We start from the raw sequence: 55,607 nt of genomic DNA, 5'->3' as shown, positions 1-55,607 counted from the left end.
ACTCGGTCAACTCGGTCAACTCGGTCAACTCGGTCAACTCGGTCAACTCGGTCAACTCGGTCAACTCGGTCAACTCGGTCAACTCGGTCAACTCGGTCAACTCGGTCAACTCGGTCAACTCGGTCAACTCGGTCAAGCGAGCACGCTGCTTCGCCCTCCGGGGTCAACCCCGGAGATGCAATTGTGCAGACTTTCTTTTGCGTTAGCGGAAGGCGCGGGAGCGCGACGGGCCCAGGATCACGGCGTTCAGCAGCAACAGGTCCAGACCGTCGAGATAGGCCCGGGTGGTCGGAGACTGCGTGAAAGCCACGACCTGGCCGCTGCCATAGCTGCGCGACAGGACGAAGGGCTTGTAGGCCAGCTGTTCGGCATAGTCGTCCCACAGATACCCGCCGGCAACGAGATCGTCCGGGCCGGCAAAGCGCAGCGCGGTATCGGCGTCGTCCATCTCGACAGGCGCGTAGATGTCGGATCCGGTCACGAGCGCCGCCGCCCCGCGGTCATAGCCCGCCGACATCCACACATCCGGATTAGCCTCGACGCGGGCCAGAGCGCCCGGCGAGGAATCCGGCATGGCGCCCGAAGCCGTCTCGCTGGCACGCAATTCTTCCCGGTTCGCCAGGATCCGTCCGTCGATCACCTCGCCGCTGGCCGAGGCTTCGCGGGGCGAGTCTGCGGCGCGCTCGCGCTGGGCCGGCATCATCGCCACCTCGCTGTCCGCCAGCCAGCGGGTCGCGTCGCCCAGGCCGACAACGACGCCGCCGCCGCGGGCAAAGCCCTGGATCGCCGTCCGGCCGGCATTGCCCAGTTCCGAACCCAGCTGACCCCAGCGCTGCTCGGGCAGGATCAGGACATCGTAATTGTCGAGATTGGCCCGGCCGATCGTGCCCGTGCGAATGACAGCGACCGGAATGCCGAAGCGGCGTTCCAGGACATAGCGGGTCGCGCCGGCCGAGGTCGGATCGACCCCGTCTCCCCAGGCCATCGCCACCCGCGGCTCGCGCACAGGATAGAAATTGTCCGAACCGGGGTTCGGGCCGTCATCCACCCAGCTGCTGGGCATGCCGTCGAAACGCGCGCCGATCTCGGCCGCCAGCCGCGTGATCAGATTGTCGAGATCGTCCGGCGCGGAATGACGCGGCACAACGACGCTGCCCCGCGGATAGGTGATGTCACCGATGCGGAAACTGGCATTCGTCGTGCGCATGGGCACGCCTTCCTGGGCGAGGGCTGCCACCAGATAGGCCTGACCGGCATCGTTCCAGGGAATGACATAACCCCACTGGGAAGACCCGCCGCCGGCGATCCGCTCGATCGGCATCTCCGCGTTGACCGGCTGGGCATCGACCGCCGGCGTGCGGCGGCACTCCACAGCATGCACATTGCCCATCAGCGGCAGCGACCAGGCGGTCACGTCATAGAGCTCATGCCCCAGCCCTTCGCTGCGACGGCGCTCCTGCTCACGCATGAAGTCGGCGGGCAGATCTGTTGTCGCTTCCATGAGAGTGCGGGCGAGACGGCCGGAGGCCTGGTCGAAGCGCACGAGGAAAGCGCCCGCCTCGAAGCTTGCGCCACAAGCCGACGCACCCGGCGCCAGGCGTGACACGGCAATATCCTGCGCCGCCAGGTTCCGCGCCATGCGCTCGGCGCCCCAGCGGTTGGAGGCAATGTCCAGAAGGACCGCTTGCGGTGCGTCAGCGCTCGTCGACGCGCTGTCCCGGAAGGCCACGAAGTCACGCAGGAAACGCGCCCGGTTCTCGGCCACGACCTGGGCTGTCGAGAGACTGGCAATGAAATGGCGGTCCACCCCGTCCGCATAGGTCAGCAAAGAGCCGTCGCGGCGGCGCCACTCCAGACCCCGGGCCGAGGCCTGTTCATAGGTCATCGCGATCGCGCCCTGCAGGGTCGGCCACATATCGCCATAGCCGGGATAGAAGGCGTCGAAGACTTCGCGCGTGTAGTAGTCGTATCCAAGACGGTCGAACCACTCACCATGATTGCGGCCGATCAGCGCCTGGGCATCGCGCTGGCTGTCGACAATGTTGGGATTAAAGGGTTCGGCCGACGGCGCGAAGAAATAACTGCTGTCACCACCCATCTCGTGGGCGTCCACCACCACGACGGGGCGCCAGTCCAGGATGGCGTCGACACGACCGCGCGTCTCCGGCTGGGTACGGGCGAACCAGTCGCGGTTGAGATCGAAGAGATAATGGTTGAACCGCCCGCCGGGCCAGGGCTGGTCATGCTCGGCCGTGAACCGGTCCTCGCTTGGCGACAGCCCCCGCGCCGCCCGGAAGGACTGGACGAAACGGTTGCGGCCGTCCGGATTCTGCGTCGGGTCGATGATGACGATCGTATTGTCCAGGATGGTATCGACGACCGCATCACCGCGGGCGGCCAGCAGATGATAGGCCGTGCGCAGACCGGCATCGGTCGACGAGATCTCGTCGCCATGCACGCCATAGGACAGCCAGACGACGGCCGGCAGGTCGGCGATCAGACGATCCCGGTCCGCCGCATTCAGGCCTGCCGGATCGGCAAGCTGCTGCAGGCCGGACTGGATCGCGTCGAGCCGTTCCATCGTCTCGGGACGGGCGATCACGGCATAGACAAGCGGGCGGCCTTCCCAGCTGCGGGCATATTCGACGACGCGCATCCGGTCGGGCGCGGCTTCGGCGAGGGTGTAGAGATAATCGACAGCCTCGGCCGGCGGCGTGATCTCGGCCCCGAACTCGTAGCCGTATGCGGACAGGAGGCTGGGAATGCCGTCATCATACTGGACCGTCAGCGGCGCCGTCTGAGCTGCCGCTCCCATGGTTCCGAAAAGCGCCGCCAGAATTGCTGTCGCCAGTGCACGCATCGCCATACCCCTCATGTCCTTTGTCGCGGCAATTAATCAGGTTTTCGTCGCAGCGCAAAAGCTTCAACGCGCATCGGGCCGCCCGGTGACGATTGGAAAGTCCGGATCCGGCTGTTCCAGCAAGGCAAAGAAGCCCAGAAGTGCGCGCCGGTCGCCACGAATGGCAAACTCCTGCGAGGCGAGCATGTCGAGCAGGCCGGCCTCCTGTTGCAGCAGGCGCATCCAGAAGGTGCGGGTCAGCTCGACTGTCGCATCCGCGTCGGGCTCGGCCTCGCCGCGATGATGATGCATGACCCCGTTGGACAGCTCGATGACGTGTGTCTCGCCGACGTCCGTAAAGACGAAGTTGAACACACGGTCATTGCGGGCCGCGCGCGGCCCGTCGATCCGCGTGGCCATCGCCGCAAAGAACATGTCGAGCGGGATGGCGTCCAGAATGCCTTCCGACGCCCGCACCGCGTCTGTCTGCGGAATACCGTGCCGCAATTCACGGGCAGCCGACAGGTAGACATCCCGCCAGGGCGCCGATTCCGCGCGGTAACCCAGCTGTTCATAGCTGCGTGCCAGGATGGCGGCCGCCGCTTCATGGCCCGGAGCCGCATAGACTGCATGCTGGGCCAGCTCGGCGGACCAGCGATAGTCGCCGCCTGCAAACGCGGTCTCCGCCGCCACGACAACGGCCTCCACGCCGCCAAGCAGGTCAACATAGCGCTGCGCGGCCTCCCCTCTGGGCAGGGGGTCGAGATTGGCCGGAATGCCATCATACCAGCCGAAATAACGTTGATAGACCGCGCGCGAATTGTGCCGCAGCGTGCCGTAATAACCGCGTACGGCGAACCGGCCGGCAAGCGCGTCCGGCAAGACAATCGTCTCGGCGATCTCGTCCGGCCCGAGGCCGCGGGCCGCCAGGCGCAGCGTCTGGTCATGGATGTATTTGTAGATATCGCGCTGGGCGACGAGGAAATCATCGACTTCCTCTGCCCCCCAGACCGGCCAGTGATGGCTGTTGAAGGCCACGTCCGCCCGCCCGCCGAAGACGCGGCGGGCGTCTTCTATTCCTGCCGACCAGGCCAGCGCGTCACGCACCTGCGCGCCTCGCAAGGTGTAGAGATTGTGCAGATTGCGCGAGACAAGCTCGGCGCCGCACCAGGCCTCAAAATCCGGGAAGAACACCGTCAGCTCGGCCGGAGCTTCGGTGTCCGGCGCGTACTGGAATTCCATTCGCACCCCGTCGATCTCCAGCGTCTGGCCGGTATGGTCGATGACGATATCGGGCTCTGCGATGGTGTGGCGGCCCAGAGCGGGGTGCTTGCCGAGGCCCGAGCCGACATGTCCGCGCGCGGTACGCGGCAGATGCGTGCCATACATATAACCGGCACGGCGCGCCATCACGACACCGGCCATGACATTCTCGCTGACGGCCTCTTCGAGAAAACCGGCCGGCGCGATGACAGGGACAGGGCCCTCGCCCAACGCGCCTTCGATCGCCTCGACGCCACCGAAATGGTCGATATGGCTGTGCGTGAGGATGACGGCGGATACAGGCCGGGGGCCGAGCTCGCGCTCGACGAGCGCCAGCGCTGCCTGTGCCGTCTCGACCGATGTCAGCGGATCGATGACGATCCGTCCGGTCTCACCCTCGACGATCGACATGTTGGCCAGGTCATAGCCACGGACCTGGTAAATGCCCGGCACGACTTCGTAGAGACCATGCTCGGCATTCAGGCGGGCCTGCCGCCACAGGCTGGGATGAACCGTGTCCGGCGCGTCTTCCCGCTCAAGGAAGGCATAGTCGGCGGGTCGCCAGATCGGACGCCCGTCAGCATCGCGGATATCCAGATCGTCGTCGCGTGCGACAAAACCGCGCCGCACCAGCGCCCAGTCTTCGTCGTCGATCAGGGCGGGATCGCGCGCGTGTTCTGCATTCAGACGGCCGGTCGCAGCGGTTGCCGGAAAAGCCCCGTCTGTATCGGCCTCATTTGCTGAAATCTCCGACGGTTGTTGCGGTGAAGGCCCGGAGCACGCCGCCACAAAAAGAAGAGCAGCCATGGCCGTAATCGTCGCCCGTTTGCACACCATGTTCGAACCTCCCCGCCTGAACACTGTTTACTCCACGCTAACCCCTCAGCACACGCTTGGCGACAAATCCCGTACATTCGGTACTTTCTCCGGCACAGTGCCTTGGTTTTCCCGGCAAGTCCCGACTATCATTCGCAAAGGTGCGGGACCGATTCGGAGAAATGCGGATGGAGCAGGACGAGGCTTGGACCATAGCCCTGGACTCGCTTGACATTCCCGAGCCGGGGGCCCGCGAGGCATTGATCGCGATGTCCGAAATCCGTCATGTCGATGTGGGCACCACGATTATCGCCCAGGAAGAGGATGAGGATCATGTCTTCATCCTGCTTGAGGGGTCGGTCCGCGTGGTATTGCTGTCCGAAAATGGTCAGGAAATCTGGCTGGACTGGTTCGGTGCCGGCGCCATCTTCGGTGAACTCGCGGCGCTGACCGGCAAACCGAGAACCTCGGAAATCGTGGCCGAGACACCGTGCCGGATCGCGGCCCTGACCGGCGCGCAATTCTTCGACCTGTTGCGCAGGCATGGCAGTATCGGCTTGGCCCTGTGCCGCATCCTGGCGACCCGTATCCATCACACCACACAGCGCATGTTCGAACTGTCGTCGCTGTCGGCGCCGGGCCGTATCTATGCGGAATTGCTGCGCATGTCCGAACCGTCGGACAAGGCCGGAAACAGCCGCACCATCCAGGTCGCCCCGTCCATGACCGAACTGGCCCGCCGCGTGAACACCACACGCGAAACCACGTCGCGCACCGTGAACGATCTGGAACGTCGCGGCCTGCTCAAGCGCAATAACCGGTCATTTGAACTGGTCGATCCCGATTTGCTGAGCCGTATGCTCGGTTCGAGCTGACGCCCGGATTTCACCCGATGCGGGCGAACCGGGCGCGACGCTGCGCAGCGCGTAGAGACGGGTCATCGGTAATAGCGGATCGATCTCGGTCCGGCCGACATACTCACATCGAAACTCGGCCGGCCGTGACATCGAAAGAAGTGCGGCGAAAGCTTCGCTGACGAAGATCGATCCGGGCACCGTCACCGACTCGATCCGCGAGGCGACGGCCACTTGCCCGCCGAACGGCGCCGTCCGTTTCTGTACCGGGTCCATGCCCTCCTGCACCGGCCCGCAATGCCCGCCAATCCGCAGTCCGAGCCCGGGCGGCAGGTCCAGCGCATCCAGGTCGATCGCATCGAATGCACGGCGCAGGCCCACCGCGGCGCGTGCGGCCTCCGCGACACTGCCGAAGACGAGGAAAAGGCCATCGCCCCAGCTGTCGATATAGAGCGGGCGGTCCGGCCCGCTCTCGCAAACTTCCGCAAGCCGGCCGAGCACCTTCTGGACAAAGGTGGGGATGCGATCGTCGGGCACGGAGGTGGATCCGCGAATGTCGAGAAAGAGCATGGCCCGGATAACGAGGTTGAAGTCGTCGCTTGCGGCGTCGCCGGCGATGACCGGCAGCGATGCCGACGCCACGCTGCGCTCGAAGCGGAGGATATGCTGCGGTAGTCCGGACTGGCGCCAGACCGCAGCATCCCTGGCCGTACCGGATTCCGAACGCCCGGCTTCGCCATCGAAGACAAGCAGCTGAACCGGTGTGCTGGCCAGCACCGACGCCCGCATCCGCGCCATGCCCATGGCGACCACGCTGGCATGATTGAGGCTGAACTCGGACAGAATCCGTCGGTCGGTCGTGACTTCCACGATGTCTGCGGCCGCTTCCAGACACACCTCGCACCGGCGCACCCAGGCCTGTCCGTAGGGGCGCACGGACGCATCGATGAAGACCGCAACGGGGACCGGCAGAACGACGGTCAGAGCGCATCCGGCCGCCAGGCCCGCCTCGGCGATCAGGATGTCAGATCCCGCCGCAAGCGCCCCGTGCAGGGGACCGATATTCTCGCGCTCCAGCAGTGTGGCGATGGCGGTCTTGAGCCGGACTTCACGATCGGGCGGGACCATCCCCTCACCGGTTCCCGAGCGAAAAAGATGACCGGCATAATGCGCCGGCCGCGGCGGTTCGAGCGCATCGAGCCAGGCATCGGGCATGTCCAGTGCCGCAACGATCAGACGCAGCTGGCGGAGCGTCGTGGCATGAGCGAGATAGTTCTCGCGGTCGCATGCAATTGCCGATCTAAGGGCCATGTTGGCTGCGCCCGGTTGGGCGAGCAGGAGATGGGCCTCGGCCTCGGAGGCTTTCTGATAGTAGGCGGCCTCGGGATCCAGCGGCAGGCCGGAGCGGCAGCTTTCCAGGACGCGGCGTGCAAGATCGACCGAACGCTCGCGATCACCGGCCAGCAAAGCCATGGTCGCTGCATTGATGCCGGGATAATGACCGCCCGTCTGTTCGAAGACTGCGGCGTATCGATCCGCGGCAGACCGCGCCAGCGTCGGGAAGTCTTCCGCGTTGGCCTCGAAGGCCATAGCCTTCAAGAGACGGGCGCCGAGCGCCAGACAGTCCTCGTTGTGGCGCGCTTCGGCGAGGCGGAAACGATAGAAGTCGCGCTCGGCACGCTCCAGCGCACCGGAGCGGATAAGGCACAGGACAGCCCGGTGGCGCAGCCACAGATCGTCGGGCCGGTGGCGCAGGGCATCCAGGCACAGATCATAGGCCCGTGCCAGATCGCCCTGCTTGAACCGGTCGGCAATGTCGTCGCGTTGCGTCATTCGGTCCTGCCCGTCCCGGCCCGGCGGCCGGGTGGTTTCAATCAGGGAATGACCTTGATCTTGGGATCGATAATGACGCGTGTCGACTGGTTGCCGGCATCCTGCGAGGCCTTGATGAAGAGCGAGTAGTCATACTCCCCCGCCTCCGCACAACTGGCGAAGAACTCAAAGCTATAGGGCTCGCACGTCGCGCCGTTCAGCATCAGCCAGGCCAGGCCGCAGAATTCACCGGCCGGCACTTCGGACTTGAACTTGATCCGGGCGGGCTCGAAACCCCAGCCCGGGATCTGCACATGAAAAATGAGACGAGCCGGTTCTTCGACCGTTTCGTCGAAGGGGCTGGCCCCCATGGTCGCACTGGCTGTCCATTGTCCGGCCAGCGCCGACAGCACCGCGGTGCGAAGCGTCGACGTGTCGGCCAGCGGGTACTGGGCGACGGTATCGGCGAAGGTGACAAAGATTGCCGAGATGTCGGCGTCGTCGAAATTCTCGCGCCCGGCATCGCTGCCCTGGACGACGAGAAATCCGTCGGTCGCCTTGGCGATCAGGCTGATCTGGGTCACGCCCACAGCCGTGGCGCATGCGTCGGTCAAACCGGATTGTGTCTGGCTGCCATCCAGCCAGGTTGCGTCTATCGTGCTCATGATTTCCCCTTGCTTGCCCGTTTCGGGTGGTCACACGTCCCCACCAGGGCGGATGTCTCCGCCCTGTCGTCACCAATCATTCGGCACTGATGCGCTCTCGTTGCAGGACCGCACGGGCCCTGTCGTATTCTGCCCGCGTGTCGGCCGGAACGCGCGCGATGACCGGCGTGAGCCGGTTCACCATCGCCTCGCGCACACGCGCCGCTTCCCGGTCTTCCCCCTGCTGATCGAGAAGCTCGGCCAGCGTGTTGGAAACCGCGGCGTAGAGGTAAGTCCCCTTGCTCAGGCGGTTCTGCCAGTCGTCGATCTGCTCCAGCTCCGACAACAGATGCTGCAGCGCCAGGCTGGCCGCATCGACATCGCCCAGACCCGCCAGAATGCGTGCCTCCATCAGCGATGCATGCAGGCGCGTATCGTCGAACACATCCCCTTCGGCAGAGATCCAGGAGGGATGCGTCATATAGGCCGATGCATCGAGATAGGCCTCGCGGGCAGCGTCGAGGTCGCCGGCGAGCAATTGCGCATCGGACAGCCACAGGCGCTGGCGAATGACAACCAGCCGCCATTGCAGGTTTGCCGGGTCGTGCGCGACAAGCGCATCGGCCTCGTGCGATGCCGGAATGAGGATCTGCAGCGCCGCCTCGATATCCGCCCGGCTGGCGCCGCGCCCTTCGGCGATGTGCAGACGCGCCAGCGCATATTCAGCGGTCATCGTGTCGCGGCGGATCGTCCAGTTGTCGGCGCCACCGCCCAGCTGCTCGTCATAGATGCGGATCTGCTGGCGCAGCGCCTCCATGGCAGCACTCCGGCCGTCAAGCGGTTCGGCGACATAGGCCATCCAGCCCCAGGCATCGGCCAGGTCGATCAGAGCGGCCTCGGACTCCGGCGACTCGTCCGCGATCGACTGGAAGAGCTCCAGCGCCTGGCGGAATTCGCGCTGGGCGTCGCGCAGGCGTTCATGGCCGATATAGACCGTGCCGAGATTCGAGTGGGCATAGGCCGCCTCGGCCTGCCACTCCAGATTTTCCGGCTCGTCGGCCAGCAGCTGGCGCGACAGGTCGCGATACTCGATGAAACGGGCCTCTGCCGTATCCAGATCGCTGCGGCGCCAGGCAAAATACCCCGCCCAGAACGCACTCTGAGCATGTTCGTAAATGCGTGCCGGCGAGGACGGATCGACCGCGAGAATGCGGCTGGTCGCTTCATAGGCGGTGTTGAAGTGGCGATACGCGCTCTCAAGATCGCCCTCGTCGGAGTCGATCTCGCCGAGCAGATGGAAAGCCCGGGCCCGCCGGCCCAGATCGTCGGACGACATCTGGCGAGGGTCGCGCTCGTCATAATACGCGATCACCTTCTCGCCGACGGCATCGAGAACATCGAGGCGCCCGACCGGTTCGAGTTTTGCGCGCAGGTCACTCAGCATGAACTCAATCAAATCCTCTGCCTCCGCCTTGCGACGTTCGGCTTCGGATCGGGCCGAGATCGCGAAAAAAGTCAGCGTCGACATCGTAAGAGACAAAGCAATGGCTGCGCCTGTGATCACCGTCACGCGGCGCTGGCGGCGTTGCAGGTCCCGCTGGATCAACTGGTCAAGCCGCACATCGATCAGCCCCGCCACAAGCTTCAGCAAGGCCATGCGCCAGCCATCGCCGGACCGGCGGAAGTCGGCGGCGACCGGTTCGGTCACCAGACCGTCCGGCGCCCTCATGTTCGGCGGGAAACACTCCTGGCCGGCCGGCCGGCCCGCAGCAATCGCATCCGGCTCACCGGACAGGATCGCGGCGAGCACATCGCCGCCGGGATTGAGTTCGCGGAAGACGCGGATTTCCTCATTGACCCAGCGCGAGTCCGCCGCGGCCGGCGAGCAGATGACGATCAGCGTGTCGGATCGCGCCAGGGCATCGCGCACCGAGGCAGACAGATCGCCGGAAGCCGAGAGGTCATCGCGATCGCGGAAGATCGGCGACAGGCGCCGCGGCACATCGCCCTTGCGCGTGACCTGCCCGACAAGACGGCTCGGAACACGATAGGTTTCCAGCGCACGGTGAAGCCGGCGCGCCCAGGCCTGGTCGGCATGGCTGTAGCTGATAAACGCCCGATAGCGGTTGTCCCCGGACATGCCCCTGCTCCCCCGTTTCGGACGCAGCATCATTGGGCGATTGGCGAGGACAGGCAACCGTAAGGAGAAAGCTTTTCCCGCACGCTGCCTGTGCCATCGGGGCCTTCAGCATCGCCCTCGACGAACTCTCGGGCGCGGGGCGGGGTGGTGGGGAGCGAATTGCGAAGTTGGGGCTTCGCATCGGGCAAGGATTCGCGCCCCACCGGATCCCCGGCGCAGGTGGACCTCCGACGGAGAGGAGTTTGGGACCGCTCTTTCAAGCGGCATGTTCCGAATAGCAACTTTGTGTCAGCAAGATACGTGATTAAGATCACGCCTTATGCAGAAACTCGCTTTTTCTAGACCGTTTCTGCAGTCCGCGCCGCCGCTGCCTCTGCAAGCCCGGGAATGGAAAGCGCGCCTTCTTCGGCCGTTCCGCATAACTGCCGGAAGCCGGTGAAAAGTTCGCGTCCCATGCCGGCCTGCACCGTGGCGGGAGCAATAGCGGGCGATCGGGCGGCGAAACCATCGGCAGCCACCGTCAACCGGCCGGCCGGCGCATCAATGCGCACAATGTCGCCGTCGCGAACCCGAGCGATCGCGCCGCCCAGCGCCGCCTCGGGACTGACATGGATCGCAGCCGGCACCTTGCCGGAGGCTCCCGACATGCGGCCATCGGTCACCAGGGCGACATGGAAGCCGCGATCCTGCAACGCACCGAGCGCCGGGGTCAGGCGGTGCAGTTCCGGCATGCCATTGGCCCGCGGTCCCTGGAAGCGCAGCACGGCGACAAAGTCACGATCGAGCTCGCCGGCCTTGAAGCGGGCGATGAAGTCGTCCTGGCTCTCGAACACGATCGCCGGGGCCTCGACGAGATGGTGCTCCGGTTTCACGGCCGAGATCTTGATCACGGCCCGCCCCAGATCGCCGTCGAGCACTTTCAGCCCGCCATCGGCCGAGAAAGGTTCGGCAACAGGGCGGACGACGTCGGTGTTCGCGCTCTGCGCCACGGCCGGCCGCCAGGTGACCCCGGCCTCGCTTTCGAACGGCTCGCTCGCATAGTGGCGCAGCCCGCGGCCGCTGACCGTCAGCACGTCCTCGTGCAGCAGGCCGGCATCGAGAAGCTCGCGAATGACGAAGCCGAGCCCGCCGGCCGCGTGGAAATGGTTCACGTCAGCCGGCCCGTTCGGATAGACGCGGCACAAAAGCGGCGTCACACCGGCAAGATCGTGGAAGTCCGACCAGTCGACAAGCAGGCCTGCCGCCCGTGCGATCGCGATCAGGTGGATGGTGTGATTAGTCGAACCGCCGGTGGCATGCAGGCCGACAATGGCGTTCGCGATGGCACGCGCGTCGACGATCTCGGCCAGTGGAGCGGGCTCGCCACCGCCGGGAACGATGGCCACGGCCCGGCGCGCAGCTTCCGCCGTCATGACATCGCGCAGCGGGTCGTCCGGATTTATGAAGGCCGCGCCGGGCACATGCAGCCCCATGATCTCCATCAGCATCTGGTTGGAATTCGCCGTGCCGTAGAAGGTGCAGGTGCCCGGCGAGTGGTAGCTTTTGCTTTCGGCATCCAGCAGCGCATCGCGACCGACCTTCCCTTCCGCGTAGAGTTGGCGGATGCGCGCCTTCTCCGGATTGGGCAGGCCGGAGCGCATCGGGCCCGCCGGCACGAAGACGACCGGCAGATGACCGAAGCGCAGCGCGCCGATCAGCAGGCCCGGAACGATCTTGTCGCACACCCCGAGACACAGCACCGCGTCGAACATGTTGTGCGACAGGGCGATCGCCGTCGCCATCGCGATCGCATCGCGGCTGAACAGCGACAGCTCCATCCCCGGCTGCCCCTGGGTGACGCCGTCGCACATGGCCGGCACACCGCCTGCCACCTGGCCGACAGCGCCGACTTCATTCAGGGCTGCCTTGATGATGCCCGGGAAGCGCTCGAAAGGCTGGTGCGCCGAGAGCATGTCGTTATAGGCCGTGACAATGCCGACATTGATGCTGTCGCCGGCCTTGAGCGCCTGCTTGTCGCCGCCGGGACATGCAGCGAAGCCATGGGCGAGATTGCCACAGGACAGGACGGCCCGGTGACGCCCGTCACGGCCGGCCGCGCGCATCTGGTCGAGATAGGCCGACCGGCTCGCTTCGCTTCGGCGGCGGATGCGGTCGGTGACCGCTTCGAGCGTGGAATTGAGACGTTGAGCCATGGGTCGCATCCGTTTGCGTGTGTGGTGTTTCAGTCGGTCCAGTGGATTTCCAGCGGCAGGGCCGCATCGCGCAGCAGGGCACGGACCGGCATGTCTTCGACCGGCCCCGGGGCGTGCGCGGCCTCCAGCGCCGCCAGCTTGTCCTTGCCGCGTATCATCAGCAGCACATGACGCGCCTGCGTCAACGCGGCCCGGGTCAGCGTCATGCGCAGCAGGTGATCGCCGGTCACGGCACTGGGCCGGGCCTCGATTGCGGCAACCGGCGGACCTTCGGCGGACAGCGCGGCTTCCAGTCCCCGGGCATGAGGAAACCAGGACGCTGTATGGCCATCATTTCCCATGCCAAGCACGGCAAGATCGATCCGGCCCGCGTCCTGAATTCGCCCGGCCAGGCCGACCGCGGCATCGAAGGGCGACGGGTCTGCCGTCTTCAGGCCAATGAAACGGGCTTCGGCCGCCTTGCCCGTGAGGAGTGTCTCACGAACGAAGCCTTCATTCGATCCCGCTTCACCCGGTTCGACCCAGCGCTCGTCGACCAGCAGCACGGTCACCCGGGCCCAGTCGATGTCGAGCTGCGACAGGGCGCGGTAGAGCGGCGCCGGCGTCGAGCCGCCGGATACTGCCAGGAGTGCCGAACCGCGTGCGCGGATCGCGGTATCGAGCACGGCCGCCACCTGCCGGACCAGATCTCCGGTCATCGCGTCGATCCCGGCATGATGCTGCACGGGATGGAGCGGTGCGTCAGTGCCGGATGGCATCGAACCACTCCCGGTCCTCGCGAGCCAGCAGCAAGGCGGCCTGCGTCGGCCCGTCAGTGCCAGCCTGGTAGCCATACAGCTTGGCCTGACCCTCGTCCCAGGCGCGGATGATCCCGTCGACCCAGCGCCAGGCCGCCTCGACTTCATCGCGCCGCATGAACAGGCTGAGATTGCCCCGCACGATCGCCATCAGCAGGCGCTCATAGGCGTCGGGATAGTTGGCCTCGAAATGCTCGGCATAGGACAGGTTCAACGGCACATAGCGCAGGCGCAGCCCGCCGGGTCCCGGATCCTTGGTCATCAGCATCAGCTTGACGCCCTCGTCCGGCTGCAGGCGGATCACCAGCCGGTTGGGATGCAGCGCGCCATCGACCGCGCCGACAACATCGTGCGGCACCGGCTTGAACTGGACGATGATCTCCGAACGCCGCGACCCCATGCGCTTGCCGGTCCGCATGTAGAAGGGCACGCCCGCCCAGCGCCAGTTCTCCAGCTGGGCCCGGATCGCCACAAAGGTCTCGGTGCCGGTATCGGCCCCGATCTCGTCGGCATAGCCGGGCACAGGTGAACCGCCGACCGCGCCGGACTGGTACTGTCCGCGCACGACATCCTGCGACACATTCGCCGCCGTGATCGGGCGCAGCGCCTTGAGCACTTTCAGCTTTTCAGTGCGCACAGCGTCCGGATCGAGCGAGGCCGGCGGCTCCATCGCCACCAGGCAGGCCAGCTGGAGCAGGTGGTTCTGTACCATGTCGCGCAGGGCGCCGGAGCGGTCGTAATAGCCGGCCCGCTCGCCCGCCCCCAGCGATTCCGCGACGGTGATCTGGACGTGATCGATCCCGTTGGCATTCCAGATCGGCTCGAACAGATAGTTGGCGAAACGCAGGATCAGCAGGTTCTGGACGGTTTCCTTGCCCAGATAGTGGTCGATCCGGAAGATGTTGTTTTCCCGGAAGACTTCACCGACCTGGTCATTGATCCGGCGGGCGGAGTGAAAGTCCGTCCCGATCGGCTTCTCCAGCACGATCCGGGCATTCGGCGTGTTCAGCGACTGCGCCGCCAGACCCGCGCAGGCCCGGCCATAGGTCGAGGGCGGAAGCGCGAGATAGTAGAGCCGGATCTTGTCCTCGTCGGGATCCAGCGCGGCCTTCAGGTCCGCCCAGTCTTCGCCCTGGGCGCTGACATCGACGGCCACATAGGACATGCGCTCGATGAATTCCGACCAAGCCTTGCGGCGCGCGTCCGTGGGGTCGCGCTCGAAAATATGCCGGGCGGCAATATCGCGGAAAGCGTCATCGCTCATCGGCTCCCGGGACGCCGCGATGATCCGCGAATCCGCCGTGATCTGGCCGTCGCACCAGCGATGGAACAGCGCCGGGATCAGCTTGCGAAGGGCAAGGTCGCCCGTAGCGCCGAAGACGACGATATCGAACGGTTCAACGGGGACGAGTTCGGCCATGCTGCCTTCCGGGGTTTGCGGCGTGTGTCCGGGGGAGACTCTATAACAGCAATGTTACCCCTAACATAACCGCCTGGGCGAAAAACTTTCTGTGCCCCGGCCTGCGCGCTTTGGGCGCATCGCGCGGCCACGAAGCGGGACGTAATGTCCGCAAAAATAATCACATGATTGCGTTCCCGCCATGACCGACATTCTTCATTCCCCCGTTTTCCTGCCCGGCTACGCCCTGGAGGCGGTGCCGCGCTATACCTCCTATCCGCCGGCGACCCAGTTCAATGACGGGATCTGCGGCGGTGCCTGGGCGGGATGGATGTCGGAAACGCCGGCCGAACCGGTGCTTTCACTCTACGTCCACATCCCCTTCTGCCGGTCGATGTGCTGGTATTGCGGCTGCAACACGACCGTGCCCAATCGCGACAGCCGGATCGAGCGCTATCTGGACGCCCTGCTGGCGGAGATTGCGACCCGTCCGGCTCCCGCGGGCGGCAAGGTGCATCACGTGCATTTCGGCGGCGGATCGCCGGACATGCTGTCGCCGGCGCGTTTCGGTGCCGTGATGGACGCACTGCGCGCCCGATACGACTTCGCGGACGACGCTGAAATCGCCGTCGAACTGGATCCGCGCGGACTGGACACCCGTCTGTGCGAGGCGCTCGCCGCAAACGGCGTCACCCGCGCCAGCCTCGGCGTGCAGGACCTGTCCGAAGAGGTGCAGACTCTGATCCACCGCATCCAGCCGCGCGAGCAGGTGGAAGCGGCCGTGCGGGCGCTGCGCAGCGCGGGCATCTCCCGCATCAACATGGATGTCATGTACGGCCTGCCCGCCCAGACGATCGAGCGCGTCGAGGCAACCGCCCGCGCCGTCGCCGAGATGGATGCCGACCGTGTCTCGGTTTTCGGCTATGCCCACGTGCCCTGGTTCAAGAAGCACCAGCGCGCCATTCCCGAGGACCGGCTGCCGGGCGCCCAGGCCCGGTTCGATCAGATGCTTGCCGCCGCCCGGACTCTCACCGGCGCCGGCTATGCCGCCATCGGGTTCGACCATTTCGCCCGGCCGGAAGACCCGCTTGCGCAGGCCGCGCGCGACGGTTCGCTGCGCCGCAACTTCCAGGGCTATACCGACGACCCCTATGACATCCTGATCGGCTTCGGCGCCTCCTCGATCTCCGAGGCCCTGCAGGGCTATGCCCAGAACATCCCCGACCCGGCCCGCTATGCCGAGGCGATGGCGTCCGATGGCTCGGCCATTGTGCGCGGCGTTGCCCGCTCCTGGCGGGAAGGCCGGATCGGCGAGCGCATCATGCAGCTCCTGTGCACCTTCGACATTCCGCTGGATGGCGACCTGTTCGACCCGGACGCGCTGGACGGGGTGATTGCCGACGGTCTGGCCTGGCTGGAGAACGGGCATCTGAAGGTGACACCGGCCGGCCTGCCCTATGTGCGCAATATCGCCGCTCGCATCGATCCGGGCTTCCAGCCGGCCGGCCAGAAGCACAGCCGCGCCGTCTGACAGGGTTTTAATGTCGCAGGATGGGGACGACAGCCCCGGGCAGGTTCTATAGAACCAAGGCAATTGCCCTTGGTGATAATCGCGTGACCTTCAAACTCGTTTCCGTTCTGGCATTGCTGGTGACCGGTCCGGCCCTCGCCGATCCGCTGGCCCGGATCGAGGGCGTGTCGGACGCGTCGCTGCGGGCGGCGCTGGAAACCGCGATCGGTGAGCGCGAAGCGCAAGCCGGCGGTGTTTCAAGCGCCCTGCGGGATGCCCGGACCGCGGCCGACCGCGCCCGCCGCCTCCTGCGCTCGCGCGGCTATTACGCGGCAACGCTGGAACCGATGATCGGCCCGCAGCAGGAGGCCGTTGTCCAGATCGCGCCTGGCCCGGTCTTCATCATCGCCGACATAGCAACGGAAACCGGCGACGATGAAGACGCCCGCGCCACGGCCCGGGAGGCGATCGGCCTTGAGACTGGAACGCCCCTGCGGGCCCAGTCGGTCATCGACGCCGAAGCGCAAGGTCTCGTCGCCCTGCACAATTCCGGCTGGCCGGACGCCCGGATCGAGGACCGGCGCGTGGTGGTCGACCACGCCACCGAAGAGGGCCGGATCACCTTTCGCTATACGCCTGGACCGTGGTCGACCTATGGCGAGATCGAGCGGGACACGGGCCCGTGGAACCCGCAATTCATCGCGCGCATGTCGCCTTTCACCACGGGGGAGCCTGCGAACCGCGAAGAGATACTGGAATACCAGAAACGCCTGACCGAGCTGGACAGCGTCGGCGCCGCCGACATCACGCTGGGTCCGGTCGGCGAGGACGGCAACCGGCCAGTCGATGTCGAACTCACACCCTCGGCCCGCCATTCCATCGAGACCGGGCTCAGCTATTCCACCAGCGAGGGCGGCGGCGGCAATGTGCGCTGGATCCGGCGCAATCTGCGCGGCAATGACGAGACGCTGACCCTGTCGGCAGGGATTGCGACGCTGAACCAGTCGCTGCTGGCCAGCGTGTCGCGGCCGCACTGGCGGCGCTTCGACCAGACCCTGCGCCTGCATGCCGGTCTCGTCAGCGAGGACACGGACGCCTACCAGCAGGAAGAGGCCGAGATCGGGGTGGAGGTCACCCGGCGCGACGGGCGGCGGACCTATGGCATCGGCCCACACATCGACTGGTCACGCGTCACCGATGCTTTCGGCGAGCGCGACGTTGTCACGGCCGCCATCGATCTGGTCGCCGGCTATGATTCCCGTCCGGACCCGCTCGACCCGGACAGCGGCATCTATGGCATGGTCCAGGTGACGCCTGCGACGACGCTGGGCGATTGCGGCTGCCAGTATGTGCGTCTGGAAGGGCGCGCCAGCACCTATTACCGCCTCAGCGACACGACCGTGGCGGCGCTTCGCATGCGGGTCGGGTCCGTCCTCGGCGCCTCGGCCACGGCCATGCCGGCCGACCAGCGCTTCTACGCCGGCGGCGGCGGTTCCGCGCGCGGTTTCGACTATCAGTCGCTCAGCCCGCAGGCGCCGGACGGAACGCCCTTCGGCGGGATTTCCGTGGTCGAGACGAGTGCCGAGCTGCGCTGGCGCGTGCGCGAGCGTTGGGGGGTGGTCGGCTTTGTCGACTCCGCCATGGCCTCCAGCGACCGCCAGCCCGACCTGTCCAATCTGCGCACCGCGGTCGGCGTGGGGGTGCGCTACTACTTCGACTTCGCCCCGGTTCGGGTCGACATCGCCACGCCGCTAGACCGGCGCGACGGCGAGGATCCCGTGCAGATCTATTTCAGCCTCGGCCAGGCCTTCTGATCCATGACAGCGCGCCAGGTCATAGTCCGCGTCCTGCGCTGGAGCGCGATCACGATCGTGATCCTCGCCGCGCTCGTGGCCGGACTGCGCCTGGCGGCAGGCGGTGCGCCGGGGCGGTGGCTGGTGACGAGCCAGCTGGACGGCCGCGAGATCGGCGGCCAGACGATCACGGTTGAGGGCCTGTCCGGCGATCCGCTGTCCCGTCTGCATCTGGACCGGCTGACACTCGCCGACGCCGACGGCGTCTGGCTGACGGCAGAGGACATCAGCCTCGACTGGCAGGCCTCGAGCCTGTTGTTCAAACCCTACCGGGTCCGCAGCATCAGCGCGGCCCGGGTCGACGTCTCAAGGCGGCCGGCCGGGCGTGACGACGCGCCGGACAGCGAGGGCGGCCTGCCGGACCTGCCGGCCCTCATCCTGGGTGAGCTGACCGTTGCGGAACTCGCGCTTGCCGAAGGCGTGGCCGGCCCGGCCTCGCGCCTGCGCATCGACGCCTCGGCGGAAGCCGGTGCAGGCGACGGAGCCCGGCTGCATCTGGACGCCGAACGGATCGACGCCGAAGGCGACCGCCTGGCCGCCGACCTGCGGGTCGATGCCAGCGGTATCGCCGGCACGCTGGATGCCTTCGGTGCAGCCGACGGGCCGCTCGCCAGCCTGCTGCGCCTGTCCGGGCGCACGATCCACGCCGAAGGCGAGATCGCAGGCGATGGCGATGCGGGTGAAGGCGATGTCGTCCTGCGGGCCGGCGACCAGGAGATGGCGCGGGCCCGGATCAACTGGACGGAACGCGACTGGCGCGCCGAGGGCCGGGTCGATGTCGAGGGCTGGGGCGTGGTGCCGGAAAGCTATCGCGACCTGGCGGGAGACGCCGATATTGTCGCCGAAGGCAGCCGCGAGGCCGGCTTCACCTTCACCCGGCTGGAAGCCGAAACCAGCAGCGGCTCCGCCACCCTCGCACCGGCCGGCGAAAACGCCTGGACGGTCAGCGCCCGGGCCAGTACCGGCACGATCGCCGCCCTCACCTCCGGCCGCGTGACCGCCCGCACGGCACGCTGGTCCGGCCGGGTCGAGACCGGCGACGGACTGCGGCTGGACGGTGAGCTCACCGCAGACGCGCTGGCCGTCGACTATGTCACGGCGGACCGGGTCTCCGGGCCTGTCACGGTGGTGCGCCGCGATGGACGCTACATCATCGAAAGCCGGCTGGATCTGCAATCGCCGCACCTGGCTGTCGAACAGGCCGCCCCCCTGATCGGCGACGCGGCGGTGCTGGACTTTGCCGGCACCTGGGACGGATCAGCCCGCGCGCTGGATATCGATCGCCTGGCCGTCGAGACGGATCATGCGCGCCTGGACGCCTCCGGCCGCTACCCGCTCGGCGAAGACGATCCCACGCTGGATGCGGTTCTGGCGATCAACGACATTGCCCGCCTCACATCGCGCGCATCGGGCCCGGCCCGCCTGACCCTGAACGCACAATCCTGGCAAAGCGCACAACTGACCGTCGACGCAGCCTCTGTCGTCTGGGACCCGGCCTATACAGACCTGCTGCAGGGCCTGGAGGGTGAAGTGACGGTCGCGCGGACCGACGACGGCTGGCAGTTGCGCGATATCCGCGCCCGCGCCAGCGGCGTGGATCTTTCCGGCCGGGGACAGACACGCGGCGATGGCTGGACAGCCGAAGGCGATCTCGCCCTGTCCGGCCAGCTGCCGGTGGAGGCCGCACAGATCGACGGCGCCCTGGCCACGGCATTCCGTGTCAATGCCGCCGGAAACGGACGCATCGAAATCCGCACGGCGACACGCAGCAATGCCATCACCGCCGGCCAGCTCACGGTCACCGACCCCAATCTCGCCGTCGAGACCATCTGGCAGGACGGCAGCCTGACGGCCGACTGGATCCTGGAAGCAACGCGCAACGGCAAGCCGGTCCGCATGACCGGCGCCGTCACCCGTGCCGGCGACACCTGGTCGGCCCATATCGATGAAAGCCTGATCGGCCCCTTCCGGATCTCGGCCTCGGCCGAGCAGACGGCGCAGCGGCTCGATGCCGCCTTCGACATGGAACTGGGCGACCGCGCCCGTTCCAGCATCCGCTATTCCGCCTCGCCGGAAGCCCTGCGCGACGGTGTGCTGGATGCCGAACTCATCATATCCGGCCACTCTTTCTCGGGCGGCTACCTGGCCGAGGCGACGCTGCGGCTGGACGGTCCCCTGTCGGACATGGCGGTGCGGACGACGGCGACCGGACGCCTGCGCAGCCCGCTGACCCTCAATGCTGCCGGACGTCTGGGCATCAGCGAGGACGGCGCCGTGTCGCTGAGCCTCAGCCCGTCGGGTCGCTGGAGCATTCACCGCATCCGCACGGCCGAGCCGGTCACGCTGGACTATGCCAATGGCGACTACCGGGCCGGCGGTGCCACCACGATCGGCGACGGCACATTGTCCTGGCGCTATGCCCGCACCGGCGGCCAGGCTGAGCTGGAGGCCGGGCTTGCCGGACTGCCCGTCACCGTCATTGCCGATATCACCGCCTTCCCGCCGGCGGCGGGCATGCTCTCCGGCGAGGTCCGGCTGGAACGTATCGACGGCCTCTGGCAAGGCGGCGCCGAGCTGGGCATTGACGACCTTGCAGCCCTTGCGGCCGACAGCGCACAGCCTGTCGATGCCGATCTGGTCCTCGACGTCGCCGAAAACGCCCGTATCGAGATGACGTTGACCGGCGACGATCTCTCCGGCAACGCCACTCTGGTGCGGGAAGGCCCCACGCCCCGCCTCGCCATGCTGGCCGGCGAGGATGGCAGCCCGATCTCCGGGCAGTTGCGCCTTCGCGGCGATATTGCCGACCTCGCCGCTCTCCTCGTACCGCCCGATGCGCGCATCGACGGCGGCGAGTTGGTGGCCGAAGTCGATCTTGCCGGTGTCCGCGGTACGCCGGAACTCGCAGGCCGGCTGCAACTCTCCGGCGGTCAGGTCACGGCCGCTGCGACCGGCGCCACGATCCGCGACCTGGAACTCGCAGCCACCTTCGATGGCAGCGGCCTGGAACTGACCGAACTGTCGGCCAGCGATGGCGAAAGCGGACGGCTGACGGGTTCCGGCGTCCTGCGTCTGCCAACCGAGGGTCCCCGGGGCGAAGCCGAACTGGAATTCGACCGGTTCCAGGCGGCGCGCCGCGACGACATGACCATACAGGCGACCGGCAATGCCAATCTGTCGCTCGACGCTCGCGGCCTGCTGATATCGGGCTCGACCCATGTCGACCGCGCCCGTATCCGCCCCTCGATGAACGGTGCCGCCTCGATCCCGGAAATCGACGTGCAGGAGATCAACCTGCCCAAGGGCCGGCAGAGCTATTCGCGCAATGTGCTGCCGATGCGGCTCGATTATGCCGTCGAGGCGGACCGGAACATCTATATCGACTCCTCGACCTTCTCGTCCGAATGGGGGCTCGACCTCAATGCCAGCGGCGCCGTCGGCAAGCCCGAACTGAACGGCCGGGCCATGCTGCTCGACGGCACGGCCTTCGTTTTCAACCGCCGTTTCCGGCTTGAGGGCGGCGAGGTCCGCTTCGACGGCGCGCCGGAGGATGCCCGCGTCGACCTGACCGCAACGCACGAACGCACGGGCTTCTCCGCGACGGCGCGGATCGAGGGACCTGTGCGCAGTCCCAGCGTGACGCTGAGCAGCGATCCCGCCCTGCCGGAAGACGAAATCCTGTCGCGCCTGCTGTTCGACGAGTCGGTCAGTGAGCTGGGCGCCTTCGAAGCGGCCCAGCTGGCAGCGCAGCTTTCAGGGCAGAGCCTGTTGAACATTGTCGGCCAGCTGCGCGATCTGGCCGGGATCGACCGGCTGTCGGTGTCGACCGACGCCGATGGCAATATCGCCGTCACCGGCGGCGTCCGGCTGGGCGACAATGTCTATGTGGAACTGGGCACCGGCGGCACATCGGCGCTCGGCCAGGCGCTGGTTGAATGGCAGCTGACACCCGATCTCAGCGTGCTGTCGCGCCTGTCTGCCGACACCGACGCCTCGGTCGCGATCCGCTGGCGGCGCGACTACTAGCCCCGGTCTCCCGCAAGGCGGCTTTCCCCACGGTCCTTGCCTGTCCGCGCGGCCAGGGTTACGCAGGAAACAGCGCAATTCACCCGGATCATCGCCAAACGCATGAAGAACTTCCTTCTTTCGATCATCAAGCCGAGCGGGCTCTGGGCGCGCATACTGGTCTTCGCGACCCTGGCCGGGGTCGTGGCCGCGGGCCTGACCGGCCATTTCGAACTGCTGCGCCAGTATCTCGACACCGACGCCCTGACCTACCAGGTCGGCGACGTCCGGATCAGCGCCTACACCGTGCTGCGCGGGGTACTGGTTCTGGCGCTCGTCTTCTGGACGGCCGCCATCCTGTCCGACCTGATCGAGAAACGCCTCGCCCATATCAGCCGGATGCGGAAGACGACGCGCGTCCTGGTCACCAAGATCTTCCAGATCGCCCTCTACATCCTGTCCGGCCTGGTGGCGCTGGACCTGATCGGGCTCGACCTGACCACGCTGACCGTCTTCGGCGGCGCGCTGGGTATCGGTCTGGGCTTCGGCCTGCAGAAAGTCGCCTCGAACTTTGTGAGCGGCCTGATCCTGCTGTTCGAACGCTCGGTGGAGCAGGACGACCTGATCGAGCTGCCCGACGGCACCAGCGGCTATGTGCGCCGCTCCAGTGCGCGTTTCATCCTGATCGAGACATTCGACGGCAAGGAAGTGCTGGTCCCGAACGAGGATTTCATCACCAACCGGGTGACGAACTGGACCCTGTCCAGCTCGAAAGCCCGGGTGGAAGTGCCGGTCGGTGTCGCCTATGGCTCGGATCTGGAGAAGGTGCATGCCCTGATGCTGGAAGCCGCACGCGAACACCCGCGCTGTCTCGAGGACCCGGAACCGGTCTGCTTCCTGCGCACATTCGGCGACAGCTCGATCAACTTCCTGCTCTATTTCTGGGTCGGCAATATCGTCGACGGCCGATGGGGTCCGCAGAGCGAGGTGATGTTCGCGATCTGGCGGAAATTCCGCGAGAACGGCATCGAGATCCCCTTCCCGCAGCGCGATCTGCACATTCGTACCAGCCTGCCTGGCCAGGAGGGTCCGCTGCGCGAACCCGGTGGAACGGGCGAGCCCGACGAGACAAGCGAGGGCGGCGATGGCTGACGGCAGTGCCATCCTCTACGCCGCCACAATCAATGGCGACGGGTCCGGCACACGGCTGTCACCGGACGACGCCTCAAGCCGCGCCCGCGACGATCAGCTGGCCTGGGTGCATCTCGACGGGCGCCATCCCGGCACACGCCGCTGGATCGAGACCGAGCTGGATTATCTCGATCCGCTGGCCGTCGATGCCCTGCTGGCCGAGGAGACCCGGCCGCGTCTTGTGGAGTTCGAGCGCGGCGCGCTGCTGATCCTGCGCGGAGTCAATCTCAATCAGGACGCCCAGCCGGAAGACATGGTCTCGATCCGGCTGTGGGTCGATGCGAATCGCATTGTCTCGGTGCAATTGCGCACGCTCAAGGCCGTGCGCGATATCCAGGACCGGCTCGATGCCGGCACCGGCCCGAAGCATTCCGGCGACTTCGTCGCCACCCTGTCGGCCCGCCTGTTCGAACGGATGGAACCGGTGATGACCGATCTTCACCTTGCCCTCGACGATGTCGAGGAAGAGGTGATGAACTCGCCGTCGGTCGAGGAACGCCAGATCATTGTCACCCTGCGCCGCCAGGCCATCATCTTCCGGCGCTATTTCGCCCCCCAGCGCGACGTGGTCGCACAATTGCGCGCACTCGATTTCGCCTGGATCGATGTGCCCGCCAAACGCCGCCTGCAGGAAAATCTCGACCGGATCACCCGCTATCTCGAAGACCTCGACGCGATCCGCGAACGAGCCCAGATCGTCAAGGACGAGCTGGCCAACGCCCTTGCCGACCGGATGAACAAGACGCTCTACGTGCTCTCGCTCGTCGCCGCGATCTTCCTGCCGCTGGGCTTCCTGACCGGCCTTCTGGGCATCAATGTCGGCGGCATGCCCGGCGCCGATTCCGGGGCCGCCTTCTGGATCGTCACCGGCCTGATGGCCGCGATCGGCGCCGGCCAGGTGCTGTTCTTCCGCCTGATGAAATGGCTCTGACCCGTCGCCTCACCGTGTGTGCGCGATGTGGTAGAGCCATTGCAGGTGGCGTTCGAAATTGCGCAACACCTCGCGGATGATCTGCACCTTGGAGAAGCCGTAGACGCAATAATGCTGTCCGCCATCGGAGAGCACCACCTCGGCGCGGGCGAACTCTTCCTCGCTCTTGTCCGCATCGATGCCCGGCTCGCCCTCTTCCTCCGGCGTTGCGAAATAGGGCTCGTCATAGAGGCGCCGTTCCACCCGGAAGACGAATTCCGGCCGGTCCTCGTCCTTCACACGCATGGAGGCACAGCCGCGGGCCTGGTCGAGCTCGGTCTCGTAGCCGTACTTCTTCAGCTCCTCAGCCACCGACTCCAGCGCCGGCATCACGGTCTCCTCGATATAGACGTCGACTTCCTTGCCGGTCGGCCGCGAGAACATCATCCGCAGGCGCGCCTTCCAGGGAACGGCAGCCCCCTCGACCGGCAATTGGGTGGCGGTCTTGCGCCCGGCGCGGCGGGCGGTTTCCACCGACCAGGCCCGGAACAGGCCGACAAAGGCGAGCATGATCACCAGGGTGAAAGGCAGCGCCGCCGCGATCGTTGCCGATTGCAGCGCACCGAGACCGCCGACCATCAAGAGGACGGCCGCAACCACGCCTTCCAGCAGGGCCCAGAAGAGGCGCTGGGAGACCGGCGGGTTGAGCGACCCGCCCGAGGCCAGGGTCGATTTCACCAGCGACCCCGAGTCCGACGATGTGACGAAGAAGGTCGCCACCAGGGTGATCGCCAGCACCGAGGTCAGGCCCGACAGGGGCAGATTGTCGAGGAAGGCGAACAGGGCCAGCTCGCTCTGCCCGTTGCGCACCGCATCGACCATCGGCTCGGCCAGCCCGGCCAGCGCGAGACGCAGGGCGCTGTCGCCATAGACCGTCATCCAGAAAAAGGTGAACAGCGTCGGGCCCAGCAGAACGCCGAAGATGAACTCGCGCACCGTCCGGCCGCGCGAGATGCGGGCAATGAACATGCCCACGAAGGGCGACCAGGAAATCCACCAGCCCCAGTAGAACAGGGTCCAGTCGCTCACCCAGACACCGTCGCCATAGGCGTCGACATTGAAGGTCAGCGTCGCCAGCTGGTCGAGATAGTCACCGATATTCTGCACGAAGGCGCTGATCAGGAAGAGCGTCGGACCCGCCAGCAGCACGAAGAGGATGAGGGCGATGGCGAGATAGAGGTTCAGCTCGCTGAGCCGCTTGATGCCGGCGTCCAGGCCCGCGACAACGGAAATCGTGGCAAGCGCCGTGATCCCGGCAATCAGCGCCAGCTGCACGACCGGCGCGATGGGGACATCGAACAGCGTATTCAGACCGGCATTGATCTGCGTCACGCCGAAGCCCAGCGAGGTCGCCACACCGAACAGCGTGCCCAGCACGGCGATGGTGTCGACGGCATGGCCGATCGGACCGTAGATGCGGTCGCCGATCAGCGGATAGAGGGCGGAGCGGATCGTCAGCGGCAGGCCGTGACGGTAGGTGAAATAGGCCAGGCTCAGCCCGACGACGACATAGATCCCCCAGGCGTGGACGCCCCAGTGGAAGAAGGTCAGCACGATGGCCTGACGGGCCGATTCCAGTGTTTCCGGATCGCCGTCGGGCGGGGTGAGATAGTGGGTCAGCGGTTCGGCGACGCCGAAGAACATCAGGCCGATCCCCATGCCCGCCGAGAACAGCATCGCGAACCAGGGCGCAAACCCGTATTCCGGCTCGCTGTCATCCGGACCCAGCTTGATCCGTCCCCAGTCGGAGAAGGCGACGACGATCAGCGCGATCAGGAAGAAACCAACCCCGACGGAGTAGAGCCAGCCCGTGGTTTCCGTGATGGCGTCGCGCAGGCCGGTAAAGGCCGCCTCGGCGGAATCGCCGGCCAGCACCGCATAGGCCACCCCGGCAAAGACCAGGGCAGCGGCGGGGAAGAAGACGGCGGGTTCGATCTTTCTCATGGGATCAGTCCTCGCTTTCGCGGCGTGTGTCAGGCTCCGGAACGATAGCTCGTGAGGGCAGGCCCCAGAGCCGACTTCAGCGGGTCGAGATGGCGTTCGAAATGCCGCCACTGCTCGACGCCGCTGTCATAGATGGGCTGGCGCACCTGTTCGGAACTCGCGGTCCGCACGGCACGCTCGGTGGTGTGGAAATCCAGGCAGGCCTGCTCGAAGGACAGGCCGCAGAAATCCAGGATGCGCCGGACCTGGCTCTCCAGATCGGCCACGACATCCTCGTACTGCACGCGCAGGATCTCGCCGGGCAGCACCCGGTCCCAGTGATCCATCAGCTCGACATAGCCGCGATAATAGCGGCCGACCTCGTCGAGCCCGTAGGTGAATTCCTGACCCTCGGCGAAGAGTTGCTTGAAGCCGGAGAAACAGCACGCCATCGGCGCACGGCGCGCATCGATAATCTTCGCATTGGGCAGGATCAGCTTGATCAGACCGATATGCCTGAAATTGTTCGGCATCTTGTCGGTGAAGAAGGGCGCGCCCTGGCGGTGGATGCGGGTGTTCTCGATATAGGCCTCGCCCAGCTCGCGCAGCTGGCGGGCATCGAGTTCGTGCAGGATAGCCGGGTAGCGCCCGGCCCCGTCCTCACCCCGCGTGCGGCCGCGCAGCCGGTGGGCGGTGGCGAGAATGTCGGGCAGTTCCAGCGTGCCGTCGACCTGGCTGTGCGAGGCCAGGATCTGTTCGAGCAGGGTGGAGCCGGCACGCGGCAGGCCGACAATGAAGATAGGGTCCGGCGCCGGACAGCCCTTGCCGCCCTGAGCCTCGAACAGCGCGCGCGTGCACGTCGCCGCCTGGGCGTTCAGCTCCTGCGCCATGATGTCGGAAGTATAGCGCGTCTGGATGCGCTTCAGATCATTGCCACGCTCATAATATTCAAACGAGATGTCGTAGGCGCCGGCATCCTCATAGGCCTTGCCCAGGGCAAAGCAGATATGGATGCGGTCATGGGTGCGCAGGCCCGGCGCGCCCTCCTGTTCGCGCATCCGTGCAATCTCGTCATCGGTGAAGCGATAGGTCTTCAGATTGGCCAGCCCGTACCAGGCCTCGCCATAGTCCGGCCGCGTCGCGCAGGCCCGGCGATAGGCCTCGACCGCCTCGCCGGTGCGGCCCATCGTCTTGAGCGCGTGGGCACGGGCGGCATGGGTGCCGGCATCGTCCGGCAGAGCGGCCAGCACCTTGTCGAACCCGGCCAGCGCCGTTTCGTATTCGCCCACGGCGAGCGCCTCGACAGCGTGGCGCGACAGGAAGACCGGGCTGTCCGGGTCCCGCGCCAGCAACGCTTCGGCCCGGGCCAGCGCCTCGGCATGCTTCTGTCGCTTCCGCAGCACCTCGATATGATCGAGCCGCACGGCGATATTGTCCGGCTCGAACTCTGCCGCGCTTTCCAGCAGGAACTCGGCATCGTCGAGCACGCCGAACCGCTTGCCGATCTCGGCCAGGATGCGCATCCCCTCGACATGTTTCGGGTTCTTCTGCAGGAAGGCGCGCGCCAGCCCTTCGGCCTTGTGCAGGCGGTTCTCGTGCAGATGATTCATCGCCGCCAGCAGCGGTTTGGGCAGGCGGGTGAGCGCCTCGGCCTGGGCGCGGCACTGACGGGCCTCGGCCGGCTCGCCCGTGCGTTCCAGGGCTTCGGCAAGCCCCAGCCAGGCGGCCTGCAGGGCCGGGTTCGCCATCGTCGCCGCGCGGTAGGCGACAATCGCCGCGGCATCGTCACCGGTCTCGCGGAAAAGATGCCCCTCTTCCTGCAAGGCCCGGCCGAAATCCGGTGCCTGTGCCTTGAGTGTGTCCAGCGCCTTGCGGGCGCCCGCATGATCCTTGCCGTAACGCAGGCAAACCGCCCGCATATAGAGCGCGTCGACATGCTGCGGATCGGCCGCCAGAAGCGCGTCGAGCTGCGTGATCGCAGCGTCGAACCGGCCGGCATACATCTCGGCCTGGGCGGTCTTGAGGGCTTCGGAAGGATCGGCTTCGGACACACGGGCTCCGGGCTGGAGAGACAGAACGAAAAGCGCCCCGCCGCCGGGCGGGACGCTTTCCGGTTATACATGCGGTCAGGTCAGATGAACCGTCACGGCTCCCCGACCTAGTACTGCACTCCGACGCGGACGCCGATGGTGCGCGGACGCGTGACGCTCACCCGGGCCCGGTCAAAGATGAAATTGCCGGACAGGGCCGCATTCTCGTTCGTGAGATTGTTCACGTAGAGCTCGACATTCCACTGGTCCGACCGCACGCCGGTGCGGACACCCAGCGTGGTGTAGCCGTCCAGATCCATCGAGTTGATCTCGATGATGTCGGTGCGGCTGTCGCCGGTATGGACGATCTGGCCCTGGACGTGCGCCGTGTAGTCGTTGAACACCGGCCACTCGTAGCGCGCCCGCAGGTTCGCCTGGAATTCCGGCGCGAAGGCGAGCTCGGAGCCCAGCACGACGTCGTCGGTCGGCGTGAGCACCTCGGTGATCTCGGTGTCGAGGATCGAGAAGGCACCGGCAACGGTCAGGCCCGGCATCTCGATCGGCGCGTAGGTGACGTCACCCTCGACGCCCCGGATTTCCGCGTTGGCCGCATTGTCCGAGAAGAAGAGATTGGTGATTTCCGGATCGAAGATCGTCGTCTGCAGACCCTCGATCTCGACGAAGAAGGCATTACCGTTGAAGCGGACCTGCTGGTCGAACAGGTCGAGCTTCCAGCCCAGCTCGTAATTCTGCACCTCGTCGGTGTCGATGGCGTAGGGCGTGGTGTAGCCCGGCACGCTGGCCGGCGTGATGCCACCCGGACGGTTCAGCAGACCCGGACGATAGCCTTCCGAATAGGTCGCGTAGAACAGCATGGTGTCGTTCGGCGTCCAGTTACCGGTCACCTTGAAGATCGTGCCTTCGCTGGCGGCGACTTCCGGCGCGCCGGCCGGGCCGTTCGGACCGAACTGGCGGGAGATATTGGTGCCGAAGCCCTGGGCGTCGATCGGATTGCCGCTGCCGTCCGTCGCCGGATACAGGATATCGTAGACAGAGTTGGCGCTGCCTTCGAGATCGACTTCAACGTCGTAGGCGCGCGCGCCGAGTACGATCTCGAACACGTCCGGCACGAGGTCGTAGCTGAACTCGCCGAAGAAGCCGAGCTGCTCGTCGGTGCGCAACACGTCATTACGGAAAATGGTCGGCGCCAGGATCGGACCCGGGTCCGAGAAGTAGCCCTGGCTCTCATTGCCCACCTGCCCCGGCGTGGCATCGCCATTGGTCAGCGGATACTGGTCAATCCCCAGCGCGTTGATGCCGACGGAACCGTCCGCATTCACCCGGTCCATGGAGCCGAGATAATTGTAGTCGTTCCGCTCGGCGAGCTCCGTCTTCGAGTAGAAGACGCCCGCGGTAACGCGCCAGCGGTTCTCTTCCGGCGTATTGAAGCGGAACTCATGGCTCTCGACCGTGGTCTCGGTGTGCGAGGTCACATTCGCGGTCGGGGCATGACAGGTGCCATAGGGGTCCAGACCGCCGCCCGGATAGCTCACCGAGCTGTCGCAAGTGTAGACCGGGAAGTACTGACCCACGAACATGTAGTCCGTGTAGTCGATCACCTGATCCGTCTCGCGGTCGGTATAGGCACCGGTATAGACGGTTTCCAGGGCGCCGACGCGGCCCTCGATCGTCCAGGCCACATTGGTGAACTCGTCTTCCAGATCGTCCGGCTGGTAGCGCTGGATCTCCCAGTCATCCAGTTCGGGGTCCTGGAAGAAGACGCCTTCGCTCTCCAGCGTCTGCTGCATCACCGAGACGGTGGCGCGCCAGTCGATATTGAACTCGTAGCGGCCGCTGACGCGGAAGCCGGAATAGGTCGTATCGTTGAAATCGTCCTCGACCAGCGCGCTGTTGTCGGCATTGATGAAGGTGACATTCGACAGGTCGTCATTGGCCTGGAAGCCTTCACGGCGCGGCGCGACCGGCAGGCCGTTGTCGCGCACGGTGCCGGCGGAGCGGTAGCGCGCCGACTCGGCCGTCGAGCGCGTGCCGTGGACATTGTCGATGAAGCCGCCGCGATCGTCGACAAAGGCGACGCCGCGCAGGGCGAAATTGTCACCGACCGGGATGTTGACCACGGCCTGGACGCTCTGGCTGCGCTCACCGCTTTCGGTGAAGGAGACGTCGAAATTGGCGTAGGCGGAGTATTCGCCCAGCACCGGCTTGTTGGTGATCAGGCGCACCGTACCGGCCTGCGAGCTGGCACCGTAGAGCGTGCCCTGCGGTCCCGGCAGGACCTCGACGCGTTCCAGGTCGACGGCGTAGACGTCCAGATTGCGGCCCGGCTGTGCCAGCGGCTGTTCGTCCAGATAGAAGGCGACGTTCGGCGCCAGACCGGCCACACCGGCGACGGTCAGGTTCGGCGTCGTCGATGCGAGACCGCGGATATAGATCGTGTTCTGGCCGGGACCGCCACCGCCGGCGGTCACGCCGGGCATTTGCTGGAGATAATCGGTGAAGATGGTGACGCCCAGTTCCTCGAGCGTTTCGCCATCCATCGCGTTGACGGCAACGGGGATGTCCTGGGTGGAGCTTTCGCGCTTGGTCGCAGTCACCGTGATGACGTCGACCTGGGCGTGGGCGGTACCGGCGATAGACAGCGCGGCGGCGGACAGGATCGTGGTTGTGAGTGCTCGTTGCTTCAGCATAACGCGGTGGAAGCCCCCTGAATTTCGTTAATAAGTGGATTGAGGGCGGTTTAGAGCCTTGCCTGCCGATTGACCATACTTGCTTCGAGTTGAAATCATTTCCAACCCGGATACGTTGCAATGACGACCGCCACCGAGCCGCCGGTTCTTCTTGTTTTTGCGATACTTTTGAAGAACCGTTACATAGAAGCGACAGTCCGGATGCAATTCATCATACCGGGACCTCCATTGCAGACGGCGGCCACATGATACGCATTCAAAGCATATCTCGCTTGCCCCGGGCTTTAGCTGTTGGATTGCCCGCAAAGCGGCGATACATCGATCGGACAGGACGCGAACGGTTGAACGAATGAGCGATCACGACGAAATTCTCATTGCCCTGCGGCGCATCACCCGCGCCATCGACCTGCAGTCGAAACGCCTGGTGAAGGCGACAGGCCTCACCGCACCGCAACTCGTGGTGATCGACACATTGCGCAAGGGCGGTGAGATGTCGCCCAGTGCCATCGCACGGGCCGTATCGCTCAGCCAGGCCACGATCACCTCCATCCTCGACCGGCTGACCCAGGCCGGCCTGGTCGAGCGGGTCAAGAGCGACAGGGACAAACGCGTTGTCCTGGCTCAACTGACGGACAAAGGCCGCGAGGCCAGCGACAATTCGCCCGAATTGCTCCAGGCCGGTTTCCTGCGGTCCTTCCGCACCCTTCAGCCGTGGGAACAGAACATGCTGATCGCTTCGCTCCAGCGCATCGCGGAACTGATGGACGCCGAGGACCTGGACGCCTCGCCCTTCCTCGACACCGGCGAGATCGGCCGATGAGCAACGCTCTCCCCAATGGCGCTCAGACAGGGGGCGCTCAGACGGGGGGTGCTCTGGACGGCATCCGCGTCGTCGAACTGGCCCGCATCCTGGCCGGCCCCTGGATCGGCCAGACGCTTGCCGATCTGGGCGCCGACGTGATCAAGGTGGAAAGCCCCGCCGGCGACGATACCCGCACCTGGGGCCCGCCCTGGATCGACCATGCCTCCGGCCGGGCGGCCGCCTATTACCACTCGTGCAATCGCGGCAAGCGGTCGGTGATCGCCGATTTCCGCAACGCCGACGACCTGGCGATGGTGAAGGCGCTGATCGGCACGGCAGACGTCGTGGTGGAAAATTTCAAGGTGGGCGGACTGGCCAGGTTCGGGCTCGATTATGACAGCCTGAAAGCCGAGCATCCGCGCCTCGTCTACTGTTCGGTGACCGGTTTCGGCCAGACCGGCCCCTACGCCCATCGTGCCGGCTATGACCTGGCGATCCAGGCGATGAGCGGGGTCATGGACCTGACCGGCGAGCCGGACCGGCCGCCCCAGCGTCTCGGCGTCGCCTTTGCCGACATCTTCACCGGCCTTTACGGCACGATCGCCATCGAGGCCGCCCTGCTGCAGCGTGAGCGAACGGGCCAGGGCCAGCATATCGATATGGGCCTGCTGGACTCGATGATCGGCGTGCTGGGTAATCAGGCGATGAATTATCTGGCCACCGGCAAATCGCCCAAGCGGATCGGCAATGCCCACCCCTCTATCGTGCCCTATCAGGAATTTCCCTGCTCGGACGGGCATATCATCATCGCCTGCGGCAATGACGGCCAGTTCGAACGCCTCGCCGGCCTGCTCGGCCTCGGCGAGGACGCGCTCGCGGAAAACCGCACCAATGCCCAGCGCGTCGACAATCGCGAACAGCTGACGACGCACATCGCCAACATCATGCAGCACAATTCACGCAGCTACTGGCTCGACGCACTGGAGCAGGCCGGCATTCCGGCCGGGCCGATCAGCACCGTTGCCGAAGCCCTGGACGATCCGCAGGTCGCCCATCGCGGCATCCTCATAGAACGCGACGGCATTCCCGGCATCCGCAGCCCGATCCACATGTCCGGCGCCCCGGTGGGCGAGACCGGCCGCTCACCCGGCCATGGCGAACACACCCGGGATATCCGCCGCGAACTCGGTCTCGACGGGGACGGATAGCGCCACTCCCCTGTCCTCGCCCTTGATGGGCGCTGAGGCGCCCAAGAACAGTCCGGGGGACTGTTCGACGCGACGAAGGACCGCTGCGTCAGCAGCGGTGGAGTGGGTGACTTTGGGCAGACCGGAAACGCTGCGCGTTTCACCCCTTCCGTCCGGCTGCGCCGGACACCTTCCCCGTCAAGGGGAAGGACGAACCCAGGCATGAATCGCACAACACGTAGCCGCAGCGATCAGAGACCGTCGATCCAGTCCTTCACCTCGCGTTCGGCCTCTTCCTTGTCCTTGCCGTAGCGTTCGCGGATCTTGCCGGCCAGCTTGTCCGCATCGCCTTCGACAACCGCGATGTCGTCATCGGTCAGCTTGCCCCACTGGCGCTTGGCGTCGCCGGTGAACTGTTCCCATTTGCCCTTCAATTGCGTGGCATTCATCGAACCTCTCCTTTTGCAACGTCACCAAGGCAACGTCCGCCAGCGGAAGACGTTCCGGGGCAGCAGGTTCCGCCAGACAAAAAAGGAGCGGGCCCGGGGAGTTTTGGGGCCCGCTCCTTTGCGTCCAGGGACGCCTGACCTAGTTGAAGGTTTCGCCCTTGGCCGCCTTGTCTTCGAGGAGTTTGCAGATGTCCGGCTCGGCGCCCGACGCGGCAGCATGCGCCTTCAGGCCGGCGACGACCTTGTCCAGCCCGATCGTGTCGGCCCAGAACATCGGCCCGCCGGTATAGGCCGGCCAGCCATAGCCATTGATCCACACCGTATCGATGTCGGAGGCGCGCTGGGCCATGCCTTCCTCGAGAATTTTCGCGCCCTCATTGATCATCGGGAAGAGCAGGCGCTCGCGGATTTCGTCCTGCGAAAAGACACGCTGCTCCAGACCGGATTTCGCCGCGAATTCGTCGATGATCGCCTCGACCTCCTTGGACGGAGACGGCCGGCGGTTCTCGTCGTAATCGTAAAAGCCCTTGCCGGTTTTCTGGCCGCGGCGGTCGCGCTCGCACAGCACGTCGCGGATGGTCTCGCTCTTCGAATTCGCCTTGTCCCAGCCCAGATCGAGACCGGCCAGGTCCGACATCTGGAACGGGCCCATCGGCATGCCGAAATCGGTCAGCGCCTTGTCGACATCCCAGGGCTTGGCGCCCTGCAGCAGCATGGCCTGGGCGGCCCGCTGGCGCGGCGACAGCATGCGGTTGCCGATAAAGCCGAAGCACACGCCGGACACGACGGCCACCTTGCCGATCTTCTTGGCCAGATCCATCGCCGTCTTGAGCACGGCCGGTTCTGTCTTCGCCGCACGGACAATCTCCAGCAGTCGCATGACATTGGCCGGCGAGAAGAAGTGCAGGCCCAGCACCGAACCGGGACGCTTGGTCTCGGCCGCCATCTCGTCGACATTGAGATAGGAAGTGTTCGACGCCAGGATGGCGCCGGGCTTGACGATGCCGTCGAGCTTGCGGAACACGTCCTTCTTCACATCCATATTCTCGAACACGGCCTCGATCACCAGATCGCAGTCGGCCAGATCATTCATGTCGAGCGTAGGCGTGAGCAGACCCATTGCCCGTTCGACCTGGTCGGCGGTGAAACGGCCCTTGGCGGCCGAGCGCTCGTAATTCTTGCGGATGATCGAGACGCCGCGATCCAGCGCCTCCTGCTCGCGCTCCAGAATGGTGACGGCATAGCCGGCGGTGAGGAAATTCATCGCGATCCCGCCACCCATCGTGCCGGCACCGAGAATGCCGACTTTCTTGACCGGCAGCACCGGCGTGTCGGCCGGAATATCGTCGATCTTGGCAGCCGCCCGTTCGGCGAAGAAGACATGCCGCAGCGCTTTCGACTGCGTGCCGGTCACCAGCTTGCCGAACAGTTCACGCTCCTTCTTCACGCCTTCCTCGTAAGGCAGGTCGATCGCGGCCTTCACGGCTTCGATACAGGCCTCCGGCGCCTCGAACCCTTTCAGGCGGCGCATCTGGGTCTTGCGGAATTCGTCGAAGAAATCGCTGTCCGACGGGATCTCGCCGATCTTGTCGGTCCGCTTCGAGGAGACCGGGTGGTCCGCCTTGCCGATCACACTGCGGGCAAAGGCGATACCTGACTCCGCCAGACCGTCTTCGGCCACCAGCTTGTCGACAAGGCCGATCTTCTCGGCCTGGGCGGCCGGGATCGGATTGCCGGTGACGATCATGGGCAGGGCGTCTGCCACGCCGACCACGCGCGGCAGTCTTTGGGTACCGCCGGCGCCGGGGAGGATGCCAAGCTTGACCTCGGGCAGTCCGAGCCTGGCAGAGGCGACGGCGATCCGGTAGTGACACCCCAGCGCGACTTCCAGCCCCCCGCCCAGCGCGGTGCCGTGAATGGCCGCGACGACAGGCTTCGAGCTCGCTTCGATGGCGTCGATGACTTCGGGCAGGGACGGGCCGACCGGCGGCTTGCCGAACTCGGTGATGTCGGCACCGGCAAAGAAGGTCCGCCCCTCGCAGCAGATCACGACCGCCTGGATGGCGTCGTCGCCGGCGGCCTCGGCCATGGCCTCCGCCAGACCGGCGCGCACGGCCTGGCCCAGCGCGTTGACCGGCGGATTGTTGGAGGTCACGACCAGGACCTCGCCTTCCCTGCGTGTGGTGATCACGGACATTGCCGTCTCCTGTTTTATGGGCCGTTCCGGCGCCCGGGCTCCGGCGGCTTTTTCGTGTTCTGTGGTGAAGCGGCGCGCCAGATCAGGCACATACCCTTCATTCGATATCTCTGACAGTCGCACTGAGACTACCAGCATCCAGCTTAAGCCTTGTGCCCTATCTCGATCAACACTATCGTTCAAGCAACAAACACAATCGCAAACCGAAAACAGGATTGCCGGGGATGGAAAAGCAAACCGGGGCGTCCGACGCGGCGCCGGCATACCAATTGCCCGAAGGCTGGCCCGCCGCATCGCTGGATGCGATCGAGCAGGCATTGTGCGCACCAGGTGCGCGCTTCGAGATGGAGACGGTCGAGATCCGGGGTGTCCCCACACGCGTGTGGAAGAACGCCCTGCCGTCCCTGCCCGATCTCGCGCGCCACGCCCGCGCCACGCATCCGGACCGGCTCTTCACCATCTATGAGGACGAGCGCGTCACCTATGACGCCTGGTTCCGCGCCACCGCCACCCTCGCCGCAGAGCTGGCGCGGAGCGGTGTGAAACCCGGCGACCGGGTCGCCCTGTCGATGCGCAATCTGCCGGAATGGCCGGTCGCCTTTTTCGCCATCACCAGCCTCGGCGCGATCGCCGTACCGCTGAATGCCTGGTGGACCGGCGCCGAGCTGACCTACGGCCTGTCCGACAGCGGCGCCCGCGCGCTGATCTGCGACGCGGAACGCTGGGAACGGATCGCGCCGTCGGCGGACACGCTGCCCGACCTCGACACCGTCCTGGTCAGCCGCACGAAGACGCCGCTCGCCGCCCCCGCCCGCCGGCTGGAGGATATGATCGGCGCACCGTCCGACTATGGCACTTTAGGTGACACGGACCTTCCCTCTATGGGGCTCGAACCGGACACTTACGCGACCATTTTCTACACCAGCGGCACCACCGGGCACCCGAAGGGCGCGCTGGGCACCCATCGCAACATTCTCACCAATATTTTCTCCTCAGCCTATTCCGGTGCCCGCACCTTTGCCCGCCGCGGCGAAGTTCCGCCGGACCCGGTCCCCAAGACGATGCTGACGGTGATCCCGCTGTTTCACGTCACCGCCTGCAATGCCGCCCTGATGGGCGCGATATTTGCCGGCAACACCATGGTTTTCATGCGCAAATGGGATCCGGTCGACGCCTTCCGCATCATCGAGCGCGAGAAGGTCAATGTCACCGGCGGCGTTCCGACCATTGCCTGGCAGCTCATCGAACACCCCGACCGCGAGAAGTATGACCTCTCCTCGCTGGAATCGATCGCCTATGGCGGCGCCCCCTCCGCGCCTGACCTCGTGCGCAAGATCCGCTCGGTGTTCGGTGCGCTGCCGGGCAATGGCTGGGGCATGACCGAGACCTCGGCCACCGTCACACACCACGCCTCGGAAGACTATCTCAACCGGCCAGACAGCTGCGGCACGCCGGTCGCCGTGTCCGACATCAAGATCATGAGCCCGGACGGCACGCACGAACTGCCCGTTGGCGAGGTCGGCGAGCTGTGGGCCCGCGGCCCGCAAATCGTCGCCGGCTACTGGAACAATCCGGAGGCCACCGCCGAGACCTTCATCGACGGCTGGGTGCGCACCGGCGATCTCGCCCGCATCGACGAGGAAGGCTTCTGCTACATCGTCGACCGCGCCAAGGACATCATCATCCGCGGCGGCGAGAACATCTATTCCAGCGAGGTGGAGAACGTCCTCTACGACCACCCGGCCGTCACCGATGCCGCCCTCGTCGGCATCCCCCATCGCACACTGGGCGAGGAACCCGCCGCCGTGGTCCACCTCGCCCCGGGGATGAGTGCGACCGAGGCCGAACTGCAGGACTGGGTGCGCCAGCACCTGGCTGCCTTCAAGGCGCCGGTGCGCATCCTCTTCACCCGCGAGACCCTGCCGCGCAATGCCAATGGCAAGATCATCAAGAGCGAACTGAAACCCATGTTCGACAAGGAAGCGGCCGAAGCCGTCTAGGGGAGACCTGCATGCTGCTTACGACACTCGTCCTGGCCGGCGCCGCCAGCCTGGCCCAGCCCGCCGGCTATACGCCGCCCGACTATGACGCCGCGGAAAACTGGCTCTGCCGCCCCGGCCGCGAGGATGCCTGTACGATCGATCTGGACACCACGATCGTCCATGCCGATGGCACAACGGAGATCGAGACCTATGAAGCCGCGGACGATCCGGCTGTCGACTGTTTCTACGTCTATCCGACCGTGTCGAACGATCCCGGCGGCAACAGCGACCTCGTCGCCAATGACGAGGAGAACCGGGTCATTGCCGCCCAGTTTGCGCGTTTCGGTTCGGTGTGCCGCACCTTCGCGCCGATGTACCGCCAGATCACGCTGACCGCATTGCGCCAGATGATGGCGGGCAATACCGAAACCGGCGCTGACGGCGCGCTGGCCTATATGGATGTCCGCTCCGCCTTTGCGCATTACCTGGAGCACGACAATAACGGCCGGCCCTTTGTGCTGATCGGCCATTCCCAGGGCGCGCGGATGCTGGAGACCCTCGTGGCCAACGAAGTCGACGGTCAACCGGTGCAGGCGCAGATGCTGTCGGCCATGCTGATCGGCTTCAATATCACAACACCCGTGGACGCCACTCTGGGCGGGTCTTTCGACGCTATCCCGCCCTGCACGTCACCGGACGAGACCGGCTGCTTCATCGGGTATGTCACCTTCCGCGCCGACGCGCCGCCGCCGGAGGGCTCGCGCTTCGGCAAGACGAGCGATCCCGCGCTGGAAGTCGCCTGCACCAATACGGCCGACCTGGCGGGCAATTCCGACACCCCGCTGGGCGCCTATCTCGCAACCGGCGGCGCCTTCACCTCGTCGGCCGAAGCCGGACCCTGGATTGAGGACGGTCCCGAGATCGAGACAGATTACGTCCGCGTGCCCGGCCTTCTGACCGGCCAATGCGTGAACAGCGAGGCCGGCCACTATTTCGCCGTTACGGTTCATGGCGATCCGGACGACCCGCGGACCGACGATATTGTCGGTGACGTCATGACGCCGGACGGCACCATCCTCGCCGACTGGGGCCTGCATCTTCTCGATGTCGGCATTGCCCAGGCCGATCTCATCGATCTGGTGGAACGCCAGGCAGCCGCTCACGGCCACTAGGAGCTCCCTCTTGTGCAAAAGGCGGGCTCGCGGGCCCGCCTTTCTTTTTGCCCGGCTGAAAGCCTTGGTCAGACGAAGATCGCGACGCTCTGCATACCCGTCACGACCGGCTGGCGGTCGGCATTCCACATCTGCATCACCTGGCTGGACGAACCGTCGCGCACGAGATCGGCAGTCGAGCGCGACAGCCACCAGCCATCCCGCGTCATGGGCTCTGCTGTGAGGACATTCAGCATCCAGGTCATCGAGCTGATCGGCCCGGGTTTCTGGAACAGCGCCATGGCTGCTGGCGGCAGGGCATCGCCGATCGCCATCATCTCGACCATCGGGTGCAGGCCGTCGCGCGCCTTCAGACGCACCCAGCGCATGAAGTCCGGCGTGTGCCTTTCCTCAATCGGCAGGGCGTGGCGGTATTCCAGATTGCTGGTGAAGAATTTCGGATCCGGGTTCGCCATGGCGGGCGCAGCGTCTTCCGGAGCCGGCGCATCGGGTCGTGCCGCATCGGCATAGTCGATCGCCGACTCTAGCGCCGTCATGAAGACAAAGAGCGCCTTCAGGCCCAGCTTGCCCTCGCCGAAGACATTCGCCTCGATATAGGCCGCCGTACGGCCGCGGCGCAGAAGGCGGGTCTCCACCGTCACCTCACCGGCCAGCGGGCCGACAAAGGCGATCTGCGCCGTGCGCAAGGGTGGCAGGTCCGGTTGGGACCGGATTGCGGCCTCCAGGGCCAGCGCGGCGGACAGGCCGCCATAGGCCGTGCGGCCCTGCATCCAGGTATCGGGAACACGCGCCGTCAGGGTGTTCTCCCCCGTTTCGGCGGCAGCAAGAATATCGACCAGACTCACGCGCTCGGTATCTCCGCAGCTATGGCTTCCGCCTTTTCAAACAGGGCCGGATCGATCTTCAGGCCCGAGGCCGCCGCATTGGCCGCCAGCTGTTCGGGCCGGCTGACGCCGACAATAGCCGAGGCAACATTGGGTTCGCGCAGCACCCAGGCAAGGGCGAATTGCGCCATGGAGACACCGGCCTCCTCGGCCAGCGGCTTCATCCGGTGCACCGCCTCGATCACTTCGGGCCGGTTCCAGTGCCCCATCTGACGGTTCATCTTGTCGCTGGAGGCACGGCTGTCCTGCGGCGGCGTATCGCCCGGCACATACTTGCCCGACAGCACGCCCTGGGCCAGCGGCGACCAGACGATCTGGGAAATCCCGTTTTCAGCACACAGCGGAATGACCGCCTTTTCCGGCCGCCGCCAGAGCAGGGAATATTGTGGTTGGCTGGAGACGAATTTCTCGACACCGGGCAGGTCCAGCGAAGCCTGGATCTGCTTGGGCGACCATTCCGAGAAGCCGACTTTTCCGGCCGCCGCCAGAGCAGGGAATATTGTGGTTGGCTGGAGACGAATTTCTCGACACCGGGCAGGTCCAGCGAAGCCTGGATCTGCTTGGGCGACCATTCCGAGAAGCCGATATAGCGCACCTTGCCGGCTTTCACGGCATCGGTCAGCGCCTCCATCGTTTCTTCCAGAGGCGTGTCCACGTCATAGCGGTGGCACTGGTAGAGATCGACATAATCGGTATTGAGACGCTTCAGGGACGCATCGAGCTGTTTCTCGATCTGGGCGCGGGACAGGCCGTAATCGGTCTCGCTCATCGGCACGAAAACCTTGGTGCCCAGGATATAGCTGTCGCGCGGCCGGTCCTTCAGCGCCTCGCCCAGCAGGCTTTCTGCCGCGCCATAGCCATAGGCATTGGCCGTGTCGATGAAGTTGATCCCCAGATCGAAGGCCTGGTCGAGACTGGCGATGGCCTTCTCGCGCTCGATACCAACACCGAAGGTCAGCCAGGTGCCGAGCGAGATTTCCGAAACGGTCAGATCGCTGTCGCCGAGTTGCCGGTACCGCATGGCCTAAAACCCCTTGATCATGATGGCTGTGGAGCGTGCGCCCGCACGCCGGTCTTCGGATATGGCCTGGTATTCCGGTCCTTCCAAGAAGGCGCGCGCTGCGGCCTCATCATCAAAAGCCATCACAACCACCTTGTCGCCGGACCAGTCGCCCTCGAGCACGACCGGCGCTTCGTCGGCCGCCAGGACGCGGATGCCCTTTTCCATGAAGAGCTTTGTCGCTGCCGTCTGGTAGGTGCGGTAGCGCGCCTCGTCGGTAAACTCGAGCTGAGCGATGACATAGACGGTCATGACAGGCGCGCCTTCATGCCCTCAATCGCCGCACGGCCTTCCTGGCTGAACAGAGGCATGCCCTCTCCTCGGATTTCTGGCTGGTGCGCGGATCAGTCCTGCCCGCGCAGCACAACCGGCACGCTACAGCATACTCATTCTACGGTAAACACAGCAGCTCGTCGAAGCCTCGGGGAGATTGTTTCAATTTCATCTATATATAGACACCCGGTGAGCACCGGATTTTTTGAACGAAACCCGTACCGCTTCTGTTATAGTACGTTCCATGGAGGTGAGGCAGAGAGGTTCCCCACTCGCGTGACGATAGGCGCGAACTCTGCTAAGCGAATGATATGACTGCGACCCCTGATACGCTGGACAGCGCGAAGACGCGCCGCTTCCAGGAGAAACGCGAGCGGATCCTCGACGCCGCCGCGACCCTGATCAACCGGCACGGCGTGCGCGGCATGACCTTTGTCGATGTCGCACAGCTGGTCGACCTCAACACGACCAGCATCACGTACTACTTCAAGCGCAAGGAATTGCTGGCCTCGGCAGTGCTGGAGCGTTCGCTTGAGCGGATCGAGGCCCTGATCGAGGATGCGGCCCGGGGGCGCACGCCGCAGGAGCGGATCGCCCGCTATATCCGCAGCAATTTCGAGCTCCAGGCCGCCATCAATGCCGAGGAGGAGCGCCCGGTCGCGGTGCTCTCCGACATTCGCGCACTCAACGAGCCGTACAATTCCGACCTGACGGCGCGCTATGTCCAGGTCTTCCGCAAGCTGCGCACCTTCTTCGATCCGCCGCGCAATGACGAGGAGAAGGTGCTCGGCACGATCCGCGCCCATGTGCTCGTGCAGAACATGTTCTGGCTGCCGGCCTGGATCTCGCAATACTCGACCGGCGATTATGATCGCGTCTGCAAGCGCATGATCGAGCTGTTCGAGACCGGCTTCGCGCCCAAGGGCTCCAGCTGGGAACCGCGGCTGCTGCAGATCGACGAGTCCTCGCTGAAAGTCGGGATCGAGGGCATGCCGGGCAATTTCGCCCGCGCCGCCACCTTCCTGATCAATGAGCGCGGCTATCGCGGCGCCTCGGTCGAACAGATCGCATCCGAACTGAACGTCACCAAGGGCAGCTTCTATCACCATCTGGAAGCCAAGGACGAACTGGTGCTGGAATGCTTCCGGCGCAGCTATGGCCGTGTCTCGCTGGTCCAGCGCGCCGCCGTTCGCGCCGGCGGCAGCCACTGGGAGCAGCTCGCCTCCTCGATCGCGACCCTCTTGGACATCCAGCTCTATTCGGAATTCCCGCTGGTGCGCACGACCGCCCTGCAGGCCCTGCCGAACGAGCTGCGCAATGACGTCATAGCCCAGTCCAACCGCATGGCGCGGCGCTTTGCCGGCATGATGATCGACGGCATCACCGAGGGCTCGATCAAGCCGATCGATCCGCTGATCGCCAGCCAGGCCGTCATGGGCTCGCTCAACTCGGCCTACGACCTGCGCAACTGGATCCAGCGCGTGCCGCCGGCCCAGGCCTTTGCCTACTACGCCTCGACCATCGCCTACGGGCTGTTCTCCGACCCGCCGAAAGCCTGGCCGCGCTAGCCATCCCGCAAGACACACAAAAAAGGCCCCGGTCCGTCGACCGGGGCCTTCTTCTTGTCCGGGCAGGTAACACCTAGAACTCGGTATTGACCCCGACGCGGAAGACCCGGCCCAGCGGATTGCCTGTGAACGGATCGTAGTTGTAGTCCAGGCGCGCGAAGCTGGGATCTTCATCCGTGATGTTCAACGCGGTGAAGGACACGGTGGTCGCATCGCCAAAATTGTAGATCAGGTTGAAGTCTGTCGTGACCTGGCTGTCGATCGTCGCACCCTGCATCAGCACCGGCGCACCGGGGATGTTGGTATTGGGCGCGAACGGCCCCGTGCCGCTGTCGGCACGCTGATCGCGATAGCTGTCGATATAATTCATCGTCAGCCGCGCATCGAAATTGCCGTAGGTATATTCGACAAATCCGCGCGCCTTCCACTCCGGCACCGGATAGGCGGTCGTCTGGAAGTTCAGGAAACCGACACCGTCGAACCCGTCCTGCACGACAATGCCCTCGACCACCTCTTCACCCAGCTCGTTGCCCAGCATGTAGGTCGCCGTGACGCCGGCATTGAGCTGGCCGCCCAGCACGTCACCGAAGTCGTAATTGACGATGAAGTCGACACCGGAGCTGGTCAGATCGCCGCCATTCACCCAGCCGGTCCGCACCCGGGAGATATTCCCGACAGCGCAGGTTCCGGCGCCAGGCACACCGCCGCCATCATTGAACTGGAAGCGTTCACGCAAGGCGTCGAACGCCGGATCCGTGCAATTTGCAGGATCGCCGAACATCGTCGCCACCATGCCGGAAAGCGGCTCGGTGGTGATCGTGTCCTCGATCTCGTAGCGGAAGTAATCGACACTGGCCGTAAAGGCGCCGGTGTCGATCAGCAGACCGATCGAGTAGTTCGTCGCGGTCTCCGGCGCCAGCGCCGGATTGCCGTAGACATCGACCGGCCGGAAACTGTTCGCGATCACCTGCAGTGACGTCACATTCCGGTCGGACAATTGCTGTGCCGGCGGGCCGCGGAACGTCGTGCCGGCCGAACCGCGAAGGGCGAATGTATCGGTGATCTGCCAGCGGGCGGTGATCTTGGGATCGAAGGTCGATCCGGTCTCTCCGCCATAGTCCTCGAAGCGGGCGGCCAGCTGGACATTGAAATTGTCCGTCACCGGCAGCTGCATCTCGCCGAACAGAGCGTAGACGTCATTGTCAGCTTCCGAGTCGGCATTCGACCCGAGGAAGGCCAGCGCCCCGTTGGGCTGGGCACAGGAGGTCGACCCGGTGACCGGCGTATCGCGGCAGGGATTCACCGCGATATTGTTGTTGTCGCCATAGGTCGCCGCGAACGTGTTCTTGCGGTACTGCGCCCCGGCCCCGAACAGGACCGGCCCGCCGGCCAGCTCCCAGCCGGTATCGCCGGACAGGGTGAAGTCGGCCACGAAAAGCTCGGTCTCCAGGAAGCTGGTCGACTGGACAAAGAACCAGTTGATCAGCTCGGGCGTGTTCGGATTGGCACCGTTCACCTGGTTGCCGAATGGGTTCAGCCAAAGACAGCCGCCCGTCCCGGGCGCCGAGGTCGTCGGATCGCAGTTCGGACCGCCGAAGCCGCGCAGCGCGAGCTGCACACGGTCACCGAAGGAGTCGTATCCGTCGAAATAGCGCTCGAACTTGTGATAGGTCAGCGCGAATTCGAACTGCACGGAGTCCGTGATTTCCGCCGTCAGTCCGGTCGACATCCGGAAGCTCTCGTTCTCGCGGCGGCCGGTCGCCGATCCCAGATCGTCGGGATTGCCGATAAAGGCCGGGTTACCCCCCGCGAGCAGCGGACGGAACAGAAGGGTCGGGAACAGGGCCGCAACGGTACCGGCGGGCACGATGCCCGGATTATTGGTCACCATTTCGATGAAGCCCGGATTGTTTCCCGGAACAATAAAGCCGCTGGGCGACCCGCCGACCGCCGCAATCGCGGACGGCGCCTGCGTGAGCAGGTACATCGGAGAGGTCCGGTAGTGCGGGATCTCGTCATTGCCGTAGAGCAGGCTGAAATCCCATTCGACCGTATCCGAGAGCTCGACATTCAGCTCGCCATAGAGCTGGTAGCGATCCTCTTCCTCAACGAGAGCGTCGAAGCCGGTATACTGCGTCCGGCACCAGCCCGCGGCGGTGACATAGCCGCCCTGGGCCGCACATTGCGGGTCGGCGCGAAGCCCGCCGATCGGCGAAACGCCAACACCGGGGATCACACCCAGCGGCAGGAAGGTCGCGGGGTTGCCGCCGCCAGTCCAGCCACCTTCCGGGTTCGATTCAAAGTCCTGAACCGCGAAGTCGCGATCGACCGCAAGCAGTTCGTCGCGATGCTGATAGCCCCCCGCAAGCAGGATGCTGTAATTGTCGCCCTGACGACCCCAGCTACCGTGGACGGTATAGTCGCCGGAACTGCCGTCGATGAAGGTGTAGTCCCCGCCGACGCGGAAACCGTCCTGGTCGGACCGCGTGATGAAGTTCACCACACCGCCGATGGCATCCGATCCGTAGATCGCCGCCGCACCGTCCTTCAGAATCTCGATCCGGCCGATCGCCGCCTGCGGCAGCAGGTTGATGTCGACGAAGGGAACCCCCGTCCCCGCCGACACCAGGCGCCGGTTGTTGAGCAGGACCAGCGTACGCTGCGGGCTGAGGCCGCGCAGGTTCACCGATGCCATGCCCTCGGTCGCCTGCGACCGGCTGTCGAACTGGTTCGTGTCGCCGATGACGCCGCTGGATACCGGCAGCGCCTTGAGCAATTCGACCGGCGAGGGATTGCCCAGCCGTGCCAGCTCTTCCGATGAGAGGACGTCCACCGGCAGGGCGGCGTCCTCGGGTGTCCCCTGAATAACGGAACCTGTGACGATGATCACATCGTCGTCTTGCGCCAATGCCGCAGAGCCAAGCCCCGCAGTCAACGCAAGGGCTGTCAGCGCGCTGCTCGCACGCATGAGACCCTTCACAGTCATAATCTCCTCCCAGACTGAGCGGTTGCTTATGATTTTTTACATACCGCGCATTCGATTAGAGCAATGAGATTTGACCTCGTCAAGAAAGATACATCGATATATCTAGTTATTATTGGATAATCGAGTTGCCGTTTCCGTAAACGTCAACTTATTTCAGATGACGCGGTTCGCGTACTCCCAACACGAGAATGCAAAGCGCTATTGCCAGGCAAACCATCGACAGGACGAAGACGGGAGCCAGTCCGAGCGTCGCCGCGATCACTCCGCCCACGAGTGGACCAACGGTCGCAACCGAGGTCTCTGCCGTCGTCGACAGGGCCAGGCGCATGGGAATGTCGTCACGGTGGCCGAACTCGAGCACGAGCGTCGTCACGCTCATCATGTTTCCCGACATCGCAGCCCCCAGCCCGAAGAAGGCAAGCAGGAATTGCCAGGGCGCCACGGCCGTGATCATCGCCCCCAGCGAAACAAGCCAGACGATCAGCGTGCCGACGAAGGTGATCCGGAAGCCGTAGCGGTCGCCCATCGTGCCCCAGATCAGGTTGGTCGCCGTGTCCGCACCGAGGAAGGCCAGCGAAAACAGTCCGATCGCAGCCCCGTCCACCTCCATCTGCCGGCTGGCGTGGACGATACAAAAAGGGGTGGCGATCCGGCCCATGGTCGCGAAGACCAGGGAGAGGAGAAAGTTGCGGTAATCCCGGTCGGCCAGCAGCACCGGGAATTCGCGGATGCGGTCGAGCATGCCCGTCCGCGTCTTCACGGTCGGACTGCTGGGCTCGCGCATGAAGATCCACAGCGCGGCCAGGCCGGCACTCGTCAGCAGGAAGGCGACCATGAAGGTCGTCGCATAGCCATTGCCGAACACATTCGGGTCGATGAGATAGACCCCGGCCCACCAGGACAGACCCGCCGCGATCGCCCCGCCGGCGAGGTTGCGCCAGGCCTGTAGCCGTCCGCGCAGGCGGATCGGGATCACCTTGGCCAGCACCACCTGGAAGGCAACACGCTGGGAGCCCAGGAAGAAACCGAACAGGAAGAGGAAGAGGAAAGTCGCCAGCAGCAGGACATGACCGGTCAGGAACCAGCCTGCCAGCGCCAGCCCCAGCAACTGCAGACGCATCAGCACGCCGATCGTCATCGCCGCCGGCATGACGTGCGGGCGATGCTCGATCTGCGCCGCGCCCATGATCGGCGAGGCTATGGCCCCGGCCTGGATCAGCGCCTGCCCCATGCCGACCATGAAGGGCGAGCCGGTCAGCATGTGCAGATAGGCCGGCACGAAGGTCGGCGCAAAGATCAGGCGGAACCCTGTCATGCCCAGCATGCCGTGCGTGAAATGAGCGACGTAATTGCGCTTCAGATTGCCTTCGACAAACCGGTCATAGGCACGCTCCCGCCCCGCACCACCATCCGCGCGAACGCGATTGGCCGCCGGGACGGGACTGTCGGGCTCGGCGCTCAATACCCGGCCAGGCGCGCAAAGCGCTCCCGGTGGAAGGCCGCATTGCCCCAGGCGTTTTCAAGCACCCGCGCCCGCTTGATGTAGAAGCCGGCATGATGCTCGTCGGTCATGCCGATCCCGCCATGCAGCTGGATCATCTCGCGCGAGACCAGGTGCAGCGTGTCGCACGCTGTCGCCTTGGCCAGCGAGACCTTCGCAGCGATGTCGTCACGGTTCGCATCGACCGCCTCAAGCGCACCCTCGACGACCGAACGCATCAGCTCGATCTGGGTGAACTGGTGCGCCATGCGGTGCTGCAGCGCCTGGAAGCGCGACAGGATCTCGCCGAACTGCTCGCGGGTTTTCAGATAGGCCAGCGTGTCGTCGAACGCCTGCACCGCAAGGCCCAGCATCTCGGCCGCGACGCCGGCCCGGGCCCGGTCGAGCACCTGGTCGAGCAAAGCCGCGCCGTCTTCCGGCCCGATCAGCGCATCGCTGTCCAGCCTGACCGCGTCGAAGCGCACTTCGGCATGGCTGCGGGCATCGACCATGTTGCGCGGTGCGCGGCTGACGCCCTTGGCATCCGCCGGCACCAGGAAGAGGCCGATCCCGCTACCGGTCTGCGCCGCAACGACGAACAGGTGCGCGCCATCGCCTTCGGCGACAAACTTCTTGGTGCCGCTTAGCGTCCAGCCATCGCCGGATTTCTCGGCTTTCGTGGCGATCTTCGACGGGTCGTGGCGCGGGCCCTCGTCTACCGCAAGCGCCGCAATGATATCGCCCGACGCGATCTTCGGCAGCCAGGCCTGTTTCTGCGCCTCGCTTCCGGCCAGCAGGAGCGCACTTGTCGCCGCCAGCGCCGTCGTGCCCAGCGGGCTCGCCGTCAGCGTCCGGCCGGTTTCCTCCAGCACGAGGCCGAGGCTGAGATAGCCGAAATCCGACCCGCCATAGGCTTCCGGAATGATCACCCCGGTCCAGCCCATCTCGGCCTGGGCCGCAAAGGCTTTCGGATCAAAGCCGATCGCTTCGCCCGCATCGCGCACCTTGCGGAAAGCGGTCACCGGCGATTGTTCATTGGCCCAGTCGCGCGCCATGTCGCGCAGCATGCTCTGTTCTTCGTTCAGGACGGCCATGTCGTTCTCTCCCCTTCGCCTACTGGTGATCCAGCATCCCGAGGATGCGCTTGGCGATCACATTGTTCTGGATCTCGGTCGTGCCGCCATAGATCGACACGGCCTTGCCCCACAGCCAGCCACGCGTGGCGCCCAGCTCGGCCGGATTGAACCCGTCGCCGGACCAGCCCAGCCCGTTCATGCCCATGATCTCCAGCGTCAGCTCGGCCCGCTCCTGGGTGATGCGGGCGCCGACATTCTTCAGGATGGACGAGCCCAGCGAGATATTGCCGCTCTTGGACTCCAGCATCACACGGCGCGCCGTCGCCTTGAAGGCCTGCGCCTCCATTTCGTGACGCACGATGCGCATGCGCAGATCGGCATCGGCGATCCGGCCCTCCGCATCGGTGCCGACATAATGCTTGGCGATGTCGGAGAGGGACGGCCCCTGGCCACGGCCCAGACTGCCGCCGCCTGACAGGTTGGTGCGCTCGTGCTGGAGCAGGCGCTTGCCGATCGTCCAGCCATTGCCGAGATCGCCGACCAGATTCTCCTTCGGCACTTTCACATCGGTGAAGAAGGTCTCGCAGAAGGGCGAGGTGCCGGAGATCATCCGGATCGGCTTCACTTCAACCCCCGGCGATTTCATGTCCAGAAGGATGAAGGAGATGCCCTCATGCTTCTTCGACGTATCGGTGCGCACCAGGGCAAAGCACCAGTCGGCCCATTGACCGCCGGACGTCCAGGTCTTCTGGCCATTGACCAGCCAGTGATCGCCCTTGTCCTCGCACTTGGTCTGCAGGCTGGCGAGGTCGGAGCCGGCGCCCGGCTCGGAATAACCCTGGCACCAGCGGATCTCGCCGCGGCAGATCGGCGGGATGTGCCGCTGCTTCTGCTCCTCCGAGGCAAACTCCAGCAGCGTCGGCCCGAGCATCATCACGCCCATGCCGCCGATCGGGTTCCACGCGCCGATCTTGCCCATTTCCTCCTGCAGAACCCGCGCCTCGGCAAAGCTCAGCCCGCCACCGCCATATTCTTTCGGCCAGGTCGGTGTGCCCCAGCCCTTCTCGCCCATCGCCCTCTTCCAGCCGACCGCTTCGGGATCGGGATCGGACCCGCCCTCGACAGTGGCGAGCACGTTTTCCTTGCCCACCAGGGATTTCGGGAAATTGGCGGCCAGCCAGTCAGCGGCGTCCTTGCGGAAAGCCTCCAGGGCGTCGGCCGGATTGGTGAGTTCTGCAGTGGCCATGTCTAGTCTCCACTCGGCGTGAACGTGGGAACGGGCGGCGCCCCTTCCTCGCTCGGTTTGAACGCGATCCGCACACGCTGGCCGATGGCCAGGCTGTCGGGATCGCAGTCGACGATATTGGTAAGAACGGCCGGCCCCTCATCGAGCGTCACATAGGCGACCGCGAAGGGCGCGCCCTCGCCGCGGCGCATGACCGAGACCGAATAGATCTCGCCGGCGCCCTCGCTCGTCACCCATTCCGTCGTGTCCGACCCGCAATGCGGGCAGATCGCACGCGGATAGTAGTGCGCCCGGAAACAGGCCCGGCAGTTCTTGATCTTCAGCACACCCTTGGCTGCCGCATCCCAGAACACCCGGGTTTCCGCATTGGGCTCGGGCGCGGGGTATCGACGCTCGCTCATCATTGCCGCTCCAGGATGACGGTGGCCGCACCATGGCGGGCGCCAAGGGATCCGCCGATGCCGGTGGCGACCGCCAGATCGCAATCGGGGACCTGCACGGCCGGGTGCGCTTCACCGCGCAATTGCCGCACCGCCTCGATCACCTTGGTGATACCGCCGCGGAACATGGGATGGTTGGAACACAGCCCGCCGCCATCCGTGTTGAAGGGCAGCTTGCCGGTGCCCGAGATCAGGTTTCCGTCGGCAACGAACTTGCCGCCCTCGCCCTTGGCGCAGAAACCGAGATCCTCCAGCTGGATCAGCACGGTGATGGTGAAGCTGTCATAGATGGAGGCGTATTTGATATCCGCCGGCGTCACCCCGGCCTCGGCGAAGGCCGCCGGGCCCGAACGGGCGGCGGCGGATGTCGTCAGGTCGAGCCCCAGCCCCCCGGACGGTCCTTTCGTCGCCTCACCCGCACCGCGCAGAGCAACCAGCGGACGCTTCAGCGAGCGCGCGATCTCCGGCGCCACCACGACCAGCGCGCCGCCGCCGTCCGTGGTCACGCAGCAATCCAGCCGGTGCAGCGGGTCGGCAATCATCGGGCTTTCCAGCACCTCTTCGACAGTGACCACCTTGGGCAGCATGGCGTGTTCATTGTGCTGGGCGTGATGCGAGGCCGCGACCTTGATCCAGGCCAGCTGCTCCGACGTCGTGCCATGCTCGTGCATGTGCCGCACGGCGCACATCCCGTAGGAGGTATGATTGGTCAGACCGACGAATTGCTCGAACGCGCTTTCCGGCGCGCCCGGCCGGAACCGCATCACGTTTTCCGAGCGCGGCCGGCCGGCCAGCGTGATCAGGGCCACCTTGCACTTGCCCAGGGCAATCGCCTCGGCGGCGTGGGCGACATGCTGGATATAGGTGCACCCGCCCATCTCGGTGGAATCCGTGTGACGGACCTTGAGACCGAGATAGTCGATCATCGAGATCGGACCGAAGCCCGGCGCGTCAGTGGCGCAGAAATACCCGTCGACATCCTCCAGGCTCAGCCCGGCATCGGCCAGCGCACCGGCCGCGCACTCGGCGTGAAGTTGCGGCGTCGACTTGTCGGGCGCCAGGCGGGTGGGGTGTTCGAACGCGCCGGCGATATAGGCGCGGTTACGCAGTGACATGAGGTCTCCTGTAGGTCGGGCGAACGATCATGGCTGGACGCCAGGGCTCTCTTCCGGCTGGGCGGCAGCCGCTTCGGCGGCCTCGCGGGCCTTCAGCGCCTCCAGATTGGCTTCGTGGCTGGACCGGTCGATCCGGTAGAAGTGCAGGAACAGCGCGCCGGCGATGTAGAGGAAGGCAACGCTGGGCACGTAGAGCGTGGCCAGCAGATCCACCGAGGCCGGATCGACGTCGCCCGGCTGGGCGCGCTCGGGCAGGTTCACCACGGTGAGCAGGATGCCGGCCGCCATCAGGCCGAAGCCGGTCACGCATTTCTGCATGAAGCTGTTGGCCGCATAGAACAGACCTTCCGCGCGGCGGCCCGTGCGCAGCGAGCTTTCGTCGATCACATCGCCGATCATGGCGTGCACGAGGATGGCCGAGGAAATCCCGCAGGCGGAATACACCGACAGGATGGCGAACAGAACCGGCAGCAGGAGCGGATCGCCATTCTCGAAAAACAGTCCGTTCAGCCGGAGCACGAACGGTGTCACGCCGAACACGATGGCGGCGACGGCCAGCGCAAAGGCAGCATTCCGCTTGCCCAGCTTTTTCGAGATCAGCGGCGCGGCGACCAGCGCGATCACTGCACCCAGCAGGGGGTCGGCCGCCATGATGGCGAGTTCGCGCGAGTTGAACCCCCAGAACAGGGTGCCGAAATAGAGCGAAAGCGCCGAGGCCATCCCGATCGCGGTATATTTCAGCACGCCGAAGCCGAGGATCGCCAGGAAAGGCTTGTTGCCGAAGGTCCGCGCCATCAGCGCCAGCGTCTCCAGCGGATTGCGCCGTTTGGGCGGCGGCAGCTGGCGCAGATATTTGATGCGGTGGTGTGTGCCCAGGGTCGACAGCAACACGGTCGAGATCATCAGCAACGCGCCAACGAGGCCGAAGGTGAGATAGCCGGCCGGGTTGAGCTGCCCGATCGGATACTCCTCCGTCGGCGCCAGCCAGATCCACAATGCCATCACCGACATGCCGATCCCGCCGAGATAGCCGAAGAAATAGCGATAGGACGCGATCGAGGTCCGGTCGTCGTAATTGGTGGAGAGTTCCGGCGCGAGCGCCGAGCTCGGGATCTCGTAGAGCGTGATGAAGGTGCGCACCAGCGAGGACAGGATCGCCAGGTAGAAGAAGAGATTCCATCCCTCCAGCCCGCCGGGCGGGTGCCAGAGCAGGTAGAAGCTCAGCGCGGCCGGGACCGCGGAGGCATACATCAGCGGATGGCGCCGCCCCCAGCGCGTGCGCAGACCGTCGGAAATCTGGCCGACAATGGGATCGGAGATCGCATCGAAGATGAGAGCAACCAGGATGGCCAGCGAGACCAGCGCGGCCGGCGCGCCGATCACATAATTGTAGAACCAGAGCAGATAGGCCCTGAAGGCCACGTCCTTGACGCCATAGGCCATCGATCCGACGCCATAGAGAAACTTGGTCCGGAACTTCAGGGGCGGCGGCGCCGCGGGCGAAGCTGTCTCAGTCATTTGTCCTCCACAGACATGTGCGGAAGGACAGACACTGACGGCCCCGTCATCGGTGTCGCCCTCCTCCCCGTTTCACGTGTCGCGCCTTTTGGCGTCTTGGTCGCGGCCGGCCCAGCGCCGGCCCTGAAAACTCAGTCGGCGCCGGCCGTTTCCGCGAGTTCGCGGACCGTGTCGGCGATATCCCCGTACTTCTCCAGCGCAGCGTCCTTGAGCTGCGGGATCGAGTAGTCGGGGAAGATGGGATCGGATATATTGCGGTATTCGCGCATGTGCTGGCGCGCCACGGTGACCTTGTGCACCTCGGTCGGACCGTCGGCGATCCCCATCACGAAGGAACCGATCACCTGTGCGGCGAACGGCATTTCCGGGGACACGCCCAGCGAGCCGTGAATGTGCAGGGCGCGGCCGGCGATGTCGCGATAGACCTTGGGCATCAGCGCCTTGATGGCGGCAATGTCCTTGCGGACCTTCTTGTAGTCCTTGTACTTGTCGATCATCCAGGCCGTCTTGAGCACATAGAGACGGAATTGCTCCAACTCCATATAGCTGTCGGCGATCTGCATCTGCACCGCCTGCTTGTCGGCGATCACGCCGTCGCGCGTGCGCCGGCTGGCCGCCCGGCGGCACATCAGATCCAGCGCTCGCTTGCAGGCCCCCACCGTGCGCATGGCATGGTGGATCCGGCCGCCGCCCAGACGGGTCTGGGAAATCACGAAGGCGCCGCCGCGCTCACCCAGGAGATGGTCCTTCGGCACCCGCACACCGGTGTAGCGGACATAGCCTTCCGACCCCTCCTGCTGACCGTAGACGGCAACGTCGCGCACGATCTCCACGCCCGGCGTCTTCGTGGGCACGATGAACATGGACATGCGGCGATAGGGATCGCCATCGGGATCGGTCACCGCCATGACGATCAGGAATTCCGACCATTTGGCGTTTGTGGAGAACCATTTCTCGCCATTGATCACCCATTCATCACCATCCTCGACGGCGGAACAGGTGAACAGGAGCGGGTCGGACCCGCCCTGCGGCTCGGTCATGGAGAAGGCGGAAACGATCTCGTTGTCCAGCAGCGGCCGAAGATACTTCGCCTTCTGATCCTCGGTTCCGTAGTGCGCGATGATCTCGGCATTGCCGGTATCCGGCGCCTGGCAGCCGAACACGGTCGGCGCAAAGGCGGAACGGCCGAGAATCTCGTTCATCAGCCCCAGCTTGACCTGGCCATAACCCTTGCCGCCCAGTTCCGGCCCGAGATGGCAAGCCCACAGCCCCTTCGCCTTCACCTCTTCCTGCAAGGGTTTGACGATGGCGCGGTGCTTGGGATTTTTTACATCGGCCGGATGAAAACCGAGATGCACCAGCGGTTCGACCTTGTGCTTCACAAAACTGTCGATCCAGTCGAGCTTCTCCTGGAAGTCTGGCTCGGTCTCGAAATCCCATGCCATATCACCACCTCCGCCGATCCGTTTTCGTATCTTGGGTACGAGCATACCTGTTTTTTGAAAACCGGCAAGACCGCCCGGTTTATAGGAATTTGAATGGGCCGGATGCGGACACGCGCAACGGACTGTTCAATTTTGAAGACACGGTCCGGTTTTTTCTTGCCTGTGGCCGGTCCGGATGACAAAACCCTGACAGTCGCTCGCCCGCCAATCGCATCGGAACCGGTTTTGATTTCGCACCGCTCTCCCTTCGCCGATCAGCAAGCCAGGTCTTCGAACCCGGTTTTCGAGCACGCCGTCCAGCGCCGGTCGACGCCGGACATCCGAACCCCGATCCGATCACACAAAGAACGAGAGAACCTCCATGCGTGATGCCGTCATCGTCTCCACCGCCCGCACCCCGATCGGCAAGGCCTATCGCGGCGCCTTCAATGCCACGCCTTCGCCGACCCTGGCCGGTCACACCATCGCCGCGGCTGTCGAACGCGCCAAGATCGATCCGGCCGAAGTCCAGGACGTGGTCTACGGCGCCGCCCTGCAGCAGGGCGTGCAGCACACGATCGGGCGCACCGCTGCGCTGCGCGCCGGCCTGCCGGTGACCGTGGCCGGCATGTCGATGGACCGCCAGTGCTCCTCCGGCCTGATGACGATCGCGACGGCTGCCAAACAGGTCATCGTCGACCGTATGGATGTCGTTGTCGCCGGCGGCGTCGAGTCGATCTCCATGGTGCAGACCAAGGACATGCGCGTCGCGCCGGATCCGGAACTCGTCGCCATGCACAAGGACATCTACATGCCGATGCTGCAGACCGCCGAGGTGGTCGCCAAGCGCTACGGCATCTCGCGTGACCGCATGGACGAGTACGGCCTGCAGTCGCAGCAGCGCACCGCCGCCGCCCAGGCCGCCGGCAAGTTCGACGACGAGATCGTGCCGATGAAGTCGACCAAGATCGTCGTCGACAAGGCCACCGGCGAAACCTCGCAGCAGGAGGTCTTCCTCGAAAAGGATGAAGGCAATCGCCCCGAAACCAATCTGGAAGGGCTGCAGGGGCTGAACCCCGTCGTCGAGGGCGGCACGATCACCGCCGGCAATGCCTCGCAGCTGTCCGATGGCGCGTCGTCCTGCGTGGTGATGGAAGCCGAACTGGCCGCCAAGCGCGGCCTGGCGCCGCTCGGCCGCTATATGGGTATGGCCGTGGCCGGCACCGAGCCGGACGAGATGGGTATCGGTCCGGTCTTCGCGGTTCCGAAACTGCTCGAGCGCTTCGGCCTCAAGGCTGACGATATCGGTCTGTGGGAGCTGAACGAGGCCTTCGCCGTCCAGGTGCTGTACTGCCAGGACAAGCTGGGCATTCCGGCCGACAAGCTGAACGTCAATGGCGGCGCGATCTCGATCGGCCACCCCTATGGCATGTCCGGCGCCCGCATGGTCGGCCACGCCCTGATCGAGGGCAAGCGCCAGGGCGCCAAATACGTCGTCATCACCATGTGCGTCGGCGGCGGCATGGGCGCAGCGGGCCTGTTCGAAGTCCTCTAGGCGCGGCTTCGGCACAAATGAAAAGGCGCGCGGGACCGGCCTGCGCGCCTTTTTGTTGCCGGGAATGGGAGAAGCTGAGGTAGCCCCCTTTTTTCCCGGCTGGACACCCGGCGAAAGCCGGGCGGAAGCGCCGGGATCGACGGGAAACACATCGCTTGAAATGATCTTCGGTCGGTCCCGGATCTGCAGCCTGCCTGCGCAGGCCTCCGTCCGGGAAAAATGAGGCGGTTGGGAGAAATGAGGCGGT

General features: G+C 65.3%; 36 protein-coding genes and 1 pseudogene. 12 read left to right on the top strand and 25 right to left on the bottom strand.

Annotated features, from left to right (window positions below; all coding sequences use genetic code 11):
• Window positions 1–202: 202 nt before the first annotated feature.
• Together JJ918_RS15595 and JJ918_RS15590 are read right to left on the bottom strand one after the other, a co-directional pair.
• Complete coding sequence (locus tag JJ918_RS15595) at window positions 203–2,866, bottom strand: M14 metallopeptidase family protein (RefSeq protein WP_291889379.1); 2,664 nt, start codon at window positions 2,864–2,866, stop codon at window positions 203–205.
• 57 nt (window positions 2,867–2,923) lie between these two features.
• The gene (locus JJ918_RS15590; RefSeq protein ID WP_291889375.1) at window positions 2,924–4,909 is read right to left on the bottom strand and encodes an alkyl sulfatase dimerization domain-containing protein; all 1,986 of its coding nucleotides are present in this window, start codon (window positions 4,907–4,909) and stop codon (window positions 2,924–2,926) included.
• A 197-nt stretch (window positions 4,910–5,106) separates the two neighbouring features.
• Here JJ918_RS15590 and JJ918_RS15585 point away from each other — a divergent pair, with 197 nt between their 5' ends.
• On the top strand, window positions 5,107–5,793 hold the full coding sequence (locus JJ918_RS15585; RefSeq protein ID WP_291889372.1) for a Crp/Fnr family transcriptional regulator: 687 nt from the start codon (window positions 5,107–5,109) through the stop codon (window positions 5,791–5,793).
• On the opposite strand, the gene JJ918_RS15580 is transcribed toward JJ918_RS15585, so the two are convergent.
• The 6 genes from JJ918_RS15580 to zwf form a co-directional block, all read right to left on the bottom strand.
• On the bottom strand, window positions 5,740–7,605 hold the full coding sequence (locus JJ918_RS15580; protein WP_291889369.1) for an adenylate/guanylate cyclase domain-containing protein: 1,866 nt from the start codon (window positions 7,603–7,605) through the stop codon (window positions 5,740–5,742). The genes JJ918_RS15585 and JJ918_RS15580 overlap by 54 nt on opposite strands.
• Window positions 7,606–7,646: 41 nt before the next feature.
• The gene (locus JJ918_RS15575) at window positions 7,647–8,249 is read right to left on the bottom strand and encodes a hypothetical protein (RefSeq protein WP_291889367.1); all 603 of its coding nucleotides are present in this window, start codon (window positions 8,247–8,249) and stop codon (window positions 7,647–7,649) included.
• 76 nt (window positions 8,250–8,325) lie between these two features.
• Window positions 8,326–10,368 (bottom strand): toll/interleukin-1 receptor domain-containing protein, encoded by a 2,043-nt coding sequence (locus tag JJ918_RS15570; protein ID WP_291889365.1) that lies wholly within the window; start codon window positions 10,366–10,368, stop codon window positions 8,326–8,328.
• A gap of 338 nt (window positions 10,369–10,706) precedes the next feature.
• Complete coding sequence (edd, locus tag JJ918_RS15565) at window positions 10,707–12,560, bottom strand: phosphogluconate dehydratase (protein ID WP_291889363.1); 1,854 nt, start codon at window positions 12,558–12,560, stop codon at window positions 10,707–10,709.
• A gap of 29 nt (window positions 12,561–12,589) precedes the next feature.
• Window positions 12,590–13,318 carry a 6-phosphogluconolactonase gene (gene pgl / locus JJ918_RS15560; protein WP_291889361.1) on the bottom strand — a complete coding sequence of 243 codons (729 nt, stop codon included), beginning with the start codon at window positions 13,316–13,318 and terminating at the stop codon, window positions 12,590–12,592.
• On the bottom strand, window positions 13,302–14,777 hold the full coding sequence (gene zwf / locus JJ918_RS15555) for a glucose-6-phosphate dehydrogenase (protein WP_291889358.1): 1,476 nt from the start codon (window positions 14,775–14,777) through the stop codon (window positions 13,302–13,304). The genes pgl and zwf overlap by 17 nt, the downstream gene beginning before the upstream one ends.
• A 181-nt stretch (window positions 14,778–14,958) precedes the next feature.
• On the opposite strand from zwf, the gene hemN reads away from it, so the two are divergent.
• From hemN to JJ918_RS15530, 5 genes are all read left to right on the top strand, one after another.
• The gene (gene hemN, locus JJ918_RS15550; protein WP_291889355.1) at window positions 14,959–16,287 is read left to right on the top strand and encodes an oxygen-independent coproporphyrinogen III oxidase; all 1,329 of its coding nucleotides are present in this window, start codon (window positions 14,959–14,961) and stop codon (window positions 16,285–16,287) included.
• Window positions 16,288–16,370: 83 nt separating this feature from the next.
• Window positions 16,371–18,080, top strand: coding sequence for an autotransporter assembly complex family protein (locus JJ918_RS15545; protein WP_291889352.1), 1,710 nt, complete (start codon window positions 16,371–16,373; stop codon window positions 18,078–18,080).
• Window positions 18,081–18,083: 3 nt separating this feature from the next.
• Window positions 18,084–22,145: a translocation/assembly module TamB domain-containing protein gene (locus JJ918_RS15540; protein ID WP_291889349.1), complete on the top strand. Its 4,062-nt coding sequence runs from the start codon at window positions 18,084–18,086 to the stop codon at window positions 22,143–22,145.
• Between the two features lie 102 nt (window positions 22,146–22,247).
• Window positions 22,248–23,276 (top strand): mechanosensitive ion channel domain-containing protein, encoded by a 1,029-nt coding sequence (locus JJ918_RS15535; RefSeq protein WP_291889347.1) that lies wholly within the window; start codon window positions 22,248–22,250, stop codon window positions 23,274–23,276.
• Window positions 23,269–24,246, top strand: a complete 978-nt coding sequence (locus JJ918_RS15530; RefSeq protein ID WP_291889343.1) for a zinc transporter ZntB — start codon at window positions 23,269–23,271, stop codon at window positions 24,244–24,246. Before JJ918_RS15535 ends, JJ918_RS15530 begins: the two co-directional genes overlap by 8 nt.
• Window positions 24,247–24,255: 9 nt before the next feature.
• On the opposite strand, the gene JJ918_RS15525 is transcribed toward JJ918_RS15530, so the two are convergent.
• The 3 genes from JJ918_RS15525 to JJ918_RS15515 all read right to left on the bottom strand — a co-directional run bounded on the left by JJ918_RS15525 (window position 24,256) and on the right by JJ918_RS15515 (window position 30,946).
• Window positions 24,256–26,229 carry a BCCT family transporter gene (locus tag JJ918_RS15525; protein WP_291889340.1) on the bottom strand — a complete coding sequence of 658 codons (1,974 nt, stop codon included), beginning with the start codon at window positions 26,227–26,229 and terminating at the stop codon, window positions 24,256–24,258.
• A 29-nt stretch (window positions 26,230–26,258) separates the two neighbouring features.
• Window positions 26,259–28,259, bottom strand: a complete 2,001-nt coding sequence (locus JJ918_RS15520) for a tetratricopeptide repeat-containing sulfotransferase family protein (RefSeq protein WP_291889337.1) — start codon at window positions 28,257–28,259, stop codon at window positions 26,259–26,261.
• 107 nt (window positions 28,260–28,366) lie between these two features.
• Window positions 28,367–30,946: a TonB-dependent receptor gene (locus JJ918_RS15515; protein WP_291889335.1), complete on the bottom strand. Its 2,580-nt coding sequence runs from the start codon at window positions 30,944–30,946 to the stop codon at window positions 28,367–28,369.
• A 349-nt stretch (window positions 30,947–31,295) separates the two neighbouring features.
• On the opposite strand from JJ918_RS15515, the gene JJ918_RS15510 reads away from it, so the two are divergent.
• Together JJ918_RS15510 and JJ918_RS15505 are read left to right on the top strand one after the other, a co-directional pair.
• On the top strand, window positions 31,296–31,766 hold the full coding sequence (locus JJ918_RS15510; RefSeq protein ID WP_291889332.1) for a MarR family winged helix-turn-helix transcriptional regulator: 471 nt from the start codon (window positions 31,296–31,298) through the stop codon (window positions 31,764–31,766).
• Window positions 31,763–32,956, top strand: coding sequence for a CaiB/BaiF CoA-transferase family protein (locus tag JJ918_RS15505; RefSeq protein WP_291889329.1), 1,194 nt, complete (start codon window positions 31,763–31,765; stop codon window positions 32,954–32,956). The genes JJ918_RS15510 and JJ918_RS15505 overlap by 4 nt, the downstream gene beginning before the upstream one ends.
• Before the next feature lie 230 nt (window positions 32,957–33,186).
• Here the strand turns inward: JJ918_RS15505 and JJ918_RS15500 are convergent, their stop codons facing one another.
• Together JJ918_RS15500 and JJ918_RS15495 are read right to left on the bottom strand one after the other, a co-directional pair.
• Window positions 33,187–33,384: a CsbD family protein gene (locus JJ918_RS15500; RefSeq protein ID WP_291889326.1), complete on the bottom strand. Its 198-nt coding sequence runs from the start codon at window positions 33,382–33,384 to the stop codon at window positions 33,187–33,189.
• A gap of 139 nt (window positions 33,385–33,523) precedes the next feature.
• A complete protein-coding gene (locus tag JJ918_RS15495) occupies window positions 33,524–35,581 on the bottom strand; it encodes a 3-hydroxyacyl-CoA dehydrogenase NAD-binding domain-containing protein (protein ID WP_291889322.1) in 2,058 nt (685 codons plus the stop codon).
• Window positions 35,582–35,805: 224 nt separating this feature from the next.
• Here JJ918_RS15495 and JJ918_RS15490 point away from each other — a divergent pair, with 224 nt between their 5' ends.
• Together JJ918_RS15490 and JJ918_RS15485 are read left to right on the top strand one after the other, a co-directional pair.
• On the top strand, window positions 35,806–37,581 hold the full coding sequence (locus tag JJ918_RS15490) for a class I adenylate-forming enzyme family protein (protein ID WP_291889320.1): 1,776 nt from the start codon (window positions 35,806–35,808) through the stop codon (window positions 37,579–37,581).
• Window positions 37,582–37,592: 11 nt separating this feature from the next.
• Entirely contained in the window at window positions 37,593–38,735 is a 1,143-nt protein-coding gene (locus JJ918_RS15485) for a DUF3089 domain-containing protein (protein WP_291889317.1), read from the top strand.
• Between the two features lie 68 nt (window positions 38,736–38,803).
• On the opposite strand, the gene JJ918_RS15480 is transcribed toward JJ918_RS15485, so the two are convergent.
• The 4 genes and pseudogenes from JJ918_RS15480 to JJ918_RS15465 form a co-directional block, all read right to left on the bottom strand.
• Entirely contained in the window at window positions 38,804–39,580 is a 777-nt protein-coding gene (locus tag JJ918_RS15480; RefSeq protein ID WP_291889315.1) for a thioesterase family protein, read from the bottom strand.
• Entirely contained in the window at window positions 39,577–40,191 is a 615-nt protein-coding gene (locus tag JJ918_RS15475) for an aldo/keto reductase (RefSeq protein ID WP_291889313.1), read from the bottom strand. The genes JJ918_RS15480 and JJ918_RS15475 overlap by 4 nt, the downstream gene beginning before the upstream one ends.
• Window positions 40,092–40,640, bottom strand: a pseudogene (locus JJ918_RS15470) (aldo/keto reductase); the annotation flags it as partial. The gene JJ918_RS15475 and the pseudogene JJ918_RS15470, both read right to left, overlap by 100 nt.
• A 3-nt stretch (window positions 40,641–40,643) precedes the next feature.
• The gene (locus JJ918_RS15465; protein WP_291889311.1) at window positions 40,644–40,931 is read right to left on the bottom strand and encodes a DUF1330 domain-containing protein; all 288 of its coding nucleotides are present in this window, start codon (window positions 40,929–40,931) and stop codon (window positions 40,644–40,646) included.
• A gap of 332 nt (window positions 40,932–41,263) precedes the next feature.
• Between JJ918_RS15465 and JJ918_RS15460 the strand changes: the two genes are divergently transcribed.
• The gene (locus JJ918_RS15460; RefSeq protein WP_291889308.1) at window positions 41,264–42,520 is read left to right on the top strand and encodes a TetR/AcrR family transcriptional regulator; all 1,257 of its coding nucleotides are present in this window, start codon (window positions 41,264–41,266) and stop codon (window positions 42,518–42,520) included.
• Window positions 42,521–42,593: 73 nt separating this feature from the next.
• On the opposite strand, the gene JJ918_RS15455 is transcribed toward JJ918_RS15460, so the two are convergent.
• The 8 genes from JJ918_RS15455 to JJ918_RS15420 form a co-directional block, all read right to left on the bottom strand.
• Entirely contained in the window at window positions 42,594–45,488 is a 2,895-nt protein-coding gene (locus tag JJ918_RS15455; RefSeq protein WP_291889306.1) for a TonB-dependent siderophore receptor, read from the bottom strand.
• A 166-nt stretch (window positions 45,489–45,654) separates the two neighbouring features.
• Window positions 45,655–46,968 (bottom strand): MFS transporter, encoded by a 1,314-nt coding sequence (locus tag JJ918_RS15450; protein WP_291889305.1) that lies wholly within the window; start codon window positions 46,966–46,968, stop codon window positions 45,655–45,657.
• Window positions 46,965–48,080, bottom strand: coding sequence for an acyl-CoA dehydrogenase (locus JJ918_RS15445; RefSeq protein WP_291889303.1), 1,116 nt, complete (start codon window positions 48,078–48,080; stop codon window positions 46,965–46,967). Before JJ918_RS15445 ends, JJ918_RS15450 begins: the two co-directional genes overlap by 4 nt.
• 19 nt (window positions 48,081–48,099) lie before the next feature.
• Entirely contained in the window at window positions 48,100–49,308 is a 1,209-nt protein-coding gene (locus JJ918_RS15440) for an acyl-CoA dehydrogenase family protein (protein WP_291889301.1), read from the bottom strand.
• A gap of 2 nt (window positions 49,309–49,310) precedes the next feature.
• Window positions 49,311–49,712, bottom strand: coding sequence for a Zn-ribbon domain-containing OB-fold protein (locus tag JJ918_RS15435; protein ID WP_367277724.1), 402 nt, complete (start codon window positions 49,710–49,712; stop codon window positions 49,311–49,313).
• Window positions 49,709–50,863: a thiolase domain-containing protein gene (locus JJ918_RS15430; protein WP_291889297.1), complete on the bottom strand. Its 1,155-nt coding sequence runs from the start codon at window positions 50,861–50,863 to the stop codon at window positions 49,709–49,711. The genes JJ918_RS15435 and JJ918_RS15430 overlap by 4 nt, the downstream gene beginning before the upstream one ends.
• Before the next feature lie 27 nt (window positions 50,864–50,890).
• Entirely contained in the window at window positions 50,891–52,381 is a 1,491-nt protein-coding gene (locus JJ918_RS15425) for an MFS transporter (protein ID WP_291889294.1), read from the bottom strand.
• A gap of 131 nt (window positions 52,382–52,512) precedes the next feature.
• Window positions 52,513–53,826, bottom strand: a complete 1,314-nt coding sequence (locus JJ918_RS15420; protein WP_291889291.1) for an acyl-CoA dehydrogenase family protein — start codon at window positions 53,824–53,826, stop codon at window positions 52,513–52,515.
• 361 nt (window positions 53,827–54,187) lie between these two features.
• On the opposite strand from JJ918_RS15420, the gene JJ918_RS15415 reads away from it, so the two are divergent.
• Window positions 54,188–55,360: an acetyl-CoA C-acyltransferase gene (locus JJ918_RS15415; RefSeq protein ID WP_291889289.1), complete on the top strand. Its 1,173-nt coding sequence runs from the start codon at window positions 54,188–54,190 to the stop codon at window positions 55,358–55,360.
• Window positions 55,361–55,607 lie beyond the last annotated feature (247 nt).

The sequence above is a fragment of the Maricaulis sp. genome (assembly GCF_017642925.1).
Classification (GTDB): Bacteria; Pseudomonadota; Alphaproteobacteria; order Caulobacterales; family Maricaulaceae; genus Maricaulis.
Note: the sequence above shows the minus strand (reverse complement) of the source record. Positions and strands in the feature narration are given on the sequence as shown.

Coding starts and splice junctions, on each gene's coding strand:
- JJ918_RS15595 (WP_291889379.1), bottom strand. CDS start 2,866: ATGGCGATGCGTGCACTGGCGACAGCAATTCTGGCGGCGCTTTTCGGA.
- JJ918_RS15590 (WP_291889375.1), bottom strand. CDS start 4,909: ATGGCTGCTCTTCTTTTTGTGGCGGCGTGCTCCGGGCCTTCACCGCAA.
- JJ918_RS15585 (WP_291889372.1), top strand. CDS start 5,107: ATGGAGCAGGACGAGGCTTGGACCATAGCCCTGGACTCGCTTGACATT.
- JJ918_RS15580 (WP_291889369.1), bottom strand. CDS start 7,605: ATGACGCAACGCGACGACATTGCCGACCGGTTCAAGCAGGGCGATCTG.
- JJ918_RS15575 (WP_291889367.1), bottom strand. CDS start 8,249: ATGAGCACGATAGACGCAACCTGGCTGGATGGCAGCCAGACACAATCC.
- JJ918_RS15570 (WP_291889365.1), bottom strand. CDS start 10,368: ATGTCCGGGGACAACCGCTATCGGGCGTTTATCAGCTACAGCCATGCC.
- edd (WP_291889363.1), bottom strand. CDS start 12,560: ATGGCTCAACGTCTCAATTCCACGCTCGAAGCGGTCACCGACCGCATC.
- pgl (WP_291889361.1), bottom strand. CDS start 13,318: ATGCCATCCGGCACTGACGCACCGCTCCATCCCGTGCAGCATCATGCC.
- zwf (WP_291889358.1), bottom strand. CDS start 14,777: ATGGCCGAACTCGTCCCCGTTGAACCGTTCGATATCGTCGTCTTCGGC.
- hemN (WP_291889355.1), top strand. CDS start 14,959: ATGACCGACATTCTTCATTCCCCCGTTTTCCTGCCCGGCTACGCCCTG.
- JJ918_RS15540 (WP_291889349.1), top strand. CDS start 18,084: ATGACAGCGCGCCAGGTCATAGTCCGCGTCCTGCGCTGGAGCGCGATC.
- JJ918_RS15535 (WP_291889347.1), top strand. CDS start 22,248: ATGAAGAACTTCCTTCTTTCGATCATCAAGCCGAGCGGGCTCTGGGCG.
- JJ918_RS15530 (WP_291889343.1), top strand. CDS start 23,269: ATGGCTGACGGCAGTGCCATCCTCTACGCCGCCACAATCAATGGCGAC.
- JJ918_RS15525 (WP_291889340.1), bottom strand. CDS start 26,229: ATGAGAAAGATCGAACCCGCCGTCTTCTTCCCCGCCGCTGCCCTGGTC.
- JJ918_RS15515 (WP_291889335.1), bottom strand. CDS start 30,946: ATGCTGAAGCAACGAGCACTCACAACCACGATCCTGTCCGCCGCCGCG.
- JJ918_RS15510 (WP_291889332.1), top strand. CDS start 31,296: ATGAGCGATCACGACGAAATTCTCATTGCCCTGCGGCGCATCACCCGC.
- JJ918_RS15505 (WP_291889329.1), top strand. CDS start 31,763: ATGAGCAACGCTCTCCCCAATGGCGCTCAGACAGGGGGCGCTCAGACG.
- JJ918_RS15500 (WP_291889326.1), bottom strand. CDS start 33,384: ATGAATGCCACGCAATTGAAGGGCAAATGGGAACAGTTCACCGGCGAC.
- JJ918_RS15495 (WP_291889322.1), bottom strand. CDS start 35,581: ATGTCCGTGATCACCACACGCAGGGAAGGCGAGGTCCTGGTCGTGACC.
- JJ918_RS15490 (WP_291889320.1), top strand. CDS start 35,806: ATGGAAAAGCAAACCGGGGCGTCCGACGCGGCGCCGGCATACCAATTG.
- JJ918_RS15485 (WP_291889317.1), top strand. CDS start 37,593: ATGCTGCTTACGACACTCGTCCTGGCCGGCGCCGCCAGCCTGGCCCAG.
- JJ918_RS15475 (WP_291889313.1), bottom strand. CDS start 40,191: ATGGTCGCCCAAGCAGATCCAGGCTTCGCTGGACCTGCCCGGTGTCGA.
- JJ918_RS15465 (WP_291889311.1), bottom strand. CDS start 40,931: ATGACCGTCTATGTCATCGCTCAGCTCGAGTTTACCGACGAGGCGCGC.
- JJ918_RS15460 (WP_291889308.1), top strand. CDS start 41,264: ATGACTGCGACCCCTGATACGCTGGACAGCGCGAAGACGCGCCGCTTC.
- JJ918_RS15455 (WP_291889306.1), bottom strand. CDS start 45,488: ATGCGTGCGAGCAGCGCGCTGACAGCCCTTGCGTTGACTGCGGGGCTT.
- JJ918_RS15445 (WP_291889303.1), bottom strand. CDS start 48,080: ATGGCCGTCCTGAACGAAGAACAGAGCATGCTGCGCGACATGGCGCGC.
- JJ918_RS15440 (WP_291889301.1), bottom strand. CDS start 49,308: ATGGCCACTGCAGAACTCACCAATCCGGCCGACGCCCTGGAGGCTTTC.
- JJ918_RS15435 (WP_367277724.1), bottom strand. CDS start 49,712: ATGATGAGCGAGCGTCGATACCCCGCGCCCGAGCCCAATGCGGAAACC.
- JJ918_RS15430 (WP_291889297.1), bottom strand. CDS start 50,863: ATGTCACTGCGTAACCGCGCCTATATCGCCGGCGCGTTCGAACACCCC.
- JJ918_RS15425 (WP_291889294.1), bottom strand. CDS start 52,381: ATGACTGAGACAGCTTCGCCCGCGGCGCCGCCGCCCCTGAAGTTCCGG.
- JJ918_RS15420 (WP_291889291.1), bottom strand. CDS start 53,826: ATGGCATGGGATTTCGAGACCGAGCCAGACTTCCAGGAGAAGCTCGAC.
- JJ918_RS15415 (WP_291889289.1), top strand. CDS start 54,188: ATGCGTGATGCCGTCATCGTCTCCACCGCCCGCACCCCGATCGGCAAG.